Origin of the sequence: Phaeobacter sp. JH20_29, from assembly GCF_048056175.1 — a bacterium.
GTDB lineage: Bacteria > Pseudomonadota > Alphaproteobacteria > Rhodobacterales > Rhodobacteraceae > Phaeobacter > Phaeobacter bryozoorum.
In genome coordinates, this window is the sequence record NZ_JAYMWO010000011.1 from 111,795 (window position 1) to 167,689 (window position 55,895).

Sequence of the window (55,895 nt, forward strand, 5' to 3'; positions counted from 1 at the left end):
ATCCACCCTCAGCCGGGATTGTCGCTGGCGTCAGGAAAAGTCGGCGAGCCAGTGGCGCTGTGCATCCTGTGGTGCCGTCCAACCAGGAGACGGTGCGCCGCGTGCATGCCTCAGACCCCGAAACACCGGGTAAGTGTTGCAATAGGTGCATGGCTGAAATCTGATCAAATTCCCCATGAAAATAAGGGCTTCAGTGGCCCAGAAAACTCTTGATCGACTCGTGTGTTTGGTAGATATGGCGGACAGACGCCAACGCACGCGCCTCTGTCCCAAGGGTTATCCCCCATGGTTACGTAGCGACGGTAACGTCTCTGATTGAAGTGAGCGGTCATAGATGGCCGGGTCTTTTGGAGATGACCATGAACGCAAACGTAACCGGGCAACTTGCCCGTCAAGATGCTATTGTCCCCGTTTCTCGCCACCTGTCCTATATCGCACAGACCGCGTTTGACCGCCCGACACTGGTGATTGACAGCCAAGCTGTTGCCCGGCAATACGCCGCCCTGGCCCAAGGCCTTGGGCGTGCCCGAATCCACTATGCGGTAAAAGCCAATCCAGAAGCGCAGATTCTGCGCCGGCTCACCACTATGGGGGCAAATTTCGATGCGGCCAGCCGCGCCGAGATTGAAATGTGTCTGGCTGCAGGCGCAAGGCCTGGCCAGATTTCCTTCGGCAACACGATCAAACGGCCGAGCGATATCGCCTTTGCTCATGAGATCGGGATCACCCATTTCGCGGTTGATGCCTTGGCCGAGCTGGACAAGCTGGCCGCCCATGCGCCTGGTGCCCATGTCTGCATCCGCCTGCTGGTCGAAGCCACCGGGGCGGATTGGCCGCTCAGCCGCAAGTTCGGCTGCTCCAGTGCGATGGCGCTTAGCCTGATGGACCGCGCCCGCGAGCTTGGGTTGATTGTCTCCGGCGTATCCTTCCACGTTGGCTCGCAAACCCGCGAGCCGCAGATGTGGGCTGGCACGCTTGATCAGGTCGCCCAGGTTTGGCAGGCCGCAAAATCCGCCGGTCATGAGCTGACCCTTTTGAACATCGGTGGCGGTTTCCCGGCGAGCTACGGCACCGAGGTGATGGCCCCTAATCGCTATGCGCAGGAGGTCATGGCGCTCGTGGAGGCACGTTTCCCCGACGCAACCGAGATCATGGCGGAACCCGGTCGTGGCCTGGTGGCTGAGGCTGGCGCGATCGCGGCCGAAGTGTTGCTGGTCTCGCGCAAGGATGCGCACGATCTGCACCGCTGGGTCTATCTGGATATCGGCAAATTTTCAGGCCTGGCAGAAACCATGGACGAGGCTATCCGCTACCGGATCACCACCGATCATGGGGATGAGCAGACCGGCCCCTGCATTCTGGCGGGCCCGTCCTGTGACAGTGCTGATGTGCTCTATGAAAAGCAGCTTTACCAGCTGCCGCTTGATCTGAAAGCAGGGGATCGCGTTGTGATCCATTCCTGTGGAGCCTATACGACGACCTACGCCTCCGTTGGCTTCAACGGCTTTCCTCCGCTCGATGTGGTGGTGATCTGATCTCGGATCTTTGATCAGCAGGGCCTGAGCACCCTGCAATGTCGGCTTGTTTCCGGCGGCTGCATTGGATTTCATGGCGCAAACAACAGAGAGGTTTGCGCCATGTCCGCTACTGATTTTCCCGGCACCGAGGCACAGCCTCCCGAAGATGCAGAGCAAAGGCGTGCCGTGGCGCCAGTCATCTGCTACCCGAACGAGACATTGCCCAAGCCGGATCTGTCGCGATATGGGACTGCTCGTGAGACGGCGCAGAAAACCGCCGAAGTATTGGTCTCGCCGCGGGAGGCGGCCTGTTTCAGCGTCGCGGCTGGAAGCTTCTTTCGTATCACCTCGATCGAGGGGCCGCAGGTCGGGGACCTCAATCTCTGGAACAGTGCTGATCTGACCGAGCGCTTTTTCTCCGGCAAGACACGTGCGCTGCATGGAACTCATGTAACCACGGGGGAGAGGCTGTGGAGCAGCCTGCCGCATCTGCGTCCGATGGCGACCATTGTAGCGGATAGCCTTGGCTGGTACGGGATCGACGGCTATGGCGGCTCGGTTCATGACGTGATCGGCACCCGCTGCGACCCCTACACCGGTAATCTGCTGTCTGGCGGTCACTATCATCATTGCTGCCATTCCAACCTGACCCGGGCGCTGGCAGATCATCTGGATATGCCACTGGACGCAGCCGAGCCGCATATTCACGATGTCCTGAACGTATTCATGTGTACCGGATTTACTCGTGACACCGGGCAGTACTTCATGAAAGCGAGCCCAGTGCGCCCAGGCGACTATCTTGAGTTTTTTGCGGAAATTGACCTCTTGGGCGCATTGAGCGCCTGTCCGGGAGGCGATTGTGGTGACGAACACACCAGTGACACCGCGTCCTGTCATCCGTTGTTGATTGAGGTCTTCACCCCCGAAAGCGGTGCATTGGGAGATTGGCGGCCACCTGCGCGCAACGGGTATGACCGTAGTCACGGGCGCGGTTGAGCCTGGCTGCTGGCAGAACGAAAAAGGCAGCGCGATCGGCGCTGCCTTTTCTATGGGTCTTTGCGATTTCTCAGTTCAGGCAAAGGCCGCTTCGAGAGCGATTTCCACCATGTCGCCGAAACTCCGCTCACGCTGATCGGACGGCAGCGCCTCGCCTGTCCCGAGGTGATCGGATACCGTCAGCACCGCCAGCGCGCGGCGTCCGTAGCGGGCCGCCAAGGTATAAAGCTCGGCTGCCTCCATCTCGACGCCCAGAATGCCATGACGCACCATCTGCTCGTTCAGGTCCGGTCGCTCGTCATAGAAAACATCGGATGAGTAGATGCCACCGATATGCGGCGTGAGCTTATGCGCCTCTGCGGCCTTCGCGGCAGCCTGAAGCAGGGACCAGTCGGCACAGGGGGCGAAATTGACCTCTTTGAAAATCCCACGCGAAGGGGAGCTGACAGTGGTTGCCGTCATGGCGAGGATCACGTCACGGATTTTCACCTTGTCCTGCATTCCGCCACAGGACCCAATGCGGATCAAGGTTTTGGCGTCGTAGTCACGGATCAGCTCATTCACATAAATAGACAGGGAAGGCATGCCCATTCCGCTGCCTTGAATGGTGACCGGATGCCCATTCCAAGTGCCGGTGAAGCCCAGCATTCCGCGCACTTCATTCACGAGGCGGGCATCTTTCAAAAATGTTTCGGCGGCCCATTTCGCGCGATAGGGATCGCCGGGCAGCAATACCGTTTCGGCAATCTCGCCCTTGGCGGCTCCGATATGAACAGTCATACTTTGTCCTCAACTTCTGGAAATCAGATTTCCAGATCGGAAATATCAACGCCCGATGTCAGCGCTGCATGGACCCAATGAGGTTTGCGACCGCGACCGGTCCAGGTTTCTTCCGGGTTCTGCGGGTTGCGGTATTTCGGAGCTGCCTTGGTTTTCTTGGCAGTGCCCCGGTTGTTGCCTGCAATCTCGTCAAGCGAGAAACCATATTTTGCGGCAGCTTCTTCAGCGGCTTTCAATGCTTCGATGCGCTCGCGCTGCTCGGCTTCTTTCAGTGCCTTTTCGACATTCGCCTGCAATTCCAAAAGCTCTTTTCGTGACATCGTTGTGAGGTCAACGGCCATTTTCTTCTCCATAAATGAATGCGCGTCGTGATGCTACGAGGCGCATTCATTTATGACCTTATTCCCAAGGTGATTTCACCAAGAAAATTGTGTCGATTAAATTGATTTGCGAAAATCCGCTAATGTGAAGTCGTTTGCGGTTGTTTTGCAAGTTCAACAATATCACCCATGATTGCGTTGAGTTCGAAATCCTTGGGGGTATAAACACGGGCCACACCCATCTTTTTAAGGCGGGCAGCGTCGTCGTCGGGAATGATTCCACCAACGACAACCGGAATATGCGAGAGGCCCGCGTCATTCATCCGACCCATCAGCTCCTCAATCAGGGGCAGATGGCTGCCGGAGAGGATGGACATGCCGACCACATGGGCATCGTCCGCCAGTGCCGATGCTACCAGTTCTTCGGGTGTCATGCGGATCCCATCGTAGGTGATATCCATACCGCAGTCGCGTGCGCGAAAGGCGATTTGTTCGGCGCCGTTGGAGTGGCCGTCTAGGCCGGGCTTGCCGACGAGGAATTTCAGGCGGCGTCCCAGTTGGTCGCTTACGGCATTGACCTTTTCGCGCAGCTCATCCAGCCCCTCTGTCTTGTTGGAGGCGGACCCGGACACGCCGGTCGGGCCGCGATATGTGCCGTAGACCTTGCGCATTTCCTCGGCCCATTCGCCGGTGGTGACGCCGACCTTGGCCGCGGCAATCGACGGCTCCATGACATTGGCGCCGCTTTGCGCTGCTGCGCGCAGCGCGGCCAGGGCTGATTGCACCGCGTCATTGTCACGCTCGCCGCGCCAGTGGTTCAGGCGGCTGATCTGCTCCTGCTCCACCGCGGGGTCGACCACCATAATGCCGCCGTCCTCGGTCTGCAGCGGCGAGGGCTCGCCCTCGGTCCATTTGTTGACGCCCACCACGATGGTTTCATTCTTCTCGATCCGGTTCAGCCGGTCGGCATTGGATTCGACAAGTCGGCCCTTCATGTACTCGATCGAGGCGACAGCGCCGCCCATGGATTCGAGGTTGGCCAGCTCGGCGCGAGCGCCGCCCTTCAGTTCCTCGACCTTGGCATCGACCGCCGGGTTGCCGTCGAACAGGTCGCCGTATTCCAGAAGGTCGGTCTCATAGGCCAGGATCTGCTGCATCCGCATCGACCATTGCTGATCCCAGGGGCGGGGCAGGCCAAGCGCTTCGTTCCAGGCGGGCAGCTGCACCGCGCGGGCGCGGGCTTTCTTGGAGAGCGTCACTGCCAGCATCTCGATCAGGATGCGGTAGACGTTGTTCTCCGGCTGCTGTTCGGTCAGCCCCAGCGAGTTCACCTGCACGCCATAGCGGAAGCGGCGGAACTTGGGGTCCTCGACGCCATAGCGGTCGCGGCAGATCTCGTCCCAAAGATCGACAAAGGCGCGCATCTTGCACATCTCGGTCACGAACCGGATGCCCGCGTTCACAAAGAAGGAGATGCGTCCGACCATGGCCGGGAAATCCTCCGGCGCGATGCGCGGTTTCAGCTCGTCCAGCACCGCCTGCGCGGTCGCCAGGGCAAAGGCCAGCTCCTGCTCCGGTGTCGCGCCGGCCTCCTGCAGGTGATAAGAACACACGTTCATCGGGTTCCACTTGGGCACGTTGGTGTAGCAGTACTCCGCCACATCCGCGATCATCTTGAGGCTGGGCTGGGGCGGGCAGACATAGGTGCCGCGGCTGAGATATTCCTTGATCAGGTCGTTCTGAACCGTGCCCTGCAGCTTGGACACATCCGCGCCCTGTTCCTCTGCCACCGCTATATAGAGCGCCAGCAGCCAGGGAGCCGTGGCGTTGATGGTCATCGAGGTGTTCATCTGCTCCAGCGGGATCTCATTGAACAGGGTCCGCATGTCGCCCAGATGGCAAACCGGCACGCCGACTTTGCCCACTTCGCCGCGGGCCAGCACGTGGTCGCTGTCATAGCCAGTCTGGGTCGGCAGGTCGAAGGCGACCGAGAGGCCGGTCTGCCCCTTGGCCAGGTTGGCGCGGTACAGCGCATTGGATGCCGATGCCGTGGAATGGCCGGCGTAGGTGCGGATCAGCCAGGGGCGGTCTTTTTGCATCTGCGGCATGTCGGGCCTCGCGAGTCAGTGTTGCGGTAATTTTATTTCGTCAAGCTGATGTAGACTGCAATTTTAAACCCATGTCAATTCGCTGCGTTGCGGCATTTCATGCCAGCTGCTAAATATGGGTGCCTCTGCCGATCCGGCAAAGTGCTTGTAATGACAGCAAGCATGGGGAAGGGTCTCAGGATGACGCAGACCGTGGAACTCCCGCTTTGGCTTTTTGTGCTTATCGTGCTGTTTGCCGCGATCACCTTTGCCTCGCATTTCCTGTTTCCGTCGGTGCGGTGGTTCTTCCGTCGTCGTTTGGAGCGGGCTGTGGCGCGGTTGAACCGCCGCCTGGAACGACCAATTCAACCGTTCAAACTGGCACGCCGTTACGACATGATACAGCGGCTGATCTATGACCCGCAGGTGGCCCAGGCGATTGCAGACCATGCACGTGCGCAGGGCATTCCCGAAAACGTCGCCTTCGAGGAGGCCCGGCGTTATGCCCGCGAGATCGTCCCGTCGTTTTCCGCAGTTGCCTATTTCAGCATCGCGATCCGTCTCGCGCGGTTTTTGTCCAATGCGATCTATCGTGTTCGCCTCGGTCATCTGGATGAAGCTGCAGTGAAGGCAATAGACCCTGAGGCGACGGTGGTTTTTGTCATGAATCATCGCTCGAACATGGATTATGTCCTGATCACCTATCTGGTGGCGGACCGGTCGGCCTTGTCCTATGCGGTGGGTGAATGGGCGCGGGTATGGCCGTTGTCGCGATTGATCCGGGCCATGGGTGCCTATTTTATCCGCCGTAAGTCACGCAATGACCTCTATCGTCGCGTTCTGGCGACCTATGTGAGGCTGGCGACGCAGGGCGGGGTGACCCAGGCGATTTTTCCCGAAGGCGGGTTGAGCCTAGATGGCGCTTTGGCACAGCCGAAGGTGGGGCTACTGAAATACATCGTTGACGGTCAGGCGGCACAGGGCGAGGGCGGGCGTGATGTGGTGTTTGTGCCTGTTGCGCTGAACTACGACCGCGTGCTGGAAGACAAGATCCTGACATCGGCTGCGAAATCCGGTGATCGACGATTCCGCGCACGCATCCATGTGGTGGCGGTTCGTATGCTGCGTCAGCTGTGGCTATGGGCGACGAGGCGCTACCAGCGATCCGGGTATGCGGCAGTCAGTTTTGGGCGCCCTCTCAGCCTGCGCGACTTTGTTCTTTGCAGCGGGGGAGAGGACACGCCGACGAGTCTTGCGCAGGAGCTGATGGGTCGTATCGGCGAATGTGTTCCGGTATTGCCGGTGGCCTTGGTCGCCGCCACTGTGGAGTACCTCCCAAAGGGTCAACAGCCGCTCAGCCGTGCGGATATTGAAGCAGGGATGGACGCGCTGCTGTCGCGATTGCCCTATGCTTATATCCATATATCGCGCAACGACCGCGGTTCCGCCGCCGAGTTGGGGCTACGTCAACTGACGATGAGAGGCATCCTGCGACAGACAGCGGGCGGCTACGAGGTGGTGGCCGACCAACACGATCTGCTTGTCTACTACGCAAACTCAATCCGTCATCTGATCCCGGAGCCTGACACTGACGGGCCAAAAGAGGCTGGCATTGCTGCAGGTGCAAAGGATTATTCTGCATCCGCTGGGTCATAAAATTACCCAAATCAAATAAATGATGTTGCATTGTTGCTTGGCGGATCTTATTCCCTAGATAGCAGCTGCGATTCTGCATTGCGGCAAACAGCGGAAAAAAGGAGGCCAGCATGGCTTTGGACACGCAGAACGGCGCCCTCTCCTACGAGGCCCCTGAAAAAGAGCTTTATGAGATCGGTGAACTGCCGCCGATGGGCTATGTGCCACAGAAGATGTATGCTTGGACCATCCGCAAAGAGCGCCATGGCACCCCCGATACTGCGATGGTGCAGGAAGTGGTCGATGTGCCCGAACTGGACAGCCACGACGTGCTTGTGCTCGTGATGGCGGCGGGTGTGAACTATAACGGTGTGTGGGCGGCTCTCGGCACACCTATCAGCCCCTTTGATGGTCACGGTGCGCCGTTCCATATTGCCGGTTCCGACGCCTCGGGCATCGTTTGGGCCGTGGGCGACAAGGTTAAGCGCTGGAAAGTCGGCGACGAGGTGGTCATTCACTGCAATCAGGATGATGGCGACGACGAGGAATGCAACGGTGGCGATCCGATGTACTCTCCCAGCCAGCGCATCTGGGGGTATGAGACGCCCGACGGCTCCTTTGCGCAGTTCACCAATGTTCAGTCGCAGCAGCTTATGCCCCGCCCCAAGCACCTGACCTGGGAAGAAAGCGCCTGCTATACGCTGACCCTTGCGACCGCCTACCGGATGCTGTTCGGCCACGAGCCGCACGATCTGAAGCCGGGCCAGAACGTGCTGGTCTGGGGCGCTTCGGGCGGCCTCGGCTCCTACGCGATCCAGTTGATCAATACGGCTGGTGCAAATGCCATCGGCGTGATCTCGGACGAAAGCAAACGTGATTTTGTAATGGGGCTGGGCGCCAAGGGTGTGATCAACCGCAAAGACTTTGATTGCTGGGGGCAGTTGCCGACAGTGAACACGCCCGAATATGCCAATTGGTTCAAGGAAGCCCGTAAGTTCGGCAAGGCTATCTGGGACATCACCGGCAAAGGCGTGAATGTCGACATGGTGTTTGAACATCCGGGCGAAAGCACGTTCCCGGTTTCGACCTTTGTCTGTAAAAAAGGCGGCATGGTTGTGATCTGCGCAGGCACCACTGGCTATAACCTGACGTTCGATGTGCGTTACATGTGGATGCACCAGAAGCGTTTGCAGGGCTCGCACTTTGCGCATCTGAAGCAGGCCGCCGCTGCCAACAAGCTGATGGTCGAGCGCCGCCTAGACCCCTGCATGTCGGAGGTGTTCTCCTGGAACGATCTGCCGGAGGCGCATATGAAGATGCTTCGCAACGAGCACAAGCCGGGTAATATGTCTGTTCTGGTTCAGGCGCCCCGGACCGGTCTACGCACACTGGAGGATGTTCTGGCAGGGTAAACACCCTCGAGAGACACATTATTTCACCCGTCAGTCGCTCCTGTGACTGGCGGGTTATTGTTTTTCTGGTGCGAACGTGGTTGTCGAACATTTGTGCGGAATGACCAGCGGTCATGCGCTGATGGTGAAGACATTTTGTGGCCGCGCCCTAGATAATCGCTTATGAAATAAAAACCTGATCATTATGCGGGCTTACCGTTGACGCTGCATCGATGATCGCGGCACAAAGGCCAGAGCTGCGGCAATTTGGATCTGCCGACAGCCAAATAGGTGCAGAGGTTCTGCGCTGAGACCAAGTGAGAATTCAGGCATTTCATGGCAACCAAAGTTAATCTTGATCTTATCCTTGAGGTTTTGGACGCCACGACAACGGTCGATGGTCTGCAAGAGATCATTGAGCGGGTCTGTGAGACCTTTGAGGTTGATCACGCCATGTATCACTGGGTCGACAGCGCTGGCGATCACTATCACTTTGGCACCTATTCGCGGGAATGGGTCGAGCGCTATCAGGAAAAAGCCTATGTTCGTGTCGATCCGGTCATTATCGGTTGCTATCAGCGGTTTCACCCGGTTGACTGGCGCCGCCTTGATTGGTCGTCCAAGCCTGCGCGCGAGTTTCTGCAGGACGCCCTTGCCCATGACGTAGGCAATCAGGGGTACTCAATCCCGATCCGTGGGCCAAACGGGCAATTCGCTTTGTTCACGGTCAGCCACAACTGCAACGATGAGACCTGGACGAAATTCACGGACAGACACAGCCGTGACCTGATCCTGATCGGGCACTACTTCAACCGCAAGGCGCTGGAATTTGAACCGGATCGCAGCCCGGAGCATGTCCAACCCCTGTCCCCACGTGAGATTGACGCGTTAACCTTGCTCGCGATGGGCTACAGCAGAGCCCAGGTGGCCAAGACGCTGACCATTTCGGAGCATACATTGCGGGTCTATATTGAGAGCGCGCGATTCAAACTGGGGGCGATCAACACCACGCATGCCATCGCACGGGCACTGAGTCTCGGGTTGATCATCATCTAAGACGTTGAAGCTGTTGATGTTCATTAACCCTATAGTTGAAAATATCTTCTGATCGTAATCTGGTCCCACTTTTCTATCTAAAGGGGACTAAGTTATGCTTCGTTACGTATATGCACACGACCTGTATAAGCACCGTGAGCTTGCCCATTCGATGTTCGTGGATCGCGCGGATCAGTTCAAGACGCGGCTGGGTTGGGAGGTCTCGGTAGATGCCTGCGGGGAAGAACGCGATGAATACGATGCGCTTGATCCGCTATATGTGATCTGGCAGCAGCCCGATGGCAGCCACGGTGGGTCAATGCGTTTTCTGCCCTCCACGGGTCCAATCATGGTAAATGATGTTTTTCCCGAGCTGACCGGCGGGGAGGCGATCCGCAGCCCTCTGATCTGGGAATGCACCCGGTTCTGCCTGTCCCGACATGTCAGCGGCAATGTGGCCGGGGCACTGACCCTGGCCGGGCTTGAGATAATGCGGAACTTCAATATCGCGCATTTTGCCGGGGTGTTTGATCGGCGGATGGTGCGGATCTACCGCTCTCTTGGGTTTAGCCCGGAAATTGTCGGCACCATGGGCGCGGGGCGGGACCGGATCTGCCTTGGCCTGTGGGACTATTCTACCGAGGCGTATCACCGGGTCGCGCAGAAGGCAGGCATTCAGCCGGAATTGTCGACACTCTGGTTCGACCGCTCCTTTGGCGGTGCAGGCGCGCCAGGACCCGTTGCGCTGACGGGGTGAGCAGGGTGTCGATGGGCATAGCGCTGAAGGAGGGCGAGCTGCGCTGAAACGATATGATGTGGGGCCGTCTGCTCTGGTGCAGCCGGCCCGGCGGCTGTAGTGTCGCCGAATGAGCGCAGCACCCATTAAATTCTCCGACGATCAGGCCGTCGCTTTTGATCGTGTCAGCAGTCTTCTTCGTGACGCAGGGGTCGATCTCGAAGACGATCTGCTACACCCGCCCCGCGGTGACGGTGGCGCAATGGCGGTTATTGGCAAAGCCGGATCTGGTAAGACGCTGTTGTTGGCGGAACTCTATAAGGCGTTGGAAAAGGCCGGTGTCGAGGTTGTTTCCGGGGACTATGAAAGCCGCAAGAAGAATGAGGACCGGCGCACACTCGCAATCCTCGCGCCCACAAACAAGGCCGCCAGCGTGCTGCGCCTTCGTGGTGTTCCCGCAACCACGATCCACCGGATCCTCTATACGCCTGTCTATGATCCGGAATATGAGCGGATAGCGGAATGGCTGGCGGGTAGTGGCGATGAACCCGAAATCGAGGGGTTAACCGAAGAAGCCCTGGCGCGGGCGAAGGCGTTTTATGAACGCAACAAGTCGATCCCTGGTGCGTTGGCTGCTGCCGGTCTGCGCGGATCTGACTTCATCACCGGTTGGAAACGGCGGGAGGAGCCGCTGGATATCGGCTTTATCGATGAAGCTTCGATGCTGGATGACCGCCAGTTCCAGGACCTTCAGGAAATTTTCCCGACATTATTGCTGTTTGGCGATCCCGCACAGCTCGCCCCGGTGAACCAATCCGGTGCCATGGTTTTTGAAACGCTGCCAGAAGAGCGCAAACTGATCCTCAACCGCATTCACCGCCAAGAGGCAGGCAATCCCATTCTGGACCTCGCTCATGCTCTGGCTGATCCGAACATCGGGTTTGAGGATTTTGAGCGCATGGTTGAGGACCTCTCTCGCCAGGATGATCGCGTCGTCTGGGGGCAACGGGTCGAGGTGGATCTGATGGCACGTTCTCCGGTTCTGGTCTGGCGCAACAACACCCGGATTCGGCTGATCAATGCGTTTCGTAACGTGCACGGTGCGCCGGAGGACAGTTTGCTGGCTGGCGAGCCGCTGATCTGCGACGGAATCGAATTGCCGATGAAACATCGCAAGAAAAGGCTGGATCTGGAAGCCCGCGGCCTGATCAAGGGGGCCCAGGTCATCTACCTCGGACCGGGTCGCAAGCCTGGATTCTCGCGCCTTCATGTCATGGGAGCCGAGGACCCGCAGGTCTCCGCGGCCTCTATCGTGAAGATCGAAAAACCGGATGAAGAAGAACCCTTCATTCCATTTGCTGCGCGTATGGGGGCGGCGTTTCTGCACGGGGCGGCCGTCACTATTCACAAGGCGCAGGGCTCGCAATGGCCCACGGCGCAGGTTTTTGCGCCTGATATCTATGCCGCGGCGCGCATGGGCCGGGTGGAGGCCGGGCAACCGCTCTGGAAGCGGCTTGCTTATGTGGCCATTACGCGGGCGCAGGAGCGCCTGATCTGGGTGGTGCGCAATCGTCTGGCAAAGCCGACAGGCCCTCTGCAGGTGGACGACCTGCGGGCCGCGCCGGTAGGCGCCCTGACCCTGGAACTGCAAGAGGACAGCCCACTATGACGATCCAAGCTCCAGATTCTAGACGCACGATCCTGATCACCGGAGCCAGCTCCGGTATCGGCCGTGCCGTGGCGGAGCTGTTTCTGGATGAAGGCTGGCAGGTGGGTCTGCTTGCCCGCCGCGCAGAGGCGCTGGAGGCCGTGGCGCAGGGGCGCGACACGGCTCATGTCGTGCCGGCGGATGTCACCGATGCCGAGGCTGTCGATCGTGCCGTGGAGACCTTTGCAAAGCGGGCCGGACGGTTAGATGTGTTGTTCAACAATGCAGGCATCTTTACCCCTTCCGGCACGATTGATGAGATTGCGCTGGAGGATTGGTTTGTAGCCGTCAATGTGAACTTGAACGGCATGTTCCTTTCGGCCCGAGCGGCCTTTCGCCAAATGCGCCAGCAGGCCCCGCAGGGCGGGCGGATCATCAATAACGGATCAATTGCGGCCCATGTTCCGCGCCCACATTCGGTACCCTATGCAGCGACCAAAGCCGCGATCACCGGGCTGACCCGTAGCCTGTCGCTGGATGGGCGCCCGTTTGATATTGCCTGCGGGCAAATTGATATCGGCAACGCACGCACGCCGATGGTTGCGGATTTGAGCGCCCGGCAGGCCGAGACTGATCCGGCAGCGGGCGCGATGGAGACCTTCGCCGTTGAGGATGCTGCACGGTCGGTGCTGCATATGGCAAATCTTCCGCCTGAGGCAAATGTTCAATTCATGACCGTGATGGCAACCAAGATGCCTTACATCGGGCGTGGATAGTCACTGCAGAGGTCTCCCGCCCGTTGTGAGACCAGCAAGCTGGCACCACGCCCGTTGGGCGTAGCGCCGCGCTGTGCGCGGCGGTCTGGGTCTGGGTCTGGGTCTGGATCTGGTTCGTGGTCGTCAGCTGTTGCGCAGCAGGCGGAAGGCGGCAGAGGCACCCCAACCTGCGGCAATTGCAATGGCCAGTGACATAAGGCCGTAGAGAAACGGCTGTTCGCGTGAAAGTGTGTAAAGAAACCGTTCCAGCCCGACTTTGCGCACGTCGATGCTGGTTTCGTACTGCGCGACAACCGATCCGCCTCGTGTGAGCAGGATGCGGGTCCGATAGGCCCCTTCGGTCAGGTCGGCGGGCATCTCGATCGCAGTGCGAAACAGCGTTTGCTGATCGACGGCGACAGTGTTCTCCCGCAGAGAATAGAGATTGTTCTCGGACCGGATGCGGATCACGGCTTCGGCGAATTTCTGTGCCCCGCGGATGTGCATTCCGGCACCGACCGAGCGGATGGCCCGCCCCACGGAGACTCGATACCGCAGGTCCTCAGTATCGCTCAGCACCTGAGAGAGCGGCGCGCTTGTCGCAACTGCGTAGAAGCTCGGTGCCGAGTCTACCAGCACGCTGTCGGTGTTGACCCAGATCCCAAGCTTTTTCTCCTTGCGGCGGACCATCACGGGCGAGGCCGGACCGGATACGGCGACGATCACCTGAAGAGGGTCGTCCTGCGGGATAGGGGCTTCCCGCTTCACGGCCCCAAAGACGAGGATTTCCGATCCATCGAAGTCGGCGGTGATGGCAACACGGTCTTGGCTCAGACCGAGCACGACTTCCTCGCGCGGGCCAGCGGGAGGGTCGCTATCTGCCGGATCGGTGGAGGTCTGAGCGGTGGCAATCGACCCGAGTGGCAGGACCAGGAGGAATGCAATCCAGAGCCGCGCGGAGCCGCGGGCCGGCTGGGATTGCGGCGCGCGGCGGAGGCGTTGCCTGATGACGCGATGGAGCATCTCAGTGCCCTCCATCGCTGCCGAGCGAGTAAAGCTCAGATGGCATCAGCAACAGGTCCAGCCCGAGTTTGACGCAGACAATAATTACCATCAGCGCCAACAGGATGCGGAGCTGTTCAGCCTTGAGATAGACGCCGATCCGGGTACCGATCTGGGCACCGATCACCCCGCCGATCAGCAATAGAACCGCCAGAACAATATCCACGGTATAGTTCGTGGTCGCGTGCAGCATCGTGGTAAAGGCGGTGACCAGAATGATCTGAAACAGCGATGTGCCAACCACAACCTTGGTTGGCATCCCGAGGATGTAGATCATGGCTGGCACCATGATGAAGCCACCACCAACACCCATGATTGCCGCGAGGATGCCGACGACGACACCCACCAGCAAGGGAGGAATCACGGAGATATAGAGGCCGGATGTGCGGAACCGCATCTTGAAGGGCAGGGCATGGACCCAGCCACGCTGCCGACGCGGCGCGGGGGCGCCACCTGCGGAGGCTTTGGATTTGCGGATCGCATTCAGGCTTTCGATGAACATCAGCCCGCCGACAACGCCAAGAAAGACGACGTAACAGAGTTTTACCAGCAGATCGACCTGGCCCAATGCTTTTAGATAGTTGAAGACCACAACCCCAAGCGCTGCACCGAAAAGACCGCCCGCTTGAAGAACCAGGCCCATCTTGATGTCGACGGTTCGGCGCCTGAAATGAGCAAGCACACCGGAGAATGAGGAGGCCACGATCTGATTGGCTTCGGTGGCAACGGCCACTGCCGGCGGGATGCCGATGAAGAACAGGAGCGGTGTCATCAGGAAGCCGCCACCGACACCAAACATGCCGGACAGGATGCCGACCATGCCGCCAAGCCCCAGCAGCAGGAATGCGTTGACCGAGACTTCGGCGATGGGAAGATAAATCTGCATATCAGTGTTAGAGCGCAGCAATTGGCTAAAATCAACTGCCGATGCCGCTCCGCAGAAAACAGGACTGACGCTAGGGCAAAAACTGGACCTATGAAAGTTGGCCGGAACTCGGATGGGGAGAACTGGTTTCCGAAAAGTCTGACTCTGGCTGTGTCAAAACGGCAAACGCCCGGCCGGAGCCGGGCGCTTGCAGATGCCTTTGGTACAGCCCCTGCGGGCTGTACCAAATTGATGGCTCTATCAGCGCTCCTTGACGTAGGGCTCTCCACCGGCTTTGGGCGGAACCGCCTTGCCGACGAAGCCTGCCAGGATCACCACGGTCAGGATGTAGGGCAGCGCGTCCATCATCTGCACCGGAATCACAAAGTTGCCGATTTCGATGTTCTGAAAACGCAGGGCCACCGCTTGAAGCAGGCCGAACAGAAGGCAGGCACCAAGCGCGTGCCAGGGGCGCCATTTCGCGAAAATCAGCGCTGCCAGGGCGATAAAGCCGCGACCGGCTGTCATGTCCTTTACGAACCCGGCCTGTAGCGCTGTTGCAAGATAGGCACCGGCAATGCCGCAGAGCAGGCCACAGATCATTACCGCTGCATAGCGCAGACCGACAACGGACACGCCGGCGGTATCGACAGCTGCGGGGTTTTCCCCGACCGCGCGCAGGCGCAGGCCAAAGCGCGTACCAAAGAGGATCCAGGCGGTAGCAGGCACCGCGAGGAACGCCAGGTAGACCAGCACGGAGTGACCGGAAAGCAGCTCGCTATAGATCGGGCCTAACACAGGGACATCCGCCAGCGCATCTGCAAACGGCAGGCTGAGAGGCTCAAACCGGCCGCCCGAGAACAGCGAGGGTGTGCGCCCGCCCTGCTGGAACCAGTCCTGCGCGATCAGTACGGTCATGCCTGCGGCCAGGAAGTTGATCGCCACACCGGAGATCAGCTGGTTGCCACGGAAGGTGATCGAGGCGAGCCCGTGCAGGCCACTGAGAACCAGCGATGATGCGATACCGGCCAGGAGGCCGAGCCAGACATTGCCAGTGGTCGCAGCCACCGCCGCCGAGAAGAAAGCGGCCATCAGCATTTTGCCTTCAAGGCCGATATCGAAGATCCCCGCCCGTTCGGAAAACAGTCCAGCCAGACAGGCCAGCAGCAGCGGTGTTGCGAGGCGAACGGTGCTGTCGAGCACCTGGATCAGAGTCAGAAAATCCATCACGCTTTCCCCCGGCGCAGAGCAAGGAAGATCCGTTCAAGCGGTCCTCGTACCATATTGTCCAGCGCGCCTGTGAATAGGATCACCAGTGCCTGAATGACGACGATCAGTTCCCGCGGGATGCTGGTCCATAGGGCCAGCTCCGCGCCGCCCTGATAGAGGAACCCGAACAGGATCGCGGCCAGAAACACGCCAAAGGGATGGCTGCGCCCCATGAGTGCCACGGCGATGCCGATGAAACCGGCGCCCTCGGTTGAGTTCAATACCAGGCGCTCGGCCTCGCCCATCACATTGTTGGTGGCCATCATGCCCGCCAGACCGCCAGAGATCAGCATCGCAATCATGGTGATCTTGACCGGCGAGATTCCGGCGTAAAGTGCGCCATATTCGGAGTTGCCATAGGCCCGGATCTCGTAGCCCAGTTTGGTACGCCAGATCAGCAACCAGACCGCAACGCAAGCAGCAAGCGCGACGAGGAAGCTCACATTGGCAGGTGCCGCCTTGGAAAACTCGATCCCGATAGGTGCGAGGAGCTCATGCAAGGACGGCAGGTGGACAGCTTCGGCAAAACGGGCTGTCGCCGGGTCCATCGAGCCTTCTGGACGCAGGAGATTGACCAGCACGTAGTTCAGAACGGCCGCCGCAATAAAGTTGAACATGATTGTGGTGATCACGATATGGCTGCCGCGCTTCGCCTGAAGATAGGCGGGGATCGCGGCCCAGGCCGCACCAAAAAGGGCAGCACCCAGGCTGGCAAAGATCAGTGCCAGCGACCAATGCGGCCAGGGAACATAAAGGCATACGAGGGCCACACCCAAACCACCGAGCATCGCCTGACCTTCACCACCGATGTTGAAAAGCCGGGCGTGGAAGGCCACGGAAACGGCCAGACCCGTGAACAGGAAGTTGGTGGCATAATAGAGCGTATAGCCCCAGCCATAAGTGGATCCAAGCGCGCCCGAAACCATCAGCTTCACGGCGGCAATCGGGTCTTCGCCAATGCCAAGAATCACCAAGGCAGACAGAATAGCGGCCAATACGAGGCTGATCAGCGGGATCAGTACGACATCGGCCCATTTAGGCATTTTATCCATTTACGCGGCCTCCCCCGCGACACCGGCCATCAACAGGCCCAGCTCTTTCTCATCGGTCTGATCGGCCGGGCGCTCGCCCATGATCATTCCGTCAAACATCACTGCAACACGGTCGGCGAGTGACAGGATTTCCTCCAGTTCAACCGAGACCAGCAGGATCGCCTTGCCCTGATCGCGCAATTCGACGATTTGCTTGTGAATAAACTCAATGGCGCCGATATCGACGCCCCGTGTCGGCTGCCCAATCAGCAACAGGTCAGGGTTGCGCTCGATTTCGCGGGCAACAACGATTTTCTGCTGATTGCCGCCGGAGAAATTCTTGGCCGCAAGCCAGGGGTCCGGGGGGCGTACGTCAAACTTGGCCATCTTGGCCTCGGTATCGGCGCGCAGCGCAGCATTGTTCATTAACAGGCCGCGTTGGTATTCGGGCGCGTGATGATAGCCGAACGCCACGTTTTCCCAAGCGTGGAAGTCCATGATCAGACCTTCGCGCTGACGGTCTTCGGGAACGTGGGCCACATGTGCTGCGCGACGGGCGCGGGCATCGGATCCGGCACCTGACAGGGGCAGCGTCGATCCATTGAGACGAATGGTGCCCTGACCTTCGCGCATGCCGCCGAGCACCTCCATCAGTTCGGATTGACCGTTGCCGGCCACCCCGGCGATGCCAAGGATCTCTCCCGCACGCACGGTCAGGTCGATATTCTTCACCCGCGCAACGCCCGCCTCATCGACAACACTGAGGTTCTCGATCTCAAGGATCGGCTTGCCGGGAGTGGCGGGAACCTTGTCCACCCGCAGCAGCACCTTGCGTCCCACCATCAGTTCGGCCAGATGTTCGGGGCTGGTTTCAGCGGTTTTCACGGTCGCGGTCATCTGGCCGCGGCGCATCACCGACACCGTATCGGTATACTCCATGATTTCGCGCAGTTTGTGAGTGATCAGGATGATGGTTTTGCCCTCGGCACGCAGCCTGTCCAGAATGCGGAACAGCTGGTCGGCCTCTGCGGGGGTCAGAACCCCTGTCGGCTCGTCCAGAATCAGAATGTCGGCCTGGCGGTATAGCGCCTTCAGGATCTCGACACGCTGCTGCATGCCGACACCGATTTCGTCGATACGGGCATCGGGATCAACGTTCAGCTCATATTCTGCTGCCAGGTCTTTCAGCGAATTTCGGGCCTTGCTGAGAGAGGGCTTCAACAGTTTGCCATCCTCGGCGCCGAGGATGATGTTCTCCAGTACCGTGAAATTCTCAACCAGCTTGAAGTGCTGGAACACCATGCCGATCCCTGCCGAGATCGCCGCCTGGCTGTCGGGAATCTCGGTACGTTTCCCGTGAATCCAGACCTCACCCTTATCGGCTTTGTAAAAACCGTACAGGATACTCATCAGCGTTGATTTGCCTGCGCCATTCTCGCCGATGATCCCATGGATCGTGCCGGGGGAAACACGGATTGAGATATCCTTATTGGCCTGAACGGGGCCAAAGGCCTTGGAGATGCCTTTTAGTTCAATTGCTGGTGCCGTCATTCGGGCTCCCCTTATTCATCCTGGATCGGTTGGCACAGATTCACGCCGAAGCGAGCGGCGGTTAACATGTGCAATTTGGCCAACCTAGGAAAAACCAAACCCGGAGGCGGCAAAGGCGCAGCCTCCGGGCAATATGAAACCCCCGGTCACCACCATAATCATCAAGAGGATCACGGTGGGCCGGGGGGCAGTTCAGTACTTAGAAGGACAGAGCCGGGCAGCTGTCATCCGACATGTAGTCATGCACGGTGATTTCGCCGGTTGCGATCTTGGCTGCGGCTTCATCAGCGGCAGCCTGCATCTCTTCCGTGATCAGCGATGCGTTGTTATCGTCAACCGCAAAGCCGACGCCGCCGTTCGACAGGCCCATGACGGAGAAGCCGGTTTCCAGGTCAGGACCGTCGGTGAAGGCTTCGAACACAGCGTTGTCGACGCGCTTCATCATGGACGTCAGAACTTTGCCCGGGTGCAGGTGGTTCTGGTTGCTGTCCACACCGATTGACAGGATGCCTTCGTCGGCGGCGGTCTGCAGTACGCCAACACCAGTGCCGCCCGCAGCTGCATAGACAACATCAGCGCCCTGGCTGATCTGCGCCTTCGTCAGTTCGGAGCCCTTGACCGGGTCATTCCAGGCCGCAGGGGTGGTGCCGGTCATATTGGCGATCACAGTTGCGTCCGGGTTTGCGGCCTTCACGCCCTCGGCGTAGCCGCAGGCAAATTTGCGGATCAGCGGGATATCCATACCGCCGATGAAGCCCACTGTTCCCGATTTGGACGCTTTGGCCGCCAGCATACCGACAAGGTAGGAGCCTTCATGTTCGTTGAAGACGACAGAACGCACATTCGGCGCATCAACAACCATGTCGATGATCACGAATTTGGTGTCGGGGTAGTCGGCTGCAACCTGGCCCAGAGCGTCGGCAAAAGCAAAACCGGCCATGACGATCGGGTTCGCGCCCGCTTCGGCAAAGCGACGCAGGGCCTGCTCACGCTGAGCTTCGGATTGCAGTTCGATTTCGCGGAAGCTTTCGCCGGTTTCCTCAGCCCAACGCTGCGCGCCGGTGAAGGCGGCTTCGTTGAACGATTTGTCGAACTTGCCGCCCAGATCAAAGATCAGTGCAGGCTCTGCCAATGCGGCACCCGCTGTCAGCGCCACGGCCGCCGCGGCGCTCATCAGGGATTTCATCAGGGTCATAGGGGTACTCCCAATTTGTTGTTCTTGTTGCGGCCAGTTTGACCGCCCCAACCCATGTGTTTTTAAAAAGGTGCGACAATTTAGGCCGTAGCCTGCGGAAAGGGTCAACCGTTTTTTGACCTTTTGGTGTTATTCTGCGGTTTCGGCCTTGCGTAAACTGACGCACATGAGCACTGCGTCCACTGAAGACGCGCCTTCGCGCGGGTAGTAGCCGACCCGCCGCCCGGTTTCGGCGAATCCATAGGAGTGATACAGGGCACGCGCCGATCGGTTGTCTGCGGCAACTTCCAGAAAGCCATCGGTTGCATCTCTGGCCAGCGCGGCTTCCTGCCAGCTGTCCAAGACCATACGCGCAAACCCTTGACGCCGGTAGTCAGGGTGGGTCGCTATGGTCAGCAGTTCGGCCTCTCCAGCGACAACGCGTCCCAAGGCAAAGCATCGTGTATCGCCGACAGCATAGCTGAACGGGCTGTCGAGCAGGGCAGAAAATTCATCCGAAGACCACGGGCGCCCCTGCACAAAGGCAGCCCGATGGGTGTGGGCCATGTCCTGTGGTGTCAGATTTGAGGGACAGTTTCGTAGCATGGTCGACCGAAGGTATCAGCCATCAATCAGCGTTGGTGGGGCGTCTCTTGCCGGCGCGGCATCAGCAGCCCGCAGGTACAGCGGGGCAGGGGCAACTGCTTCTGTTTGGTAACGGTCGGCGGCGTTGCGGGCGATGGCTTCGGCGATATTCGGCGGAGTTGCCTCGGCCAGCAACTCTAGATCATGCGCGGCGGCAACCGCCTGCGCTTCAACAAGTGGCATCAGCCGGGGCTCGCCTCCGGGAGGCAGTGCATAGACATGATCGCGAGGTGCGGGCACCGCAGCGAGAGTGCCGGGGTGATGGCGTGCGTCAAATCCGTTTACACCGACTGCCGGAATATCCAGCCCCAGCGCCAAACCGCGTGCAGCGGACACGGCGATGCGAATGCCTGTGAAGTTTCCGGGTCCGATACCGACACCAATGGCATCAAGATCCGCCCAAGCTGCGCCACCTTCGGCGAGCACCTCGTCCAGCAACGGCATCAATCGTTCGGCCTGGCCGCGAGTCATCTCCTCCAATCGGGAGGCCAGCACCGTGTCCCCACGCAACAAAGCGGCCGCGCAATGCGCGGCCGATGTATCAAAGCCAAGGACGAGAGCGTCAGACGGCAACGGGGCGAACCTCGGTCACTTCGGGGATGTAGTGGCGCAGCAGGTTTTCGATGCCCATCTTCAGCGTCAGTGTCGACGAAGGGCAGCCTGCGCAGGCGCCCTGCATATGCAGGTAGACCACTCCACGGTCAAAGCCGTGGAAGGTGATATCGCCGCCATCCTGAGCCACAGCAGGGCGCACGCGGCTGTCCAGAAGCTCTTTGATCTGGTTGACGATTTCGCCATCCTCACCGGTGTGTTCCGCATGGCCAGAGGTCTGTTCGCCACCTTCGGAAATCACCGGCTGACCTGACTGGAAATGTTCCATCACCGCGCCGAGGATCGCCGGTTTGATGTGGTCCCATTCAACCGTCTCTGCCTTGGTCACGGTTACGAAATCGTTGCCGAAGAACACGCCAGTCACGCCTGCAACAGCAAAAATGCGCTGCGCCAAAGGCGATGAGCCTGCGGCCTCTGCGCTGGGAAAATCAGCTGTGCCCATTTCCAGTACGGTCTGGCCCGGCAGGAATTTCAGCGTCGCCGGGTTGGGCGTGGATTCTGTCTGAATGAACATGTCGGGCCTCCTTAAAGCGTGGCAGAGATATGCGCCTCCGGTCGGCTTAAGTCAAGATTTGGAACGGTTCTAAAGTTGCGGAACCTTGTGGCGCGCGCTGGGGCCTTTCGCTTCGGATCCACTCGCGGCGAGTTCGTGCAACCCGCAGATCGGTCAGCTTGGCAGCGATCAGGTGATCGCTTCCAGTTTTTCTTTAGACAGATCGCCGGGTACGATTGTGATCGGCACCGGCAGGCTGCCGGATGAGCGACTTAACTGGGTGACGAGGGGACCAGGGCCTTTGCGGTCGTCACCGGCGCCCAGTACCAATACGCCGATTTCGGGATCAGATTCGATCTGGGCGATAATCTCTGGCACCGCTTCGCCTTCGCGGATCACGAGTTTGGGTTCGATACCTTGCCGGTCGCGCATCCACTTCGCGAATACTTCAAAATGGGCGTGTATGCGTTCGCGGGCCTCTTCGCGCATCACTTCGCCGACGCCAATCCAATGATTGAATTCGTCGGGTGGAATCACCGAAAGGATTTCAACTCCGCCGCCAGTCTTGGCGGCACGCATGGCGGCGAACCGCATGGCGTTCAGGCATTCGCGGCTGTCATCCAATACCACAAGAAATTTGCGCATATTGATCCTCTGGTTGTTCCGTCTGGATCATGGCGCAAGCCATCCCCCGGCGCAATAGATGAGCACAAAGGCTAGTCGCACGCAGCTATCCACGGCTGCTTGTTGCCCAATCCCAATAGAGATCCCGTGTGCGCTTGGCGATTGGTCCGATCTGGTATTGCCGATCGTCAAAGGCGGCAACTGGCGTGACCTTGCTCATATTGCCGGACATGAAAACTTCGTCGGCGTCTTCAAAGTCTTTATAGCCAAGCACCGTTTCATGAACGGTGACACCATCTGAGCGCAGGTTTGCGATGTGACGGGCACGGGTGATCCCTGCAAGGAAGGTGCCATTTGCAATCGGAGTAAAGACCTCTCCGTCACGCACCATGAAAATATTGGCCGTGGCGGTCTCAGCGACATTCCCCATGGCATCGAGGGCGAGCGCGTTGCTGAATCCTTTTGCGCGCGCTTCACGCAGCATGCGGGCGTTGTTCGGATAGAGGCAACCGGCCTTTGCATTGACCACAGAACTCTCCAGCACGGGCCGGCGGAAGGAGGTGCGTGTCAGAGTCGCTACAGCTGTCGGGGCAGCCATAGGGATTTCTTCCAGACAAAGAGCAAACTGGGTGCTTGCGGGTTCCGGCGCGATCATCGTGGAATCGCCCTCGGTCGCCCAGTACATAGGGCGGATGTAGACCGCGGCATCTGGTGCAAAGAGAGCGAGACCCTCTTTGGCGATGGCGACCATATCGTCGACGCTGACGGTTGGAGCCATCATCAGCGCGTGGGCCGATGCGTTGGCTCTGGCGCAGTGCAGATCAAGGTCGGGCGTGACACCATCGAACAGCCGCGCACCGTCGAAAACCGACGATCCAAGCCAGGCCGCATGGTCAGCGGCCTTCATGATTGCCACATCGCCCTCATGCCAGCTGCCGTTGAAATAGGTGCGAATGGTCTTGCTGATCGCCATGTCGGGCCTCGTTTTTGGGGTGCTGGAACAGGCTGACCCTAGGACGCAATGGGTCAGTCGTCCAGACCTTTTCCGGTGGGTTCTTCCGCCATATGGGTGGGTGTCGGGCGGTGCCTTGATGCCGCCGCTTCAGGCCGGTTCTGGGGCTTCCAGCCCCAGCTCTCGCAACACGCCACGCATCTCGCTTTGCCACCGTGCGCGCAGCTCTGCGTTGCTGCGATGGCGCAACCCCAGTGTGCGAAGGGCTTCGAATTTGTCGGAGTCATCGACCCCAAAGCTGATGGCGACACGCGGCCACCAGTAACCGATGGACTCCTGCAACATGCCGATGTCGCCTTCCTGGACGAGACGCGACAGGCCTTCATGGGCAAGCCGCGCGTGATGCGCCTCAATCGGTTGAATGGCGCGGAAGGCCTCGGCCAAGGGCTGGTAGGAGATCATGGACAGTTCTGCCAATTGCACGGCAACGGCGCGTCCCATCAAAAGGTTCATCACCACTGCATCGGCCCAGCCTTCGAGCGGGTAATTGAACACAGCAAGGCGCCGGTCATGTTTGGATCTGGCCTGATCCAGTCCAGCCTCGCGGTCCAGTCGGGCTGTCCAGGGGTGGTGGTCGACATAGCGCTCCGTGTCGGCCCCGAAATCGCCCATGACCTGCAAGACCCGGTCTGCATTGGCGGTTTTTTCCAATACGATCCGGGCGGCAGCCATGCGCGATTTGATCCCCGGGCCTTCGTTTATGATATCGACAAACCCCGCCGCTCCCGCCAGCGCGCTATCCACGAAACTGGCCATGATGGTCATCAGCTCAGCGCGATAGCGTGGCGGTACGTTGGAAGGATTGCTGAGGACGCCACCGGCCGCCAGATAGCTCTCAATGCTCATCTCGTCACTCATGCGATTGTCCTCTTGAGTCTGTTGCTGTGTGTTTCGTCCTGATCGCTCGGGCTCTAACCTAGTGGGCTATTGATCGTAGTCCACCACCACCTGATCACTCAGCGGATAGGCCTGACAGGACAGCACATAGCCTTTTTCGACCTCGTAATCCTCCAGCGCGTGGTTGGCGACCATTTCGACCTCGCCCTCCAGCACCTTGCAGCGGCAGGTGGAGCATACACCTGCCTTGCAGGCATAGGGCGCGTCCATGGCGTTCTCCAGCGCCGCGTCCAGCAGGGTCATGTCCTTGCCCATTTCGATGGTCTGGGTGGCGCCGTCCAGCGTAATCGCGGCCTTGGTCTGGTTGGCGCTGCTGGCCGCATCCGTTGCGGTGGCCTTGCGCTTGGCGCGGCCCGGCTGAGCAGATGCGAACAGTTCGAACTTGATCTGGCTATCGCCTAGACCGGCGGTGCGCAGGGCACTGGCAATACCCAGCATCATCGGCTCCGGGCCGCAGATAAAGGCGGTGTCGACCGACTGGATGTCGATCCAGTGCTCGAACAGCTGGGCGCATTTCTCCTCAGTCACCAGACCGGTGAACAAGTCGATTTCCTGAGCGTCGGATTCCAGTACATGGATCACATTGAAGCGGCCCATGTAGAGGTTTTTCAGATCCTCCAGTTCCTCGCGGAACATGATCGTGTTCACGCCCTTGTTGGCGTAGACCAGCGTGAAGGAGGATTGGGGTTCGGCCTCAAGCGTTGTCTTGAGGATCGACAGCACGGGCGTGATGCCTGAACCGCCGGCAAAGCCCAGGTAGTGCTTTTGCGCCGTCCCGTCGAGCGGGGTGAAGAAGGTCCCCATCGGCGCCATCGCCTGCAGGGTATCACCCGCCTTCAGCTCGGTGTTAGCCCAGGTCGAAAAGGCGCCGCCGTCGACGCGCTTGATGCCGATCTGCAGGATGCCTTCGTCCTTGCCGGCGCAGATCGAGTAGCTGCGGCGCAGTTCCTCGCCGTCGAAGTCGCGGCGGAAGGTCAGGTACTGGCCTTGGGTGAAATCGAATTCCTCAGCCGCGCCACCCGCGGGCTTCAGGGTGACAACCACCGCATCGCGGATGGTCTTGCGGACGTCGGTGACTTCAAGGTCGTGAAAGCGCGCCATCAGGGTCTCCTCAGATGCACTTGAAATAATCAAAGGGTTCGAGGCAGTCCTGGCATCGCCAGTGGGCCTTGCAGGGGGTCGAGCCGAACTGGCTGACCTTGGTGACATGTTTGCTCCCGCAGTGCGGGCATTTCTCGGGGCCGCCAGCGGGCTGGGGCGGGGCGATGCCGTAAGCCTCCAGCTTGGTGCGGCCTTTTTCCGACAGCCAATCCGTGGTCCAGGCCGGCGAAATCTGCGTTTTGAGCCGCAGATCAGTGATGCCGCGGCCGCGCAGGGCGGTCTCAATATCCATGGCGATCACCGCTGTGGCCGGGCAGCCTGAGTAGGTCGGGGTTACGGTGACCACCAAAGTCTCCCCTTCCCAGGCCACATCGCGGATGATGCCCAGGTCCACCAGCGAGATCACCGGGATCTCCGGGTCCGGCACGGCGTCGAGCCAGTCCCAGACTTGGGTGATGCTTGGCTGAGTTGTCACTTGGCTCATGCGGTTACCCTCATTGGCTGTTCCGCCCGGACTTCCCAGCGGAAGCGGGCCTCACCCCCGTTTGACGCCGGGGATGCCCTCAGTTCCTTGGCCGAGGCCTTACCACTTGGCGCCGGGATAGGCGCGCTGCAGCCATTGCATCTGGGTCAGCAGTTGGCCCAGATGCTCTGTGTGCATCGCACCGGTGCGCCCGCCTTTGTGGGCGAAGCGGCTTTCGGGAATGGTCAGCGTCGCATCACCCAGGATGCGGGAGATCAGCGCGTCGTATTCTTCGCGCAGGGCCGCCGGATCGGGGGCGATGCCAGCCTTCACCATTTCGGCGTCCACATCGTCGGACTGGAACATCTCGCCCACATAGGGCCACAGGTAATCCAGCGCCTCCTGCATCCGGCGGTGGCTTTCCCCGGTGCCGTCGCCCAGGCCCACCACCGTGTCGGCAGAGCGTTCCAAGTGATAGGCCACCTCTTTCGAGGCCTTCTCGGCAATCGCGGCAACCCGCTCGTCCGAGGATTTCATCAGCCGGCCCAGCTGGATCGAATGCCAGGCGTCGAACAGGAACTGGCGCATCAGGGTGCGGCCGAAGTCGCCGTTCGGCACCTCGCACAAGAGCACGTTGCGGAAATCCCAGGCGTCGCGCAGGAAGGCGAGATCGTCGGCGGATTTGCCGTCGCCTTCAACTTCGGCGGCAAGGCCGAGCCACATCTGGGTCTGGCCGATCATGTCCAGCGCAGTGTTGGCCAGCGCGATGTCCTCTTCCAGCACCGGCGCGTGGCCGCACCATTCGCTGACCCGGTGGCCGAGGATCAGGGTGTTGTCCCCCATCCGCAGCAGGAACTGGAAAAATGCGTCTTCGCGGGCCATTACATCGCCCCCACTTCTTCGGGGATGTCAAAGAAGGTCGGGTGGCGGTAGACCTTGCTTTCCGACGGCTCATAAAGCGGGCCCTTGTCGCTGGGCGAGGAAGCGGAAATGTGGTTGGCTTCCACAACCCAGATCGACACGCCTTCGTTGCGGCGGGTGTAGACGTCGCGGGCGTTCTTGATCGCCATTTCGGCGTCGGGGGCATGCAGGGAGCCGACGTGGCGGTGGCTCATGCCGTGCTGGCCGCGGATGAAGATTTCCCAGAGGGGCCATTCGTTTTTCATGTCTCAAATCCTCCTGGCTGAGGGGGCGCTGTGCGTCAGGGCGGAGCGCCGGAATGCTTGGGGTTATTCGGCGGCGTGCTGGCGCGCGGCTTTCTTCTTGGCGTGGGCAAGGAGGCCGTCGCGGACCCAGGCGCCGTTGTCCCAGGCCTTGTTGCGGGCGGCGAGGCGGTCAACGTTGCAGGGGCCATTGCCCTGGATCACGTCAAAGAACTCACTCCAGTCCGGGTCGGTGTAGTCGTAGTGGCCGCGTTCCTCGTTCCATTTCAGGTCGGGGTCGGGGATCGTCAGGCCCAGGTATTCGGCTTGCGGCACGGTCTGGTCGACAAACTTCTGGCGCAGTTCGTCGTTGGTGTTCATCTTGATCTTCCAGGCCATCGACTGGGCGGAATGGACCGAGTCCTTGTCGGAGGGCCCGAACATCATCAGCGACGGGTACCAGAGGCGGTTCAGCGCGTCCTGGGCCATTTTCTTCTGCTCCGGGGTTCCTTCCGCCATCTTGCGGATGGCGTCATAGCCCTGGCGCTGGTGGAAGCTTTCTTCCTTGCAGATGCGGATCATCGCGCGGGAGTAGGGGCCAAAGGAGGTCCGCTGCAGCGGCACCTGGTTCATGATCGCCGCGCCATCCACCAGCCAGCCGACCGCGCCGATGTCGGCCCAGTTCAGCGTCGGGTAGTTGAAGATCGACGAATACTTCATGCGGCCGTCCAGCAACATTTCGGTGATCTCGTCGCGGGAGGCACCCAGGGTTTCCGCCGCGCAGTAGAGGTAGAGACCGTGGCCTGCCTCATCCTGCACCTTGGCGAGGAGGATCGCCTTGCGCTCTAGCGTCGGCGCGCGGGTGATCCAGTTGCCCTCGGGCAGCTGGCCGACGATTTCGGAATGGGCGTGCTGCCCGATCTGGCGGATCAGCGTTTTGCGGTAGCCTTCTGGCATCCAGTCCTTGGGCTCGATCTTCTCGCCCGCGTCGATGCGCGCCTGGAAGGCCGCCAGCTTTTCCGGATCGTCCTGGGTCGCTTCGGATTTGATCATCTGAGCATACATGTCTGGGACCTCCCCTAGGGTTCGTTACACGCGTTCGAGGATCAGGGCGGTGCCCTGACCGACGCCGACGCACATGGTGCAGAGCGCATACCGCCCGCCGGTGCGCTGAAGCTGATAGGCAGCGGTCAGCACCAGCCGCGCCCCGGACATGCCGAGCGGGTGGCCCAGTGCAATCGCACCGCCGTTGGGATTAACATGGGGTGCTGCGTCCGGAAGGCCAAGCTCGCGCAGGGTGGCAAGGCCCTGGGAGGCAAAGGCCTCGTTCAGCTCGATCACGTCCATCTGTTCGATGGTCAGGCCGGTGCGGGCCAGAACCTTGCGGGTCGCGGGCACCGGGCCGATGCCCATGATGCGCGGCTCGACCCCTGCGGCGGCCATGCCGACGATGCGGGCCATCGGTTTCAGGCCGTTCTTCGCCGCAGCCGCTTCATTCGCCATCAGGATCGCCGCAGCGCCGTCGTTGACGCCGGAGGCATTGCCTGCGGTCACGGTCTTGTCCGGGCCGTTGACGCCCTTGAGGCCCGCCAGCTTCTCGGCCGAGGTGCCGGGGCGGGGGTGTTCATCGGTGTCCACCACCAGATCATCGCCCTTGCGCTGGGGGATGGAGACCGGGGTGATCTCGTCCTGGAAGATCCCGGCCTCATGCGCGGCGGCCCAGCGGGCCTGGCTGCGGGCGGCGAAGGCGTCCTGATCCTCGCGGGAGACGCCGTAGTCCTCTGCCACATTATCGGCGGTTTGCGGCATCGAGTCGGTGCCGTACATCTCGTGCATCTTCTTGTTCACGAAGCGCCAGCCGATGGTGGTGTCATAGACCGCATTGGCACGGGTGAAGGCAGAGGTGGCCTTGGGCATCACGAAGGGCGCGCGCGACATGCTTTCGACGCCGCCGGCGATGGCCATGTCATAGTCGCCGGCCTTGATCCCGCGGGACGCCATGCCGACCGCATCCATGCCGGAGGCGCAGAGGCGGTTGATGGTGGTGCCGGGCACAGAGGTGGGCAGACCCGCCAGCAGCGCCGCCATGCGGGCCACGTTGCGGTTGCTTTCACCGGCCTGGTTGGCATCGCCAAAGATCACATCGTCGAGGGAGCCCCAGTCCACGTCCGGGTTGCGCGCGGCAAGCGCGGCAATCGGCAGGGCGGCAAGATCATCGGTACGCACCTGGCTCAGCGCGCCGCCGTAGCGGCCGATCGGGGTGCGGGTGGCATCGCAGATGAAAGCATCCATGGGTGTTCGCGTCTCCTGTGGCGGCAGTAGATAAGCCGACCATTTAGTCGGTGATACGCGCAGAAGTGATTCTGGGCAAGAGAGATGTAACCAGATCGAACAAAGTGGTGGAATTCTGTAACGTATTAATGGTTCTCTTGCTGATCCTTCATATTTCGGTCGCTCTGCGCCTTTGCGCGTATGATCCATTCAGCGTCGCAGTGGCTGTCGAAAATAGTTTACATGTTGACTAATTGCGAGTGTCCGCTCTGATTGGAGAAGCGCGAGGTATCTGTTCGCTGCGATCTTTGCGGTGATCGGAAAGGGGAGGGGTGAATGAATATTCTCTATATCATGTTTGACCAGCTGCGGTTTGACTACCTCAGCTGTGCTGGGCATCCACATCTACAGACGCCTCATTTGGATGGGCTGGCACGGCGCGGGGTCCGGTTCACCAGAGCCTATGTGCAGTCGCCCACCTGCGGTTCTTCCCGTATGTCGAGTTACACCGGGCGCTATCCCTCAAGCCACGGGGTGCAGTTCAACGGTTACCCGCTGCGGGTGGGCGAATGGACAATGGGTGACCACTTGCGCAAGACCGGGATGAGTTGCCACCTGATTGGCAAGACGCATATGGTTGCCGATGCCGAGGGGCTGGAGCGTCTGGGTCTTGCCCCTGACAGCATCATCGGTGTGCGCCAGACGGAATGCGGTTTTGACCCATTTGTCCGTGACGACGGGCTGTGGGCTGAGGGGCCGGACGGTTTTTATGACAGTAAGCGAAGCCCCTATAATGAGTATCTCAAATTGCAGGGCTACCCCGGCGACAACCCCTGGAGCGATTTTGCAAACGCCGGCGTGGATGGTGACGATATCGCCTCTGGCTGGTTCATGGTCAACGCAGACAAGCCCGCCAATATCGCGGAGGAGGACAGTGAGACGCCCTGGCTCACCCGTGAAGCCATGCGGTTTATCGAAACTGCGGAGAGGGAGGGCGATCAGCCGTGGTGTGCGCATCTGAGTTACATCAAGCCGCATTGGCCATATATTGTGCCTGCGCCTTACCACGATATGTATGGTCCTGAGCATGTTCTGCCCGCAGTTCGTTCGAGCGCCGAGCGCGAGAATGCGCATCCGGTATTTGCCGGTATGATGAACAATCAGATTGGTCAGGCCTTCTCCCGTGAGGAAGTGCGTCAGAAGGTGATCCCCGCCTATATGGGGCTGATCAAACAGGCTGACGATCAGATGGGTCGGCTGTTCTCCTGGCTTGAGGCAACCGGGCGAATGAAGGATACGATGATCGTGGTGACCTCGGACCATGGCGACTACCTCGGCGATCACTGGCTGGGCGAGAAGAACCTTTTCCATGAACCGTCGATCAAGGTGCCGCTGATCATCTACGATCCGCGGCCCGAGGCCGACGCCACCCGCGGCACCACCTGCGATGCACTGGTCGAGTCGATTGATCTGCTTCCGACATTTCTGGAGGCAGCGGGCGGCGCGGCGGCACCTCATATCCTGGAAGGGCGCTCATTGATGCCCTTGTTGCGCGGCGAAACTCCAGAGTGGCGCGACTACGCGGTGGCCGAGTTTGATTATGCGACGCTCCCCCTGTCCGAAACACTTGGCCTGGCTCCGAAAGATGCGAGGCTGTTCATGATCGTGGATGCGCGCTGGAAGTTCATGCACGCTGAGGGCGGGCTTCGGCCCATGCTGTTCGATTTGCAGGAGGATCCAGATGAGCTCGTGGATCTTGCCAAAACGAAGGCGCATCAGGAGGTGATCGACCTCATGTACGATCGACTGCTCGAGTGGGGGCTGCGGATGTCGCAACGCATTACCCTTTCTGACGAGCAGATTGCCAAGCGCCGAGGGAAATCGGCGCGCAAAGGGATCCTGTTAGGCGTCTATGAGCCGTCGGAGGTGGATGCAACCCTGACCGAGGCCTATCGTCGACCGGTTCCGAAAGCTGAGAGCTGACCGTCTAGCGCCCAAATACCGCGAGACGCACCGTCACGACCCGCAGGCAAATCGTGATGCTTGGCAAGCGGCGCAGACGCGCGGCATGATATCTCTTGTCAGGTCACGAAGCCGGATTTAGGGTCGGCATCAAGTTTGCGGAATGATGTTCCGCATGGCGAAATGTGCGGGGGTGACGTCTGCGTCCTGATCCGTGCCTGCCGCAAGGCAGCTGCGTTCCCGCGGTTGGAGCCTGTCGAAGTTTTGATCGGCATCGCTCGCAATAAGAGGAAAGATCCATGACTGAAGCCGTTGTTTATGAGCGTATTGGCGATATTGCAGTGCTGGGCGCGCAGAACCCGCCAGTGAACGCTCTTGGCGTTGACGTGCGCCGTGGGCTTCTTGCCGGGATTGAGCGCGCCGAGGAAGAAGGCGCACGTGCCGTACTGATCTACGGCGAGGGGCGAACCTATTTCGCTGGCGCCGATATCCGCGAGTTCGGCAAGCCGATGCAAGAGCCCGGATTGCCTGACCTGTGCAACCGCATCGAAGCCGCCAAGCTCATCGTGGTTTCTGCCCTCCACGGCACCGCGCTGGGCGGTGGGTTGGAAGTGGCGCTGTCGTCGCACTACCGGATTGCAGTGCCAAGCGCCAAGATGGGCTTGCCTGAGGTGCATCTCGGCATCATCCCGGGCGCTGGGGGGACGCAGCGGCTGCCGCGCGTCACCGGAACCGAGGCCGCGCTGGAGGTCATCACCACCGGCCGCCATGTGTCGGCGGCAGAAGCCTTCGACAAGGGGGTCGTTGATCGTATTGCGGAGGGCAGTCCCCGCGAAGTCGGTCTGGCTTACACCCGTGAATTGCTGGACCAGGATGCGCCGCGTCGACCGGTCTGTGATATGTCGGCACCGGAACCCATCGATTTCGATGAAGCCTATGAGAGGGTGCTCGCCCGGGGCCGCGGTCAGCTGTCCCCGGCCGTCGCGGTGCGTGCCGTTCAGGCTGCATGTGAAGCCAAGAGCTTTCTTGACGGGGTGCGCCAGGAGCGAGAACTGTTTAAGAAGCTGATGGAGAGCGATCAGCGACAGGGTCTGATCCACGCATTCTTTTCGGAGCGCGCGGTCAGCAAGCTGCCAGAGCTGGCCGATGTGACCCCGCGCGACGTTGCCTCGATGGGGGTGATTGGTGGTGGCACGATGGGCGCAGGCATTGCAACCGCCGCCCTGTTGTCGGGGCTGCCCGTAGTACTGATCGAACGTGATAATGCGGCGACGGTCGCAGCTCATGAACGGATCGAAGGCAATCTGAAAGGGGCGCTTAAACGCGGCAAGATCGATCAGTCGCAGTTTGATACCATGATGAACAAGGCGCTGCAGCTGGCGACGGATTATGCAGCGATGTCGCAGGTCGATCTGGTGGTCGAAGCCGTGTTTGAAGACATGGACGTCAAACGCGACGTTTTCTCGGCGCTGGATACGCATTGCAAACCCGGCGCAATTCTCGCCAGCAACACGTCATATCTCGATATCAATGAAATCGCTGCTGCGACGCGCCGACCGGCGGATGTGATCGGGTTGCACTTCTTCTCCCCGGCGCATGTGATGAAACTGCTTGAGGTCGTGGTTGCAGATCAGACCGCGCCTGATGTGGTCGCCACCGGAATTGCCCTTGGCAAACGGCTGAAGAAGATCTCTGTGCGTTCAGGTGTCTGCGATGGCTTCATCGGCAACCGGATCATGAACAGCTACCGCAAGGCTGCCGATTACATGGTGCTCGACGGAGCCTCACCCTACCAGATTGACAAGGTGATGACCGGGTTCGGATTTGCGATGGGGCCATTTGCGGTGGCGGATCTGGCAGGGCTTGATATCGGCTGGGCAGCCCGCAAACGGCGGGCGCCGACACGCGATCTCCGTGAGCGGGTTGTGCATTTTTCCGATATGCTCTGCGAAGCTGGAGATTTCGGGCAGAAGACCGGCCGGGGTTTTTATGTCTACGAAGAGGGCAAGCGCGGCGGGACCCCAAATCCACAGGTATCCGAGTATATCGAACGCGATCAGCGGGATCAGGGCGTGACGCCGCAGGTCTTGGCCAATGACGAGGTCCTGCGGCGCTACATGTGCGCGATGGTCAATGAGGCGGCGAAGGTTGTCGGCGAGGGCATAGCCCGGCGTCCGCTGGATGTGGATATGGTATTGCTGTTCGGCTATGGCTTTCCGCGGTTTTGGGGCGGTCCGCTGAAATGGGCTGACCTGCAAGGTTTGGATAGCATCCTCAAGGACATCAAACGCTATGCCAAGGAAGATGCGTTTTTCTGGCAGCCGGCGCCTTTGCTGGAAGAGCTTGTCGCCGAGGGCCGCAGCTTTGACGATCTCAACAAGGAGGCCCGGTGAGATGAAACAGGCTGTCATCGTTTCCGCTGCCCGCACTGGGTTGGCCAAGTCTTTTCGCGGATCGTTCAACCAGACCCATGGCGCGACTTTGGGCGGCCATGCCGTAGCTGCAGCCGTCGAGCGGGCTGGCCTAGATGGTGGAGAGATCGAGGATTGCATTATCGGCTGCGGGTTCCCCGAACAGGCTACGGGTCACAATATCGGACGTCAGATTGCGCTGCGCGCGGGATTGCCGCAGACCGCAGCAGGCATGACTGTGAACCGGTTCTGCGCCTCGGGTCTTCAGACCATCGCGCTTGCGGCCCAGCAGATTACAGCCGAAGGGGCTGGCCCGATGGTTGCAGGTGGGGTCGAGAGCATCTCCATGGTGCAGCCCAATGTGAAGCAGGTGCAGGACCCCTGGTTGCAGGCGCACAAGCCAGACGTTTATTTGGCCATGATCGATACCGCAGATATCGTTGCCGAGCGTTACGGGATCAGCCGGGAAGCGCAGGATGCCTACGGGCTGCGCAGCCAGCAGCGGATAGCAGCGGCGCAGGGTGCAGGGCTGTTTGACGACGAAATCGTGCCCATGCAGACCGTTATGGCTTTAAAAGATAAGGAAACCGGTGAGGTTGGCACCCGCGAGGTGACTGTGGATCGCGACGAATGTAATCGCCCGCAAACCACTTTGGACGGGCTTGCCGGATTGGACCCGGTGCGTGGCGAGGGCAAGTTCATTACCGCAGGAAACGCCAGCCAGCTTTCCGATGGTTCGGCGGCGGTCGTGATGATGGAGGCCACCGAGGCAAGCCGTCGAGGGCTGAACCCGATGGGGGCGTTTCGCGGGTTCTGCGTTGCCGGCTGTGCGCCTGACGAAATGGGCATCGGCCCGGTACATGCGGTGCCGCGCCTGCTGGAACGGCACGGGCTGACAGTCGCGGATATCGATCTGTGGGAGCTGAATGAGGCTTTTGCCAGCCAGGCGCTCTATTGCCGTGACCAGCTCCGTATCCCGGATGAAATCTGCAACGTGAACGGCGGATCAATTGCCATCGGCCATCCCTTTGGCATGACAGGCGCACGAATGGTCGGGCATCTGCTGCGTGAGGGCCGTCGACGTGGGGCCAAGCTGGGTGTTGCAACCATGTGCATCGGCGGCGGCATGGGGGCTGCGGGCCTGTTCGAGATCTACTGACTATCTGGGTACGGCTTCGCCGGCAGGTGCGGTCCAAGTAGATCCCGGATGAGAGCAGCGGGCACTATCGAAATAGCGCGGGGAGGTACGCGGAGATGGATCTGAATTACTCGACCGAAGAGGTGGCCTTTCGCGCGGAAGTGCGCGCCTTTCTGGAGGCGAAGCTGCCTCAGGATCTGTCGGACGCTGTGCGCCTGGGTCGGGGTATCGGCAAAGAGGGGCATGATTGCTGGCACCAGATCCTGAACGATCAGGGGTGGCTGGCACCGACCTGGCCGCAGGAGTATGGCGGCTGCGGCTGGAATGCGGTCCAGCGCCACATCTTCGAAGAAGAATGTTGTCGCGCCCACGCGCCGCGCATCGTTCCGTTTGGTTTGACCATGCTTGCGCCGGTTCTGCAAAAATTCGGATCCGATGCGCAGCGCGCGTATTTCCTGCCCAAAATTCTGTCCGGTGAACACTGGTGGTGTCAGGGATATTCCGAGCCGGGCGCAGGGTCCGATCTGGCCAGCCTGAGCACGCGCGCAGTTCGCGATGGTGACCATTATATCGTCAACGGACAAAAAACTTGGACCACGCTTGGCCAATTCGCCAACTGGATTTTCTGTCTCGTCCGCACTGATCCTCAGGCCAAGCAGCAGGAGGGGATTTCCTTTCTGCTGATTGACATGGCGACACCAGGCATCGAAGTGCGGCCGATCATCCTTCTTGATGGCACCCATGAGGTCAACGAAGTCTGGTTCAATGATGTGCGCGTGCCTGCTGAAAATCTGGTTGGTGAGGAAAACAAAGGCTGGACCTATGCCAAATATCTGCTGACCCATGAACGCACCAATATTGCAGGTGTCGGGTTCAGCCAAGCAGGGTTGGAGGCGGTGAAACGTCTCGCGCGTCACCAGCTTCATCGCGGTCGTCCGCTGATCGAAAATCCACATTTCGCCGCGCGAATCGCTCGTGCGGAAATCGATCTGATGGCCATGTCCACCACCAATCTACGCATCATCTCAGCTGCGGCCCAAGGGCAGGCGCCCGGCGTCGAAAGCTCCATGCTCAAGGTGAAAGGCACCGAAATACGTCAGGAGATCAACGATCTCGCACGGCGCGCAGCGGGGGTTTATGCCCTGCCGTTTGCGTCGGAGGCGGTAGCCGGTGACAACAACGCGCTTTCTCCGCCAGAGGGGAGCGAAGCTGTCGCGGCCCAGTATTTCAACAATCGAAAACTGTCGATCTTCGGTGGATCGAACGAGATCCAGAAGAATATCATTGCCAAGGTTTCACTGGGAGGCAGGACATGAACTTTCAGCTGACAGAAGAGCGCCAGATGCTTCAGGACAGTTTGCGCCGGTTTCTTCGCGATCGGTATTCTGTCGCCGCCCGAAACCAGGCGCTTGCCGATCCTTCGGGGTACTCTCCGGAAATTTGGGGACAGCTTGCTGACCTCGGGGTGATTGGCGCGCTGCTGCCCGAGGCCGCTGGTGGATATGGCGGGGCCGGATTCGACATTGCGACGGTGTTTGAGGAATTGGGCCGGGCCGGCGTTGTTGAACCGGTGCTTGACAGCGCCGTTCTTTGTGGCGTGCTGCTGTGTGGCTCTGGCACAGATCCGATTTCGCCGCGTGATCAGAAAACGATTGATCGGCTGATCGCTGGAGATCTGCAGCTGGCCTTTGCCCACGGCGAGCCTGCCAGCCGGTATGAGCGTACCTGGATCGAAACCAAGGCTGTCGACGAGGGGGATGACATTCTGCTCACCGGGCGGAAATCCGTGGTGGTGAATGCAGAGGCGGCCGACTTGCTGATTGTTGCCGCGCGCGAAGCGGGGTCACCCGGAGATCGTGACGGCCTGTCCCTATTTTGTGTTCGCCCCGATGCACCCGGTCTGCGAATGCGGGGTAGCGCATTGCTGGCAGGCGGTAGAGCCGCCGAGATGGAACTGGATTGTGTTCGGCTGTCGAAATCAGCGCGGATCGGCGCAGCTGGCAATGCTGCGGACCGTATCGAAGGCGCCATTGCCGCGGCGGAGGTTGCGCTCGCCGCAGAGACGCTTGGCGCGATGGAAACAGCCGTACGGCTGACGATGGATTACCTGACTACACGGCAGCAATTCGGACGTCCAATCGGCACGTTTCAGGCCTTGCAGCATCGCGTTGCAGAGATGTTGATCGAGCTCGAACAGGCGCGTTCTGCCGTGATCAATGCAGCAGGCCACCTGGAGGATCTGCCTCTGGTGCGGGATCGTCATATCGCCGCCGCGCGCAATCTCATCGGGCGGACGGGGCGCCATATCGCGGAAGAGGCGATCCAGCTTCACGGAGGCATCGCGATGACTGCCGAATATGAGTTGGCCCATATCGCCAAACGCATCGTCTTGGCGGAACACCGCTTTGGTGATGCTGATACCCAGTTGGAGCGGTTCATTGACCTCACGGCGGCCTGATCCGATATCGCAGGCCACCGAGGCTGCGGCAGCACATGGGTCCGGGGGCACCAAGCGCATCATTGACGATCCAGGTTGTCAGCAGATGGTCGGGTATCGCACCGAGATCGATACGCAAACCGGGGCATGCCTTGTGATGCTGGAGCTTGCTCCACAGCACCTTAACCGCAATGGCCTACTGCATGGTGGCATCGTTGCGACCCTGATGGATGTGGTCTGTGGCAATACGGCATCTCAGCATTTTGACGCAGCCTTGCACCCGCCGGTGGTGACCGTCTCACTGACCTTGTCCTATATCGCGGCTGCACGGTCCGGGCAGGTTGTGGCATCGGCAACGGCAACAGGCGGTGGTGCCTCCCTGGCCTATGTGGCGGGAGAGCTGGTGGATGGTCGCGGGCAGATCTTGGCCACCGCGAGCGGGGTCTTCAAAAGGATACGGGGCTGAGGCCCCCGCGGCGCAGCTTTGTCTGCGGGGGGGGACAGATATCAACACGACCACGGGGAATCGAACATGACGCTTTGGCACGAGTATCTTGAGCAACATGCGCGCCATCGTCCGGAGTCTCCGGCCTTCAGCGACAGCGGCGGCACGAAGTGGACTTATGGTGAGCTTGCCCGCGTCTGCGATGAACTGCGATCTCATCTGGTGGCCGCTGGAGTGGGGCCGGGTGACCGGGTCATGTTACTCTGCGAGAACTGCTGCGTCGCCGTTGCAGCCCTGTTTGCTACCTCACAATTGGGCGGTGTTGCAGTTCCCGTGAATGCCCGGATGCGAGCGCCCGAGGTCGAGCGTATCCGCGCCCATGCCGAGCCGACAGTGATCCTGCTGACGGTGGCCGCTTCGCCGGATGCTGCGGCCCACGCGGCCCGATTGGGCGCACACCCGATGCCGGGCGATCTGGGCAGCTTGCAGATCGTTATGTCAGCCCCCGGAGAGGGTGTTGCGGCGGGCGATCGAGGCGATGAAACGATACCGTCCGATCTGGCCGTGCTGCTCTACACAACCGGTACGACCGGTGATCCAAAGGGGGTGATGCTCAGCCATGGAAACCTGAGTTTCGGCGGCGGTGCCTCGGCTCGCTTGCGCGATATGACCGTACGAGATGTGATCTATGGCGTTTTGCCACTTAGCCACGTGTTTGGCCTTGCGTCCGTTCTGACCGCCTCCGTGATGATCGGGGCCGAGGTTCGTCTTGAGGCGCGCTTTAGCGCGGCGCGGTTTTATCAGGCGTTGCGGAGCGGCGTCACCTTGGTTTCCGCCGTACCGCAGATGCACGCGCTGGTGATGCAATACGCTAAGGAACAGGGGTTGGCGCATCTTGATAGTCCCGATCTGCGCTATGTCTCCTCTGGCGCGGCTCCGCTCGACCCGGATTGGAAACGGCGGGCGGAAGATTTTTACGGCGTTGCCCTGCAGAACGGCTATGGGATGACCGAGGCCACGGCAGGGATCTGCGCGACACGCAACTGCCTGGGTGACCCTGATACATCGGTTGGCCCACCGCTATCGGGGGTTGAGGTGCGTCTGGATGAAAATGTTCCGGGCGGCGGCGGCGGGCTGGGAGAGATCTGCCTGCGCGGAGACAACGTTATGCTCGGCTATTTCCGCAACCCGAACGCCACGCGGGCGGCTCTCGATCCCGAAGGTTGGCTGCGCAGCGGCGATATGGGGCGTTGGGACCAAAGCGGCAATCTGCACATCGACGGACGCGCCAAGGAGCTGATTATCCATGGCGGTTTCAATGTCTTCCCGCCGGAGGTCGAAGCAGCTCTGAATGCCCATCCGCAGGTGGTTCAATCCGCTGTTGTCGGCCGCCAGATGGACGGGGACGAACAGGTGGTCGCCTTTGTGCAGGTGGCCACTGCCGATGCGCCTCGGGTTGAGGACTTACGTCTCTTCGTGGCAGAGCGTCTGGCAGGCTATAAACGGCCCGGCCTTATTGTGCTCACAGAACAGCTGCCAGCGGCACCGACAGGCAAGATCCTGAAGCATCTTCTGCTGTCCCATTTCGCGGACCGGCTGGCGTGAAGCGCCCGCGCCGCGCAACGCGCGGCGCTTGGCTCAACGGCTTCAGCGCCTTTCTTGAAAGGCGTCGCAGCGGGCGGGAGTTCCTTGTGTCCGCCCTACTGAATGCGCGCTGCTGTGATGTCGCTCGCTCAGGCCCAGACGCCAGCAGCAGCGGCTCGGATGTTGCGGATATTCTCTCCGTAAACCTCCGGCGTATCGACGGAGCCGCCCTTGAACACTGCTGATCCGGCGACCAGCACGTCCGCCCCGGCTTCTGCCACCAGCGGTGCGGTCTTGGGGTCAACGCCGCCATCAATCTCGATATGCACCGGGCGATCACCGATCATGGACCGCAGGCTACGAATCTTGGCGGTCATATCGATGAACTTCTGACCGCCGAACCCGGGGTTCACCGTCATGACGCAGATCAGATCGGTCAGATCCAGCAGATGGGCAACCGCCTCGGCAGGGGTGCCGGGGTTCAGGGCCACACCGGCTTTCATACCTGCCCCACGGATCGCTTGCAGGGTGCGATGAATATGCGGCCCGGCCTCGACATGTGCGGTCAGCACGTCGGCCCCGGCATCTGCATAGGCATCGATATAGGGGTCGACCGGCGCAATCATCAGATGCACATCCATCACGGTTTTGACATGTGGGCGAAACGCCTTCACCGCCATCGGACCAAAAGTAAGGTTGGGTACAAAATGCCCGTCCATCACATCGATATGAACCCAATCGGCGCCTTGGGATTCGATGGCCTGAATCTCCTGACCAAAATTGGCAAAGTCGGCAGACAGGATCGAAGGTGCGATTTTGATGGAGCGGTCGAAAGACATGGCAGCAGTTCCTTGGTTTCGTGGGCAGCGTTTCGTCGCCGTATAGCGGCTTGTTGCCGGCGCGCCTAGGGGCGTGCTGGCTGTTGTCATGCCGGCCGTTACAAAAGCTTCACCGCGATGACACACAAGTTTTGATCTGGCAGCTTAGTCAGTCCCGCAAAGAGACGGGAGCCTCAGGTGCTGCGAATTGACAAACTGACCAAGAGATTCGGCGACAAGATCGCGGTGGATGCCGCGACGCTGAATATCGACAAGCCCTGCATGATCGGCATTATCGGCCGCTCGGGCGCGGGGAAATCCACGTTGCTGCGGATGATCAACCGGCTTGGGGACGCCAGTGAGGGGCGCATCCTTTTCGAAGGGCGCGATGTGACCCAGCTGCGCGGCAAGGAGAAACGCGCCTGGCAATCCGATTGTGCGATGATCTTTCAGCAGTTCAATCTGGTTCCGCGGATGGATGTCGTGTCCAACGTGCTGCACGGCACGCTCAACCGTCGCTCGAGCCTTGCGACGTTGTTCAATCTCTACCCGATGGACGACATCCATCGCGCGATTGATATCCTTGACCGGCTTGGTATCGCCGAACACGCCGCCAAACGGGCCGAGGCGCTCTCGGGTGGTCAACAACAGCGGGTCGCGATCGCACGGGCTCTGATGCAGGATCCGAGGATCATTCTGGCGGATGAGCCGATTGCCTCGCTTGATCCGATGAATGCCCAGACAGTCATGGAGGCACTGCGCCGCATCCACGAGGAGGACGGCCGCACGGTCATCGCCAATCTGCACACACTGGATACCGCACGTCGCTACTGCGACCGCGTTGTCGGCATGCGGGACGGGCGCATCGTGTTCGATGGGTTGCCGGAACAACTGACGACCGGTGTCGCCCGCGAAATCTACGGCGCGGGCGCGGACTTCTCCGAGGCCGCAACCTCTACCGAGATCGAGACATTGAACCGTATTCAGCCGCGCCGACAGCCTGTTCCGGCGAACTGACAGTTTTTTCCAAACCCGGCGGTTCGTTCGCCGACATGACCAACCAGAGAGATTGACTAATGAAAAACCTTATTGCTGCCATTCTGGCGACCACCGCGCTGACCGCACCGGTTCTTGCTGAGACCTCGGAAATTCAGGAATTCCGTATCGGTATTCTTGGTGGTGAAAACGCTCAGGATCGCCTGAACAACAACGAGTGCCTGCGTCAAAAGACCGAGGATCTTCTGGGGGTCGAAACCAAACTCTTTGCCCCGGCCGACTACAACGGGGTGATCCAGGGGCTGTTGGGCGGCACCATCGACATGGCGTGGCTGGGTGCATCCGGCTATGCCAAAACTTATCTCAGTGATCCGGCGGCGGTAGAGCCGATCCTGGTAAAGGTGAACAACGACGGTGGCTATGGCTACTATTCCATCGGTTTCACGCGTAAGGATAGCGGGATCACATCGCTCGATGACATGCAGGGCAAGACATTTGGTTTTGGTGATCCAAACTCCACCTCCGGTTTCCTGATCCCTTCGATCGAGATTCCACAGGTAACCGGCGCGACCATGACCTCCGGCGATTACTTTGGCGAGGTTAAATTCACGGGCGGGCATGAGCAGACAATCGTCGCTGTTGCGAATGGCGATGTGGACGCCGGCGTCAGCTGGGCAGACGGTCTGGGCGAATGGGAAGATGGTTTCAACTCTGGCGCGCTGCGTCGCGCGGTTGATGCAGGTCTCGTCGATATGAACGATCTGGTGCAGATCTGGCAGTCCAAGCCTATTCCCGAGGGCCCGGTTGTTCTGCGCACCGAACTGCCCGAGGACGTGAAGCTGAAGATGACTGGCCTGATGGCCTCTCTGAAGTCGATGGATGCTGAATGTTTCTATGGTGTGGCCGCCGGTGAGGCGAAAGGCTTCATGCCGATCACCCACGAGGCCTACGAGGTTATCATCGAAGCGCGGAAATTGAAGTCCAACTAATTTCAGTACCTAAGCGCGCGGGGTTCGGAGAATTCGTGCCGAACCCCGCCATTTTATCTGCCAACTGCCCTGGTTCGGAACTGACTGCGCGCAGTCTCCACCACGTGAAACATCGAAAGCCCAGCCGTTCGGCTGTTTTCGACGACACAGGATCTCATTCATGACAGATGCAACAGCCTCGGCCCCTTCGGTGTCCGACATTCAGGCCGATTACCAGGCGCTGATACAGCGCAAGCGCCTTTATGGCGGGATCCTTCTGGCCGTATTTGTGGCGATGATGGCCGCCGGTTTCAGGATCGCCGACGATCGCAACGCAGGGTCTTTCTGGAATGGGATTACCCATGTTTTTGACTACCCCTCTGAGGTGCTTTCGGAAGCGGTCGAGAAGGTGGCCCTATTGCCCGGGCATGTGTTACAGTTTTCACCGGCCCTGATCGAGACCTTGAACATCGCTGCCGCTGCCACGCTGATTGGGGCAATCTTCGGAACCATCCTGTCTTTGTTGGCAACACGGGGGCTGGCGCGCTGGCCGCGCCTTATCCCGCTGTTCCGCCGGATGCTGGATATCTTTCGTGCGATCCCGGAAATCGTCATCGCACTGGTGCTGATCTTTCTTTTGGGTGGTGGACCGGTGCCTGCGATGATCGCGATTGCGATCCACACTGCGGGCGCTCTGGGCAAGCTGTTTTCCGAGGTGAATGAAAACGCATCGCTGAAGCCTGTCGAAGGACTGGCCTCTGTCGGGGCCGGTTGGGCGCAGCGCATGGTGCTGGGCGTTTTTCCCCAGGTCGGCCCGAACTATGTGAGCTACGCACTTCTGCGGTTCGAAATCAATATCCGCGCCTCCGCCATTCTCGGCTTCGTCGGGGCAGGCGGTATCGGCTACGAGCTGCGTAACGCCATGTCCTGGGGGCAGGGGCGGTATGATGAAGCTGCGGCGATCTTTCTTTTGCTGTTTTTTACCATCGTCCTGGTGGATCAACTGTCGGGCCTGCTGCGCGACCGGCTGACCCACGGAGCCAAACAATGACGACCTTTGACACCACTGTTCCGCCGACCTTGCGCAAACTGGACATGGAGCGCCTGTTCATCCGCAAGCGCGTCCTGAGCCTTTCTCTGCCGCTCTTGGTACTGGTCTATCTCGCCTATGTCTTCGTCGCCTTCGACGTTGCGGGGCTGGCCGCGCGGATGAATCCTCAGAATGCCCGCACGCTGGTGGCAGATAGTTACAGCTACAAAACCCACGTCACGCGCGACAATCGGACAGGTGACGTTAGCGTCGCCATCGAGGGAGAGCGCAAAGGGGCCTATCCCGATGGGCAAGCGCCGGAGTGGGTTTCCCTCGCGACGACACCGTCCGACGTTACCGTGATTGACCTCGAAGATGGTCATCAGGTTCGCTTTGGCCCCGAGAGCATTGTTTTTGATATCCCCGGCTATGGTAGGATCCGCGCAACCCCAAGTCGCAGCGCTGGCGTTCAGGCCGAATTTCCGGCAGGCGATCTGCCGGATTGGATCAATGTCTCAAAGAACCGGTTGGCGGTGACGACCGATGCCGGGCGTCTGACGGTGACCCGTAACCGTGCGGAGGTGTTTCGGTATTTTGCTGGTTGGGAGCTGTTCTTCTTCACCCTCGACAGCCGTTACCACGGTCTGGGGCCGGGTGAGCTGATGACCCGGGCCGCAACCGGTGAAGCGGGCGCGATCTTCCACGATTTCTGGACCAACAAGATGTGGCGGCATCAGGATGTGGCCTGGGCCATTTTCGAAACGCTGCTGATGGCGTTCCTTGGCACGATGGGCGCGGGGCTGATTGCGCTGCCGCTCGCATTTGCTGCTACCCGGAACTTCATGCCGCTGCGCGCGGTCCGCTTTGCAACCCGTCGCCTTTTTGACTTCGTGCGCGGCGTCGACTCTCTGATCTGGACCGTGGTCCTTGCCCGGGCCTTTGGACCCGGTCCGCTGACTGGCGCTTTGGCGATCCTGGTGACCGACACTGGCACCTTTGGCAAGATTTTCTCAGAGGCGCTGGAGAATGTGGACGAGAAACAGATCGAAGGCGTTGCCTCCACAGGCGCGAAGTCGGCGCAGCGCTATCGCTTCGGTGTCATTCCGCAGATCACGCCTGTCTTGCTGAGCCAGCTGCTCTATTTTCTGGAATCAAACACGCGCAGCGCAACGATCATTGGCGCCATCACCGGTGGCGGTATCGGCTTGCTGCTGACTCAGGCCATTATCACCCAGAAGGACTGGGAAGAGGTTGCCTATTACATCGTGCTGATCATTCTCATGGTGATGGTCATGGATTGGGTGTCCGGTTGGCTGCGCCGCCGCCTGATCAAGGGCGAGCCGGGCCGCAAGGCCCGCCGTCAGGGTGGCGCGATGCTGCTGCCGTGACCGTTGGCGGTGCTAAGAACCTGTCTCTTCAATATCTTCGAAAGCCACCCAATGCCCCGTCTCTCTGCCGATCAGCCGTATCTTCATTCCAACTGTTCGATAGCAAACAGCCAGTTTGGCGCCTTCGTCGAAATCGGGGCGGAAAGCCGGGTACTGAACAGCCGGTTCGGCGATTACAGCTACTGTGATCGCTACTGTGATATCGCGAATGCTGAGATCGGGAAGTTCTCGAATATCGCCAGCGCCACGCGTATTGGCGCCACCGATCATCCGCTGCCAAAGGCCTCGCTGCATCATTTCCTCTACCGCTCGTCGGCCTATTGGGACGACATCGAAGATGACGCGGACTGGTTTCAGCATCGTGCCAGTCGGCTGGCACATATCGGCCACGACACCTGGATCGGGCATGGTGTGCTGATCAAGCCCGAGGTGACCATTGGCCATGGTGCCGTGGTGGCGGCCGGGACTGTCGTCACCAAGGACGTTGCCCCCTATACGATCGTCGGGGGAAACACGGCGCGGCTCATCCGGCGTCGGTATACCGAAGCAGTCGCTGAGGCGATGATCGCCTTGGCCTGGTGGGACTGGGACAATGCCCGGTTGAAGGCGGCGGTCCCCGATTTCCGAGCGCTAAGCGCCGAAGCCTTCTTAGAGAAATACGCCTAGCACCTACCTGCGGATCAGCCATCAACGAGGGCGTCATGCAGGCAGGTCACCCGTCGGCCAAACCCGCGTCATCCTGATCGCTGACGGTCAGGGTCACCCGGTCCCCGGCAAACCAAGTTCGGCCAAATTCGACAGGGGTCCCGTCTGGCGCTGCGTTGATGCCGGTTGTCCGCAGGATCGGGCTGCCCTCGGAGATCCTGAGGTGCAGTGCCTGCGTGGCAGTTGCGAGTTTGGCCGTGATACGGGTCTCCACCCTCGTATAGTCGGTGACCCCGCAGATCTTCAGAGCCGCTGTTACCGATTGGGTCTCTTGCAACGCGGGGAGCAGATCAGGCAGGTCTTCGGCGGGGAAGACGCTTTGGAAGAGGGCAATCGGCTGGCCATCCGCCAGTGACAACCCATCATAGACATGTACGGCTGTTCCTGATTCCAGCCCCAGCGCTTCGGCTTCTCGGCGGTCGGCAGCCCGGGTCTCCAGGCTGAGGATTTTCTTTGCTGGAATACGTCCCAGCCGAGCGACGTTCTGGTGAAAGCGGACTCTTTTGCCAATCGGGTAATCTGTTGGCTGAGCCGCAACAAAGACACCGGCGCCCCGGCGGGCGTGAACCAGCCCCTGGTCTGCCATCTCCGACAAGGCGCGACGGACAGTGTGGCGGTTGACCCCAAATCGACCTGCGAGCTGCACCTCTGGCGGAAGCTTGTCGCCGGTCTGATAGCGCCCCTGTGCGATGTCATCGGTGAGGCTGATGGCGATGGATTTCCAGACCGGGGTGCGGGGCATGTCACGAAACTTTCACAAGGTTGTCGTTGCGCCGCGTGGGGCGACTCAGGTAACATTTGTCTAGTTGTATAGATAAGCTAGACAAACAGGCCAAGAGGCTTCGACAAGATGAACAGAGAAAACAGCATCACAGCGGGTGGTACCGGCAGCGGGGTGGACCGCCAAGCATGGATGAGCCTTCTTGCCTCTGCAAATGCCGCGGCATTGCAGGAGCTCTGGCAGAGCTATGGGCAGAACCCCGAACACGCATGGCTGCGCCCGCCCGAAGTTGGCGGCGTGATGGTGCGGGGGCGCATGGGGGCCAGCGGAGCGGCCTTCAACCTAGGTGAAATGACGGTTACCCGCTGCGCGCTGACATTGGCCGATGGCGTTGTCGGTCACGGCTATGTTCAGGGCCGTAACAAGGCACAGGCTGAGATCGCCGCCAAGATTGATGCGCTGATGCAGACCGGGGCGGCGGCCGACGTGCAGCGTCAGATCCTGGCACCGCTGCGCGAGGCAAAGCAGGCGAAAAAGGCGGCTCGGGCTGCAAAAGCCGCCGCTACGAAAGTTGATTTCTTTACAATGGTGCGGGGGGAAGACTGATGTCGACGCAAGCCCAGGCTTCTCATTTCTCTGGTGGTTTTGCTTCTCCTGCGGTGCAGTCGGCGCATGCGTTTCGCGCTGCGATGACCGCCATGGCACGTCCTGGCCAGATCATGGACATCACTGGCGCAGCGCCACCCGATGACCTGTCTGTCGCCGTTGGCAGCCTGTTGCTGACGCTGTGTGATCCCGACACGGGTCTCTACCTAGCGCCGGATGTTGACACGCTGGCGGTGCGGGAATGGGTCACGTTTCATACAGGCGCGCCGCTGGTGGCGGCTGATGTTGCAGATTTTGCGCTGGGCGGCTGGGCTGCGCTGGCACCAGTTGATGCCTATCGTATCGGCACGGCTGAATACCCGGATCGCTCAGCCACTCTGATCGTTGAAATGGACGAACTTGCACGACCCAACGCTGAATTGAGCGGCCCCGGCATTAAAGACACCGGCCAGATTCGCCTGCCTGATCTGGGCGCATTTCAGGATAACTCTGCGCTCTTCCCGCTGGGGTTCGACACTTATTTCACCGTCGGCAGCCAGCTTTGCGCGCTGCCACGTTCCAGCCGGATTGCTCCGCTGTCCAAGAAGGAGGGCTAAGACATGTATGTTGCCGTAAAAGGGGGCGAACGGGCGATTGACAACGCCCATGCGTGGCTGGCCGAAGAACGCCGGGGCCATACATCGGTGGCCGAGCTGAGCCTGGCCCAGATTCGCGAACAGCTGAGCCTGGCGGTGAACCGGGTGATGGCAGAGGGCTCGCTTTACGATCCTGACCTGGCGGCGCTGGCGATCAAACAGGCGCGTGGGGATCTGATTGAAGCGATTTTTCTGATCCGCGCCTATCGCACAACGCTGCCGCGCTTCGGCGCATCTGAGCCGGTTGAAACGAGCCGTATGGCCTGTGACCGACGGATCTCTGCGACCTTTAAGGATGCGCCTGGTGGTCAGGTGCTTGGGCCGACCTTCGATTACACCCATCGCTTGCTGGATTTCAAACTGGCGGCGGAGAGTGATGCCGAAGATTTGCCGGAGGCTCAGACAGCTGAGCCGCGGAGCGAAGACACGCCACATATCCTGACTTTCCTCGATGGCGAGAACATTATTGAACAGGAGCCTCAGGACGATACGGAACCGGGCGACCTGACGCGCGAGCCGATGTCATTTCCGGCGGGGCGGGCGGTGCGTCTACAGTCGCTCACGCGCGGGGACGAAGGCTTCATCCTTGGCATGGCCTATTCGACCCAGCGTGGCTATGCGCGCAACCACGCCTTTGTGGGGGAACTGCGCATCGGCACCGTACCAGTCGAAATGGAGATCCCAGAGCTGGGTTTCGCGATTGAGATCGGAGAGGTTGAGCTGACCGAATGCGAGACCGTGAACCAGTTCAAGGGGTCGAAAACCGTGCCACCGCAGTTCACCCGTGGCTATGGGCTGGTGTTTGGTCAGTCAGAACGCAAATCTATCGCCATGGCGCTGGTCGATCGCGCCCTGCGCTGGGAAGAACTCGGCGAAGACAACCTTGGCGCCCCGGCGCAGGACGAGGAATTTGTCCTAAGCCACGCCGACAATATTCAGGCCACCGGTTTCCTCGAGCACATCAAACTACCGCACTACGTGGATTTCCAATCCGAACTGGAACTGGTCCGCAAATTGCGCCGCGAGGCAGCGGAGCTGGCGGAAACGCTGGCGGCACGGGAGGCGGCAGAATGAGGCTAGTCTCCCCATCCATCAGTATTGCTCGTTTCGGCGTACCAGTCACCTCCTGGCCGATCAGGATGATTGGGCGATTTGTATTCAGAGCCGTCAAGGCCAATCCAAGTCCAAGTGCCATCAGGTTCTTTGCGGAGGCTATCCCTTCGACGTTTCTTTCGACGGTAGTCCCAAAGAGCGAACACCCCGAAGGCCAAAATCAAAATCCAGGAAATCAGGGGCGTTTGCATAAAACGGTTCCTGCAACGAATTGAGGCAACATGTCTGACTACAACTTTGCATATCTGGACGAACAGACCAAGCGGATGATCCGCCGGGCGATCCTGAAAGGGCTGGCGGTGCCGGGCTATCAGGTGCCCTTTGCCAGCCGCGAAATGCCGATGCCCTATGGCTGGGGCACCGGCGGCGTGCAGGTCTCTGCCGCCACGCTGACCCCGGATGACACGTTGAAAGTGATCGATCAGGGTGCCGATGACACCACGAATGCAGTTTCGATCCGAAAGTTCTTCGAAAACACCGCAGGCGTAGCCACCACTGAAGAAACTGCGAAGGCCAGTGTTATCCAGACCCGCCATCGTATCCCTGAGGCGGAGCTGAGCGAGGATCAGATCCTGGTCTATCAGGTGCCAATCCCGGAGCCCCTGCGCTTTCTCGAGCCGCGGGAGACCGAGACCCGCAAGATGCACAGCCTGCAGGAATATGGGCTGATGCACGTGAAACTTTATGAGGACATCAGCCAGCACGGCGCGATTGCGACCTCCTATGCCTATCCGGTGAAGGTCGCAGGCCGCTATGTGATGGACCCCTCGCCGATCCCGAAATTTGACAACCCGAAAATGAACATGGCAGCGATCCAGCTGTTTGGCGCAGGGCGCGAGCAACGCATCTACGCGGTGCCGCCTTATACCGAAGTGGTCTCGCTGGATTTTGAGGACTATCCGTTTGAAGCCAGCAAGGCGGATCACCCCTGCGATCTCTGCGCGGCCGAAGACAGCTATCTGGATGAGGTGATCCTCGACGACGCGGGCAACCGGATGTTTGTCTGCTCGGACACGGATTATTGCCGATCCCGGCGTGACGCTGGCCATATTGGCCGCCTGAGTGAGGAGGCCGCGTGATGACACCGCTGCTGCAAGTAAAGAACCTGGCCAAGATGTATGGCGCGCGGATTGGCTGCACTGATGTCAGCTTTGATCTTTATCCGGGCGAAGTCATGGGCATTGTTGGTGAAAGCGGGTCGGGGAAATCGACTCTGTTGAACAGTATGGCGGGCCATCTGACGCCGGATCGTGGTGAAGTGATCTTCGACACCCGTGCAGACGGGCCGGTGGACACAGTCACCATGTCGGAACCGGCACGTCGTATGCTGGGGCGAACGGATTGGGCGTTTGTCCATCAGCACGCCCGCGATGGGCTGCGGATGTCTGTGTCAGCCGGTGGCAATATCGGTGAACGGTTGATGGCTGTGGGGGATCGTCACTACGGCAGCATCCGCGCCCGAGCGGCCGATTGGCTGGGCCGCGTCGAGATTGCCGAAAGCCGCATCGATGACCGGCCCACAGCTTTTTCCGGCGGGATGCAGCAGCGACTTCAGATTGCCCGCAATCTGGTCACCGGGCCGCGCCTTGTCTTCATGGACGAACCCACTGGCGGGCTTGATGTTTCGGTGCAGGCGCGGCTGTTGGATCTGTTGCGCGGGCTGGTGCGGGAAATGGGCCTGAGCGCCATTATCGTGACCCATGATCTCGCGGTGGTGCGTCTCCTGGCGGATCGGCTGATGGTCATGAAAGACGGTCATGTCGTCGAGGCTGGTCTGACCGATCAGGTGCTGGATGACCCGCAGCACGCCTATACCCAATTGCTGGTTTCCAGCGTTCTTCAGGTCTGAGGATCCGAGATGATTGAACTTCAAAACGTTAGCAAGAGCTTCACCCTGCACAATCAGGGCAGTGCGGTCATCCCGGTCATGGAAGGTGCAAATCTAAAGGTGGCCCCCGGAGAGTGCATTGGCCTGATAGGCGCATCCGGGGCGGGAAAATCCACTCTGATGCGGGTAATCTACGGGAATTATCTGGCGGCATCTGGCAGGGTTATGGTGGGCGGCGTGGATGTGGCGAAGGCGGCTCCGCGCGAGATCTTGGCGCTGCGCCGCGAAACGCTGGGCTATGTGAGCCAGTTCCTGAGGGTGGTGCCGCGAGTACCAACGCTCGATGTCGTGGCTGAGCCGCTTCTGTCGGTGGGCGTTGATACAGCTGCGGCGCGCGACCGGGCCGCGACCCTGCTTGCGGGATTGAACATACCGGAACGCCTGTGGCAGCTCAGCCCGACCACCTTCTCGGGTGGGGAACAGCAGCGGGTGAACATTGCTCGCGGTTTCGCCCATACCTACCCGGCGATGCTCTTGGACGAACCAACGGCGAGTCTCGATGCGCAAAACCGGGCGACCGTTCTGTCTCTGATCGAAGACGCCAAGGCGCGCGGCGCCGCCATTATCGGTATCTTCCACGATGAGGCCGCACGCGAGCAGGTCTGCGATCGTTTTGTCGATGTTTCAGCCTTTACCCCAAAGGCTGCTGCATGATCCTGGAGCCTTCGATAGCCCCTGTTATCGCTGTGGTTGGCCCCTCAGGGGTTGGCAAGGATAGCCTGATGGATGCGCTGATGGCCCGTCTGCCGGGCGTGCAGAAGCAGCGGCGCGTCATCACGCGCGCGCCGGAACTGGGTGGTGAAGACTATGAGGCGGTAAGCGAGGCCCGTTTTGCAACACTCCGTGCCGAGGAGCGGTTTGCGCTCCATTGGCAGGCGCACGGCCTGCACTATGCGATTCCACGAGAGATAGACGAGGCGCGTGGGATCGCATCGGGCGTCTTGGTGAACCTTTCGAGAAAGGTGCTCCTCGAAGCGCAGGATGTTTTTGGGGTCCTGATTGTTCTGTCTGTCACAGCCACCCCAGAGGCGCTGGCGGCGCGGTTGGCCGAGCGCGGGCGCGAGGATGGCGCTGAAGTCAGCCGCAGGCTTGCCCGCGCGGCAACGCCGTTGCCGACCGGGCTCGAGCATGTAATCGACATCGACAACAGCGGTGAACTGGACGGGGCGATCAAGGCCGCAGAAGCAGCCCTGGCCCCCTGGCTTCAGCCAGTGAGGGCATGACGATGGATCAGCTGAAAACGACCGTCGCTGCCCTCGCCGACCAGAGCCAGATCTCCAAGAACAAAGGGCGCTGGCACCAGCGGCACGAGCCGGTCCTGCAACATGCTTTCGATGGCAGGCAGTTCCGCCTTAGGCCGTTTGCCGGTCAGCGTGATGTGGAACCGGAAGCTGTCGCCGACATAGGGGTAGCCCCAGGTGAGAAGCGCCTGTTCCTGAGCGGGCGTCAGACCTCCAGTGCGGCGCCGATCCAGTTCAGCTGCCGAAGGTGGAGAGCGGAAATCGTCCAGATCCCGCACGCAGTTAAACGCAAGGCGGTTCAGCGACAGCAGATCCCCGGTCGGACAAAGGGCGAGGAAACGGCCAAGCCGTGTGAGCGTCAGCCCGTCCAGCCTAACTGGTGCCATCTCAGTTGCGAACTGCGCAAACCGCTCTGCCAGAGCGTCCGCTGTCTTGCCCTCAGCGAGCCGAAACGGCGGCTTGATGGTCGCGTGAAGCCCGTATTTGCGCGGCACGTCAGTGATTGCAGCAACGTCCAGACCGGTGTTCGGGGGATGATCCAGCGGACGCCCTTCGCAAAGGTCCCAGCCCAGCCAACTGGATGCAAATCGGCTCCATTCCGCCTGCTTGGGCGGCACATAATAGATCGCGTATCGCGTGAATGTCACAATGGCCTCCTAGGTGTGGCCCGTTCTATAGCTCAAACCGTGTGAAACTCAGATGACAGAACCTATGATCCTTGCCAATGCCACGCTCGTTCTTCCCGGAGAAACCCGCACCGGTTCCGTCACCCTGAAAGATGGGCAGATCGTGGATATCGCCGATGGCGCATCCGTACCGAATGGGGCTATTGACCTTGAGGGAGACTTTCTGTGCCCCGGTCTGATTGAGCTGCACACCGACAACTTGGAGCGACATATTCAACCGCGACCGAAGGTCGACTGGCCCCATGCCGCGGCCATTATCGCTCATGATGCCGAGCTGGCGGGAACCGGGATTACCACAGTTTTTGATGCAATGCGCGTTGGCTCGATCAAGGCGGCTGAGTCCCGCTACGGCGCCTATGCCCGTAGTCTTGCATCTGAATTGCTTGAGCTTCGCGATCAGGCGGCGCTCAAGATCAGCCATTTTCTACATCTGCGCGCCGAGGTGTGTTCTGAAACCCTGGTACAGGAGCTGAACGAATTTGGGGAGGAGGACCGGGTCGGTCTGGTGTCCCTGATGGATCACACGCCGGGACAGCGCCAGTTCCGCGACATGTCAAAGCTGGAAGCCTATGTGAAGGGCAAGCATGGCTTTGATGACGACGGCTTCCGAGCGCATGTAGCGGGACTGAAGCAAATGCGCGAGACCTATGGCGACCTGCACGAGGTCGAGGCGGTGAATGCTGCGCGCCGCTTTGGAGCGGTTCTGGCGAGCCATGATGATACAACTGCTGACCAGGTGGCGGTATCAGCCGGTCACGGCATCCATCTTGCTGAATTCCCCACCACCGTCGAGGCGGCACAGGCCTGCCATGCGCACGGCATCAAGGTGATGATGGGCGCGCCGAACCTGATCCGCGGGGGTTCGCATTCCGGCAACGTTGCGGCAAAGGAGCTTGCGGAACTAGAGCTTCTTGACGTGCTGTCCTCCGATTATGTGCCAGCGGCCCTGTTGCTGGCAGCTGCGCAGCTTGGCGATATCTGGGGTGACATGTCTCGAGGCCTCGCGACCGTCACTTCGGCACCGGCGGACGCGGTGAACCTGACGGATCGTGGACGTATCGACATCGGCAAGCGCGCAGATCTGATCCGCTTCCGAATGCGGGCAGGGGTGCCAGCCTTGTCTTCCGTCTGGTCACAAGGAAACCGCGTCGCCTAGTGCCTGCGCGGCAGGGCTGCGCCAGTCAGGCGCCATAGAACAGGTAGCGACCCGGTGGAATATCCGCCGGGCCTTGCAACTCTTCAAATCCGACCAGCGGCTGACCTGAAACGATGACCCCGCCCGGCGTCATCACTGCCGCAATGGCCGGTGACAGAGCCGCAGCCTCGGCGATGTCCCGCTCCGGGACGCCGAAACCCAGATCATAATGGGCCAGCGCTATTGGGCTGTTCTCGCCGGCCAGCTGGTCCAGCATCGGGCGCGCCTCCCCTTGGAGGAAGTCTGCTTCTGGCGGCACGCAGGAGGGATGGCACTGCAGCACCCGGTCGATGACCCGCACCCTGCGGTCAGGCAATGTTTCGCGCAGGTGGTCATAGGTGCGGCCGTTGCCCAGCCCGATATCAAGAACATCACCGCTCAGGCCACGAATTTGGTCTGCGGCCCAGTTGAGCCCATCTCGCTGCGCGGTCAGCCGACGCAGCATGGAATCCAAGCGGCTCATTCAGTTAATCCTTTCATCAAAAACCCAAGCACGCCCCGGGCCGTCCAGCAGGCGGCGTATCACATCGTTGCAGAACGTCCATGTCACATCGTCCTGCACCAGATGATGGGTCAGGATGCCATAGGGTTCGGCGACATCTGCCTGCCCCTTGCGGCGCGCTGCGAGCTGCGTGACCAGCTGTGAAAGAAGCAACGCTGGCGGTACGAGTGAGCGCGTGCCCTTCCAGTCGATCGGGTCCAGATGCGTATTGATCTGCCATAGACCCGGGGCTGCCTTGGCCCGTCGCCGAGGAGCAAAGGTCGATAGCGCGCTATAGCCGAGACCGGCCAGCCAGGGTTCAACTTCGGCGTCGATCCGGTTCCAGGGAGGGACGAACATCGGTCTTAGCCGATCGCCAAAAAGCTCACGCAGACGGGTCAGGGCGTTCTCTGCATCCTCCAGCACATCATCTATCGGTCGATGGGTGCCGAACTCGGCCTTCTTTTCACCATGCGGGGCATGGTTCTGATGCGCCCAGCCATGAACCACCGGCACCAGCGTGTCGACCTGAGCCAGCCGATTGGCAAGGGAGGAGGTTGCGTCACGTCCCACAACCGCGAGATGGGCAGGTAGCGCCAGTTGCTTCGATTGTTCGATTAGCCGGTCGAGCTGTGGTGTCGCCGCAATCGCGTCGTCATCGCGCCACCACAGCGGCAGGATCAGCCCATCCTCCTGCCACCTGGCAAGCTCTCGGTCCAAATTGGTCCAATCGGGTGTCATGAACGCTCCTTCGCCATTTCGCGGGCAATCTCTACCGTTCGGGAGGCGCCGTCAAACCGGAAGCCATCTGTTGGCCGTGCGGGTGCCGCCATAACCGCGTCAACGGCCCTGCAAAGCGCCTCCGGCGTCAGATCGGCCGAGGGTATCGCCGCGATGCCATCCAGCTGCGTGAGACTGCTGGCGCGCAGGGTCTGTTCGACCTCATTGCCCGCATCGAAGGGAACGATCACTGCGGGCACCCCTGTTTGCAACAGATCGAGCGCAGTATTGTAGCCACACATGCTGACCGAAGCGGCTGCGCCTTTTAGCATCTGCCTGAAATCTGGCCGTGCGGGTTCCAGATGTGCGAGTGTTTCGCCGTGCTCCGCCACCAGCTGGGCGATTTGCTCTGCTGCGGACGGGCCGCCCACCAGAATCCGCCAGCGTAGAGCGGGACGCAGCGCGGCGGCTTTGAGCGCGATCCGGTAAAGCGTTTCACCGACCGCGCCGCCACCGGCGCTGACAAGGATCTCGCCTTTGCCGGTTCTTTCTGGGTGCGGTGTTGGCGGGGGCGGTGCGACATATCCGGTATAGTGCAGCATTGACGAGATGGCCGGTGTGACAGGCCATGAGGCCTCCAACTGCGTGGCCTGGGGATCTGAATGAACCAGCACACCATCATAGCGTGTTGTCAGAATGGCCGCGGCGTCATCGGCCTTCTTGGGTTTCGAGGGTGGTGCCAGGATATCGCGCACGGATGCCAACACGACAGGTTGTTTCGGCAGGTCGTGAGCCGCATCGAGCAGTGCCAGAAATTCCTGCCGCAAGCTGCGCCGTCCAAAGGGGAACAACTCAGTGATGACAATATCCGGCTGGATCCGTTGAACCGTGTCGCACAGCATTTCGATCCGGCTGTCGAAATAGGCATCGTCGGCCACTTCACCGGTTGGTGTCAGCAGGCGCGAGAAACTGACGCCGTCTGATCGCAAAGGAGGCAGCTGCACGAGATCAACACCGCTATGATCAAGCTGACGCGCCGACCCGCCGCCGGAGACGACACAGGGCTGGTGTCCGGCAGCGCTGAACGCCCGGCCCAGTGTCAGGGCGCGTGACAGATGCCCAGTGCCCAACAGATGCGTGACGGCAATGAGGACTTTCATCACATGTCCCGTTTGCTGAGACGCACTGGTTCAGCGACGGGTGTGAGCCTGCCGTCAGCGTGTCGCTCCACCACGAACAACCGGTTGCGCTTGATCTGAAATGGGGCTGGCGAGTCAAAGTTCCAGCCATATGCCCGCGCCAGGATCATCCGCATGATCCCGATATGGCACACGGCCACGGTGTCCTCTGTCAACTGGGCGAGCCATGGCACGATCCTCTCCCAGACCTCCTGTGGGGTTTCGCCGCTGGGCGGGCGGTAGTCCCAGCCCCACTCCTCGATGTCGCGAAATCCGCTAGTCGGGTCGGCTCTTAGATCCTTGCCGTGCTGGCCTTCCCAGTCTCCCCAGTTCATTTCGATGAGCGCCGGGCTGGTCTGGGGGGTACGGTCTGCAACCAGCTTGGCGGTCTCGGCCGCGCGTTTCAACGGGCTCGACCAAAGCGAAGCTTGATCCCA

Annotated in this window: 56 protein-coding genes (1 of these 56 only partly in view); 28 read left to right on the forward strand and 28 right to left on the reverse strand. The window is 60.3% G+C overall.

Annotation, left to right across the window (positions count from 1 at the left end):
* Nucleotides 1-353 precede the first annotated feature (353 nt).
* Nucleotides 354-1,535, forward strand: coding sequence for a type III PLP-dependent enzyme (locus VWZ85_RS08075; protein ID WP_416537197.1), 1,182 nt, complete (start codon nt 354-356; stop codon nt 1,533-1,535).
* 102 nt (nt 1,536-1,637) lie between these two features.
* Complete coding sequence (locus VWZ85_RS08080; RefSeq protein ID WP_416587739.1) at nt 1,638-2,513, forward strand: urea carboxylase-associated family protein; 876 nt, start codon at nt 1,638-1,640, stop codon at nt 2,511-2,513.
* A 75-nt stretch (nt 2,514-2,588) separates the two neighbouring features.
* Here the strand turns inward: VWZ85_RS08080 and deoD are convergent, their stop codons facing one another.
* The 3 genes from deoD to VWZ85_RS08095 form a co-directional block, all read right to left on the reverse strand.
* Complete coding sequence (gene deoD / locus VWZ85_RS08085; protein ID WP_340544319.1) at nt 2,589-3,293, reverse strand: purine-nucleoside phosphorylase; 705 nt, start codon at nt 3,291-3,293, stop codon at nt 2,589-2,591.
* Between the two features lie 23 nt (nt 3,294-3,316).
* The gene (locus VWZ85_RS08090; protein ID WP_340544320.1) at nt 3,317-3,634 is read right to left on the reverse strand and encodes an H-NS histone family protein; all 318 of its coding nucleotides are present in this window, start codon (nt 3,632-3,634) and stop codon (nt 3,317-3,319) included.
* A gap of 119 nt (nt 3,635-3,753) precedes the next feature.
* On the reverse strand, nt 3,754-5,721 hold the full coding sequence (locus VWZ85_RS08095) for a protein meaA (protein ID WP_416587740.1): 1,968 nt from the start codon (nt 5,719-5,721) through the stop codon (nt 3,754-3,756).
* 180 nt (nt 5,722-5,901) lie between these two features.
* Here VWZ85_RS08095 and VWZ85_RS08100 point away from each other — a divergent pair, with 180 nt between their 5' ends.
* The 6 genes from VWZ85_RS08100 (at nt 5,902) to VWZ85_RS08125 (ending at nt 12,921) form a co-directional block, all read left to right on the forward strand.
* Nucleotides 5,902-7,356: a 1-acyl-sn-glycerol-3-phosphate acyltransferase gene (locus tag VWZ85_RS08100; RefSeq protein ID WP_416587742.1), complete on the forward strand. Its 1,455-nt coding sequence runs from the start codon at nt 5,902-5,904 to the stop codon at nt 7,354-7,356.
* A 110-nt stretch (nt 7,357-7,466) separates the two neighbouring features.
* Nucleotides 7,467-8,747 (forward strand): crotonyl-CoA carboxylase/reductase, encoded by a 1,281-nt coding sequence (gene ccrA, locus VWZ85_RS08105; protein WP_340544323.1) that lies wholly within the window; start codon nt 7,467-7,469, stop codon nt 8,745-8,747.
* 315 nt (nt 8,748-9,062) lie between these two features.
* Nucleotides 9,063-9,782, forward strand: a complete 720-nt coding sequence (locus tag VWZ85_RS08110; protein ID WP_340544325.1) for a helix-turn-helix transcriptional regulator — start codon at nt 9,063-9,065, stop codon at nt 9,780-9,782.
* Nucleotides 9,783-9,876: 94 nt separating this feature from the next.
* The gene (locus tag VWZ85_RS08115; protein WP_340544326.1) at nt 9,877-10,518 is read left to right on the forward strand and encodes an acyl-homoserine-lactone synthase; all 642 of its coding nucleotides are present in this window, start codon (nt 9,877-9,879) and stop codon (nt 10,516-10,518) included.
* A gap of 109 nt (nt 10,519-10,627) precedes the next feature.
* Nucleotides 10,628-12,166, forward strand: coding sequence for an ATP-dependent DNA helicase (locus VWZ85_RS08120; RefSeq protein ID WP_340544328.1), 1,539 nt, complete (start codon nt 10,628-10,630; stop codon nt 12,164-12,166).
* A complete protein-coding gene (locus VWZ85_RS08125; RefSeq protein WP_416587744.1) occupies nt 12,163-12,921 on the forward strand; it encodes an SDR family oxidoreductase in 759 nt (252 codons plus the stop codon). Before VWZ85_RS08120 ends, VWZ85_RS08125 begins: the two co-directional genes overlap by 4 nt.
* 123 nt (nt 12,922-13,044) lie before the next feature.
* Here the strand turns inward: VWZ85_RS08125 and VWZ85_RS08130 are convergent, their stop codons facing one another.
* The 18 genes from VWZ85_RS08130 to pcaF all read right to left on the reverse strand — a co-directional run bounded on the left by VWZ85_RS08130 (nt 13,045) and on the right by pcaF (nt 29,133).
* Nucleotides 13,045-13,923, reverse strand: coding sequence for a TIGR02186 family protein (locus VWZ85_RS08130; protein ID WP_416587746.1), 879 nt, complete (start codon nt 13,921-13,923; stop codon nt 13,045-13,047).
* 1 nt (nt 13,924) lies between these two features.
* Complete coding sequence (locus VWZ85_RS08135) at nt 13,925-14,848, reverse strand: sulfite exporter TauE/SafE family protein (protein ID WP_340544330.1); 924 nt, start codon at nt 14,846-14,848, stop codon at nt 13,925-13,927.
* A 240-nt stretch (nt 14,849-15,088) separates the two neighbouring features.
* Nucleotides 15,089-16,054 carry an ABC transporter permease gene (locus VWZ85_RS08140; protein ID WP_340544331.1) on the reverse strand — a complete coding sequence of 322 codons (966 nt, stop codon included), beginning with the start codon at nt 16,052-16,054 and terminating at the stop codon, nt 15,089-15,091.
* Nucleotides 16,054-17,148: an ABC transporter permease gene (locus VWZ85_RS08145; protein WP_416587748.1), complete on the reverse strand. Its 1,095-nt coding sequence runs from the start codon at nt 17,146-17,148 to the stop codon at nt 16,054-16,056. The genes VWZ85_RS08140 and VWZ85_RS08145 overlap by 1 nt, the downstream gene beginning before the upstream one ends.
* Nucleotides 17,149-18,678 (reverse strand): ABC transporter ATP-binding protein, encoded by a 1,530-nt coding sequence (locus VWZ85_RS08150; RefSeq protein WP_416587751.1) that lies wholly within the window; start codon nt 18,676-18,678, stop codon nt 17,149-17,151.
* Nucleotides 18,679-18,877: 199 nt separating this feature from the next.
* Nucleotides 18,878-19,873 (reverse strand): BMP family lipoprotein, encoded by a 996-nt coding sequence (locus VWZ85_RS08155; protein WP_416587754.1) that lies wholly within the window; start codon nt 19,871-19,873, stop codon nt 18,878-18,880.
* 129 nt (nt 19,874-20,002) lie between these two features.
* Nucleotides 20,003-20,419, reverse strand: a complete 417-nt coding sequence (locus VWZ85_RS08160) for a GNAT family N-acetyltransferase (protein WP_340544335.1) — start codon at nt 20,417-20,419, stop codon at nt 20,003-20,005.
* Nucleotides 20,420-20,473: 54 nt separating this feature from the next.
* Entirely contained in the window at nt 20,474-21,070 is a 597-nt protein-coding gene (gene tsaB / locus VWZ85_RS08165) for a tRNA (adenosine(37)-N6)-threonylcarbamoyltransferase complex dimerization subunit type 1 TsaB (RefSeq protein ID WP_416536465.1), read from the reverse strand.
* Nucleotides 21,060-21,623, reverse strand: coding sequence for a NifU family protein (locus VWZ85_RS08170; protein ID WP_340544337.1), 564 nt, complete (start codon nt 21,621-21,623; stop codon nt 21,060-21,062). The genes tsaB and VWZ85_RS08170 overlap by 11 nt, the downstream gene beginning before the upstream one ends.
* Nucleotides 21,624-21,791: 168 nt before the next feature.
* Nucleotides 21,792-22,247 carry a universal stress protein gene (locus VWZ85_RS08175; protein WP_340544338.1) on the reverse strand — a complete coding sequence of 152 codons (456 nt, stop codon included), beginning with the start codon at nt 22,245-22,247 and terminating at the stop codon, nt 21,792-21,794.
* A gap of 85 nt (nt 22,248-22,332) precedes the next feature.
* Nucleotides 22,333-23,199, reverse strand: coding sequence for a branched-chain amino acid aminotransferase (locus tag VWZ85_RS08180; protein ID WP_416536466.1), 867 nt, complete (start codon nt 23,197-23,199; stop codon nt 22,333-22,335).
* Between the two features lie 129 nt (nt 23,200-23,328).
* Nucleotides 23,329-24,096: a Phenylacetic acid catabolic protein gene (locus VWZ85_RS08185; RefSeq protein WP_416536467.1), complete on the reverse strand. Its 768-nt coding sequence runs from the start codon at nt 24,094-24,096 to the stop codon at nt 23,329-23,331.
* A 66-nt stretch (nt 24,097-24,162) separates the two neighbouring features.
* Nucleotides 24,163-25,236, reverse strand: a complete 1,074-nt coding sequence (gene paaE / locus VWZ85_RS08190; protein WP_416587756.1) for a 1,2-phenylacetyl-CoA epoxidase subunit PaaE — start codon at nt 25,234-25,236, stop codon at nt 24,163-24,165.
* Nucleotides 25,237-25,246: 10 nt separating this feature from the next.
* Nucleotides 25,247-25,720: a 1,2-phenylacetyl-CoA epoxidase subunit PaaD gene (gene paaD, locus VWZ85_RS08195; protein ID WP_416587759.1), complete on the reverse strand. Its 474-nt coding sequence runs from the start codon at nt 25,718-25,720 to the stop codon at nt 25,247-25,249.
* 99 nt (nt 25,721-25,819) lie between these two features.
* Nucleotides 25,820-26,581 carry a 1,2-phenylacetyl-CoA epoxidase subunit PaaC gene (paaC, locus tag VWZ85_RS08200; RefSeq protein WP_416587761.1) on the reverse strand — a complete coding sequence of 254 codons (762 nt, stop codon included), beginning with the start codon at nt 26,579-26,581 and terminating at the stop codon, nt 25,820-25,822.
* Complete coding sequence (paaB, locus tag VWZ85_RS08205; RefSeq protein WP_008562338.1) at nt 26,581-26,865, reverse strand: 1,2-phenylacetyl-CoA epoxidase subunit PaaB; 285 nt, start codon at nt 26,863-26,865, stop codon at nt 26,581-26,583. The genes paaC and paaB overlap by 1 nt, the downstream gene beginning before the upstream one ends.
* 63 nt (nt 26,866-26,928) lie before the next feature.
* Entirely contained in the window at nt 26,929-27,906 is a 978-nt protein-coding gene (paaA, locus tag VWZ85_RS08210; protein WP_416587763.1) for a 1,2-phenylacetyl-CoA epoxidase subunit PaaA, read from the reverse strand.
* A 24-nt stretch (nt 27,907-27,930) separates the two neighbouring features.
* Nucleotides 27,931-29,133: a 3-oxoadipyl-CoA thiolase gene (pcaF, locus tag VWZ85_RS08215; RefSeq protein WP_416545536.1), complete on the reverse strand. Its 1,203-nt coding sequence runs from the start codon at nt 29,131-29,133 to the stop codon at nt 27,931-27,933.
* 315 nt (nt 29,134-29,448) lie between these two features.
* On the opposite strand from pcaF, the gene VWZ85_RS08220 reads away from it, so the two are divergent.
* The 7 genes from VWZ85_RS08220 to VWZ85_RS08250 all read left to right on the forward strand — a co-directional run bounded on the left by VWZ85_RS08220 (nt 29,449) and on the right by VWZ85_RS08250 (nt 39,110).
* Nucleotides 29,449-31,095, forward strand: coding sequence for a sulfatase-like hydrolase/transferase (locus VWZ85_RS08220; RefSeq protein WP_416587766.1), 1,647 nt, complete (start codon nt 29,449-29,451; stop codon nt 31,093-31,095).
* A gap of 278 nt (nt 31,096-31,373) precedes the next feature.
* Nucleotides 31,374-33,467: a 3-hydroxyacyl-CoA dehydrogenase NAD-binding domain-containing protein gene (locus VWZ85_RS08225; protein ID WP_416587768.1), complete on the forward strand. Its 2,094-nt coding sequence runs from the start codon at nt 31,374-31,376 to the stop codon at nt 33,465-33,467.
* Nucleotide 33,468: 1 nt separating this feature from the next.
* Nucleotides 33,469-34,644 carry an acetyl-CoA C-acyltransferase gene (locus VWZ85_RS08230; RefSeq protein WP_416537209.1) on the forward strand — a complete coding sequence of 392 codons (1,176 nt, stop codon included), beginning with the start codon at nt 33,469-33,471 and terminating at the stop codon, nt 34,642-34,644.
* A 95-nt stretch (nt 34,645-34,739) separates the two neighbouring features.
* The gene (locus VWZ85_RS08235; protein WP_416587770.1) at nt 34,740-35,939 is read left to right on the forward strand and encodes an acyl-CoA dehydrogenase family protein; all 1,200 of its coding nucleotides are present in this window, start codon (nt 34,740-34,742) and stop codon (nt 35,937-35,939) included.
* The gene (locus VWZ85_RS08240; RefSeq protein ID WP_416587774.1) at nt 35,936-37,081 is read left to right on the forward strand and encodes an acyl-CoA dehydrogenase family protein; all 1,146 of its coding nucleotides are present in this window, start codon (nt 35,936-35,938) and stop codon (nt 37,079-37,081) included. Before VWZ85_RS08235 ends, VWZ85_RS08240 begins: the two co-directional genes overlap by 4 nt.
* The gene (locus tag VWZ85_RS08245; RefSeq protein ID WP_416545526.1) at nt 37,062-37,526 is read left to right on the forward strand and encodes a PaaI family thioesterase; all 465 of its coding nucleotides are present in this window, start codon (nt 37,062-37,064) and stop codon (nt 37,524-37,526) included. Before VWZ85_RS08240 ends, VWZ85_RS08245 begins: the two co-directional genes overlap by 20 nt.
* A 66-nt stretch (nt 37,527-37,592) precedes the next feature.
* On the forward strand, nt 37,593-39,110 hold the full coding sequence (locus VWZ85_RS08250; RefSeq protein WP_416536478.1) for a class I adenylate-forming enzyme family protein: 1,518 nt from the start codon (nt 37,593-37,595) through the stop codon (nt 39,108-39,110).
* A gap of 128 nt (nt 39,111-39,238) precedes the next feature.
* Here VWZ85_RS08250 and rpe read toward each other — a convergent pair whose 3' ends face one another.
* Nucleotides 39,239-39,928 carry a ribulose-phosphate 3-epimerase gene (rpe, locus tag VWZ85_RS08255; RefSeq protein WP_340544360.1) on the reverse strand — a complete coding sequence of 230 codons (690 nt, stop codon included), beginning with the start codon at nt 39,926-39,928 and terminating at the stop codon, nt 39,239-39,241.
* Nucleotides 39,929-40,105: 177 nt separating this feature from the next.
* Between rpe and phnC the strand changes: the two genes are divergently transcribed.
* The 5 genes from phnC (at nt 40,106) to VWZ85_RS08280 (ending at nt 44,955) form a co-directional block, all read left to right on the forward strand.
* Nucleotides 40,106-40,924 carry a phosphonate ABC transporter ATP-binding protein gene (phnC, locus tag VWZ85_RS08260; protein ID WP_416587775.1) on the forward strand — a complete coding sequence of 273 codons (819 nt, stop codon included), beginning with the start codon at nt 40,106-40,108 and terminating at the stop codon, nt 40,922-40,924.
* A gap of 59 nt (nt 40,925-40,983) precedes the next feature.
* Nucleotides 40,984-41,892, forward strand: a complete 909-nt coding sequence (gene phnD / locus VWZ85_RS08265; RefSeq protein WP_416543336.1) for a phosphonate ABC transporter substrate-binding protein — start codon at nt 40,984-40,986, stop codon at nt 41,890-41,892.
* Nucleotides 41,893-42,052: 160 nt separating this feature from the next.
* Nucleotides 42,053-42,922, forward strand: a complete 870-nt coding sequence (gene phnE, locus VWZ85_RS08270) for a phosphonate ABC transporter, permease protein PhnE (RefSeq protein WP_340544364.1) — start codon at nt 42,053-42,055, stop codon at nt 42,920-42,922.
* Nucleotides 42,919-44,289, forward strand: coding sequence for a phosphonate ABC transporter, permease protein PhnE (gene phnE / locus VWZ85_RS08275; RefSeq protein WP_416587776.1), 1,371 nt, complete (start codon nt 42,919-42,921; stop codon nt 44,287-44,289). The genes phnE (VWZ85_RS08270) and phnE (VWZ85_RS08275) overlap by 4 nt, the downstream gene beginning before the upstream one ends.
* A 51-nt stretch (nt 44,290-44,340) precedes the next feature.
* Nucleotides 44,341-44,955 carry a chloramphenicol acetyltransferase gene (locus VWZ85_RS08280; protein ID WP_416587778.1) on the forward strand — a complete coding sequence of 205 codons (615 nt, stop codon included), beginning with the start codon at nt 44,341-44,343 and terminating at the stop codon, nt 44,953-44,955.
* 46 nt (nt 44,956-45,001) lie between these two features.
* On the opposite strand, the gene phnF is transcribed toward VWZ85_RS08280, so the two are convergent.
* Nucleotides 45,002-45,736, reverse strand: a complete 735-nt coding sequence (gene phnF, locus VWZ85_RS08285) for a phosphonate metabolism transcriptional regulator PhnF (protein WP_416543333.1) — start codon at nt 45,734-45,736, stop codon at nt 45,002-45,004.
* 108 nt (nt 45,737-45,844) lie between these two features.
* Between phnF and phnG the strand changes: the two genes are divergently transcribed.
* The 7 genes from phnG (at nt 45,845) to phnN (ending at nt 51,180) form a co-directional block, all read left to right on the forward strand.
* Nucleotides 45,845-46,321 (forward strand): phosphonate C-P lyase system protein PhnG, encoded by a 477-nt coding sequence (phnG, locus tag VWZ85_RS08290; protein WP_416587781.1) that lies wholly within the window; start codon nt 45,845-45,847, stop codon nt 46,319-46,321.
* Nucleotides 46,321-46,917: a phosphonate C-P lyase system protein PhnH gene (phnH, locus tag VWZ85_RS08295; RefSeq protein ID WP_416587784.1), complete on the forward strand. Its 597-nt coding sequence runs from the start codon at nt 46,321-46,323 to the stop codon at nt 46,915-46,917. Before phnG ends, phnH begins: the two co-directional genes overlap by 1 nt.
* Before the next feature lie 3 nt (nt 46,918-46,920).
* Nucleotides 46,921-48,030 (forward strand): carbon-phosphorus lyase complex subunit PhnI, encoded by a 1,110-nt coding sequence (locus VWZ85_RS08300; RefSeq protein WP_416587785.1) that lies wholly within the window; start codon nt 46,921-46,923, stop codon nt 48,028-48,030.
* Between the two features lie 260 nt (nt 48,031-48,290).
* A complete protein-coding gene (locus VWZ85_RS08305; RefSeq protein WP_416540689.1) occupies nt 48,291-49,148 on the forward strand; it encodes an alpha-D-ribose 1-methylphosphonate 5-phosphate C-P-lyase PhnJ in 858 nt (285 codons plus the stop codon).
* The gene (gene phnK / locus VWZ85_RS08310; protein WP_340544372.1) at nt 49,148-49,918 is read left to right on the forward strand and encodes a phosphonate C-P lyase system protein PhnK; all 771 of its coding nucleotides are present in this window, start codon (nt 49,148-49,150) and stop codon (nt 49,916-49,918) included. The genes VWZ85_RS08305 and phnK overlap by 1 nt, the downstream gene beginning before the upstream one ends.
* A gap of 9 nt (nt 49,919-49,927) precedes the next feature.
* Entirely contained in the window at nt 49,928-50,611 is a 684-nt protein-coding gene (gene phnL, locus VWZ85_RS08315; RefSeq protein WP_340544373.1) for a phosphonate C-P lyase system protein PhnL, read from the forward strand.
* Nucleotides 50,608-51,180, forward strand: coding sequence for a phosphonate metabolism protein/1,5-bisphosphokinase (PRPP-forming) PhnN (gene phnN, locus VWZ85_RS08320; protein ID WP_416587786.1), 573 nt, complete (start codon nt 50,608-50,610; stop codon nt 51,178-51,180). Before phnL ends, phnN begins: the two co-directional genes overlap by 4 nt.
* Here phnN and VWZ85_RS08325 read toward each other — a convergent pair.
* Entirely contained in the window at nt 51,162-51,845 is a 684-nt protein-coding gene (locus VWZ85_RS08325; RefSeq protein ID WP_416587788.1) for a DUF1045 domain-containing protein, read from the reverse strand. The two genes, phnN and VWZ85_RS08325, sit on opposite strands and share 19 nt — an antisense overlap.
* Before the next feature lie 52 nt (nt 51,846-51,897).
* Here VWZ85_RS08325 and VWZ85_RS08330 point away from each other — a divergent pair, with 52 nt between their 5' ends.
* Entirely contained in the window at nt 51,898-53,040 is a 1,143-nt protein-coding gene (locus tag VWZ85_RS08330) for an alpha-D-ribose 1-methylphosphonate 5-triphosphate diphosphatase (protein ID WP_416540687.1), read from the forward strand.
* Between the two features lie 25 nt (nt 53,041-53,065).
* Here the strand turns inward: VWZ85_RS08330 and VWZ85_RS08335 are convergent, their stop codons facing one another.
* The 4 genes in view from VWZ85_RS08335 to VWZ85_RS08350 are tightly spaced (each overlapping or abutting the next) and all read right to left on the reverse strand, a layout consistent with a single transcriptional unit that may run on beyond the window.
* Nucleotides 53,066-53,542, reverse strand: a complete 477-nt coding sequence (locus VWZ85_RS08335; protein ID WP_416587790.1) for a class I SAM-dependent methyltransferase — start codon at nt 53,540-53,542, stop codon at nt 53,066-53,068.
* Nucleotides 53,543-54,301, reverse strand: a complete 759-nt coding sequence (locus tag VWZ85_RS08340) for a polysaccharide deacetylase family protein (RefSeq protein WP_416587792.1) — start codon at nt 54,299-54,301, stop codon at nt 53,543-53,545.
* Nucleotides 54,298-55,440, reverse strand: a complete 1,143-nt coding sequence (locus VWZ85_RS08345; RefSeq protein WP_416587794.1) for a glycosyltransferase family protein — start codon at nt 55,438-55,440, stop codon at nt 54,298-54,300. Before VWZ85_RS08345 ends, VWZ85_RS08340 begins: the two co-directional genes overlap by 4 nt.
* Nucleotides 55,440-55,895 carry the 3' portion of a histidine phosphatase family protein gene (locus VWZ85_RS08350; protein WP_416587795.1) on the reverse strand. It continues 132 nt past the right edge of the window, so the window shows 456 of its 588 coding nt (coding positions 133-588); its start codon lies beyond the right edge, outside the window — the gene reads right to left on this strand; its stop codon occupies nt 55,440-55,442. The genes VWZ85_RS08345 and VWZ85_RS08350 overlap by 1 nt, the downstream gene beginning before the upstream one ends.

Coding starts and splice junctions, on each gene's coding strand:
- VWZ85_RS08075 (WP_416537197.1), top strand. CDS start 354: ATGACCATGAACGCAAACGTAACCGGGCAACTTGCCCGTCAAGATGCT.
- VWZ85_RS08080 (WP_416587739.1), top strand. CDS start 1,638: ATGTCCGCTACTGATTTTCCCGGCACCGAGGCACAGCCTCCCGAAGAT.
- deoD (WP_340544319.1), bottom strand. CDS start 3,293: ATGACTGTTCATATCGGAGCCGCCAAGGGCGAGATTGCCGAAACGGTA.
- VWZ85_RS08090 (WP_340544320.1), bottom strand. CDS start 3,634: ATGGCCGTTGACCTCACAACGATGTCACGAAAAGAGCTTTTGGAATTG.
- VWZ85_RS08095 (WP_416587740.1), bottom strand. CDS start 5,721: ATGCCGCAGATGCAAAAAGACCGCCCCTGGCTGATCCGCACCTACGCC.
- VWZ85_RS08100 (WP_416587742.1), top strand. CDS start 5,902: ATGACGCAGACCGTGGAACTCCCGCTTTGGCTTTTTGTGCTTATCGTG.
- ccrA (WP_340544323.1), top strand. CDS start 7,467: ATGGCTTTGGACACGCAGAACGGCGCCCTCTCCTACGAGGCCCCTGAA.
- VWZ85_RS08110 (WP_340544325.1), top strand. CDS start 9,063: ATGGCAACCAAAGTTAATCTTGATCTTATCCTTGAGGTTTTGGACGCC.
- VWZ85_RS08115 (WP_340544326.1), top strand. CDS start 9,877: ATGCTTCGTTACGTATATGCACACGACCTGTATAAGCACCGTGAGCTT.
- VWZ85_RS08120 (WP_340544328.1), top strand. CDS start 10,628: ATGAGCGCAGCACCCATTAAATTCTCCGACGATCAGGCCGTCGCTTTT.
- VWZ85_RS08125 (WP_416587744.1), top strand. CDS start 12,163: ATGACGATCCAAGCTCCAGATTCTAGACGCACGATCCTGATCACCGGA.
- VWZ85_RS08130 (WP_416587746.1), bottom strand. CDS start 13,923: ATGCTCCATCGCGTCATCAGGCAACGCCTCCGCCGCGCGCCGCAATCC.
- VWZ85_RS08135 (WP_340544330.1), bottom strand. CDS start 14,848: ATGCAGATTTATCTTCCCATCGCCGAAGTCTCGGTCAACGCATTCCTG.
- VWZ85_RS08140 (WP_340544331.1), bottom strand. CDS start 16,054: ATGGATTTTCTGACTCTGATCCAGGTGCTCGACAGCACCGTTCGCCTC.
- VWZ85_RS08145 (WP_416587748.1), bottom strand. CDS start 17,148: ATGGATAAAATGCCTAAATGGGCCGATGTCGTACTGATCCCGCTGATC.
- VWZ85_RS08150 (WP_416587751.1), bottom strand. CDS start 18,678: ATGACGGCACCAGCAATTGAACTAAAAGGCATCTCCAAGGCCTTTGGC.
- VWZ85_RS08155 (WP_416587754.1), bottom strand. CDS start 19,873: ATGACCCTGATGAAATCCCTGATGAGCGCCGCGGCGGCCGTGGCGCTG.
- VWZ85_RS08160 (WP_340544335.1), bottom strand. CDS start 20,419: ATGGCCCACACCCATCGGGCTGCCTTTGTGCAGGGGCGCCCGTGGTCT.
- VWZ85_RS08170 (WP_340544337.1), bottom strand. CDS start 21,623: ATGTTCATTCAGACAGAATCCACGCCCAACCCGGCGACGCTGAAATTC.
- VWZ85_RS08175 (WP_340544338.1), bottom strand. CDS start 22,247: ATGCGCAAATTTCTTGTGGTATTGGATGACAGCCGCGAATGCCTGAAC.
- VWZ85_RS08180 (WP_416536466.1), bottom strand. CDS start 23,199: ATGGCGATCAGCAAGACCATTCGCACCTATTTCAACGGCAGCTGGCAT.
- VWZ85_RS08185 (WP_416536467.1), bottom strand. CDS start 24,096: ATGAGTGACGAGATGAGCATTGAGAGCTATCTGGCGGCCGGTGGCGTC.
- paaE (WP_416587756.1), bottom strand. CDS start 25,236: ATGGCGCGCTTTCACGACCTTGAAGTCACCGACGTCCGCAAGACCATC.
- paaD (WP_416587759.1), bottom strand. CDS start 25,720: ATGAGCCAAGTGACAACTCAGCCAAGCATCACCCAAGTCTGGGACTGG.
- paaC (WP_416587761.1), bottom strand. CDS start 26,581: ATGGCCCGCGAAGACGCATTTTTCCAGTTCCTGCTGCGGATGGGGGAC.
- paaB (WP_008562338.1), bottom strand. CDS start 26,865: ATGAAAAACGAATGGCCCCTCTGGGAAATCTTCATCCGCGGCCAGCAC.
- paaA (WP_416587763.1), bottom strand. CDS start 27,906: ATGTATGCTCAGATGATCAAATCCGAAGCGACCCAGGACGATCCGGAA.
- pcaF (WP_416545536.1), bottom strand. CDS start 29,133: ATGGATGCTTTCATCTGCGATGCCACCCGCACCCCGATCGGCCGCTAC.
- VWZ85_RS08220 (WP_416587766.1), top strand. CDS start 29,449: ATGAATATTCTCTATATCATGTTTGACCAGCTGCGGTTTGACTACCTC.
- VWZ85_RS08225 (WP_416587768.1), top strand. CDS start 31,374: ATGACTGAAGCCGTTGTTTATGAGCGTATTGGCGATATTGCAGTGCTG.
- VWZ85_RS08230 (WP_416537209.1), top strand. CDS start 33,469: ATGAAACAGGCTGTCATCGTTTCCGCTGCCCGCACTGGGTTGGCCAAG.
- VWZ85_RS08235 (WP_416587770.1), top strand. CDS start 34,740: ATGGATCTGAATTACTCGACCGAAGAGGTGGCCTTTCGCGCGGAAGTG.
- VWZ85_RS08240 (WP_416587774.1), top strand. CDS start 35,936: ATGAACTTTCAGCTGACAGAAGAGCGCCAGATGCTTCAGGACAGTTTG.
- VWZ85_RS08250 (WP_416536478.1), top strand. CDS start 37,593: ATGACGCTTTGGCACGAGTATCTTGAGCAACATGCGCGCCATCGTCCG.
- rpe (WP_340544360.1), bottom strand. CDS start 39,928: ATGTCTTTCGACCGCTCCATCAAAATCGCACCTTCGATCCTGTCTGCC.
- phnD (WP_416543336.1), top strand. CDS start 40,984: ATGAAAAACCTTATTGCTGCCATTCTGGCGACCACCGCGCTGACCGCA.
- phnE (WP_340544364.1), top strand. CDS start 42,053: ATGACAGATGCAACAGCCTCGGCCCCTTCGGTGTCCGACATTCAGGCC.
- phnE (WP_416587776.1), top strand. CDS start 42,919: ATGACGACCTTTGACACCACTGTTCCGCCGACCTTGCGCAAACTGGAC.
- VWZ85_RS08280 (WP_416587778.1), top strand. CDS start 44,341: ATGCCCCGTCTCTCTGCCGATCAGCCGTATCTTCATTCCAACTGTTCG.
- phnF (WP_416543333.1), bottom strand. CDS start 45,736: ATGCCCCGCACCCCGGTCTGGAAATCCATCGCCATCAGCCTCACCGAT.
- phnG (WP_416587781.1), top strand. CDS start 45,845: ATGAACAGAGAAAACAGCATCACAGCGGGTGGTACCGGCAGCGGGGTG.
- phnH (WP_416587784.1), top strand. CDS start 46,321: ATGTCGACGCAAGCCCAGGCTTCTCATTTCTCTGGTGGTTTTGCTTCT.
- VWZ85_RS08300 (WP_416587785.1), top strand. CDS start 46,921: ATGTATGTTGCCGTAAAAGGGGGCGAACGGGCGATTGACAACGCCCAT.
- VWZ85_RS08305 (WP_416540689.1), top strand. CDS start 48,291: ATGTCTGACTACAACTTTGCATATCTGGACGAACAGACCAAGCGGATG.
- phnK (WP_340544372.1), top strand. CDS start 49,148: ATGACACCGCTGCTGCAAGTAAAGAACCTGGCCAAGATGTATGGCGCG.
- phnL (WP_340544373.1), top strand. CDS start 49,928: ATGATTGAACTTCAAAACGTTAGCAAGAGCTTCACCCTGCACAATCAG.
- phnN (WP_416587786.1), top strand. CDS start 50,608: ATGATCCTGGAGCCTTCGATAGCCCCTGTTATCGCTGTGGTTGGCCCC.
- VWZ85_RS08330 (WP_416540687.1), top strand. CDS start 51,898: ATGACAGAACCTATGATCCTTGCCAATGCCACGCTCGTTCTTCCCGGA.
- VWZ85_RS08335 (WP_416587790.1), bottom strand. CDS start 53,542: ATGAGCCGCTTGGATTCCATGCTGCGTCGGCTGACCGCGCAGCGAGAT.
- VWZ85_RS08340 (WP_416587792.1), bottom strand. CDS start 54,301: ATGACACCCGATTGGACCAATTTGGACCGAGAGCTTGCCAGGTGGCAG.
- VWZ85_RS08345 (WP_416587794.1), bottom strand. CDS start 55,440: ATGAAAGTCCTCATTGCCGTCACGCATCTGTTGGGCACTGGGCATCTG.